The organism is Micromonospora sp. NPDC049801, assembly GCF_040656575.1.
Classification (GTDB): Bacteria; Actinomycetota; Actinomycetes; order Mycobacteriales; family Micromonosporaceae; genus Micromonospora.
The window spans coordinates 297,150-353,277 of the sequence record NZ_JBFAMS010000006.1 but is presented as its reverse complement, the minus strand read 5'-3'; the positions used below and the strand labels follow the sequence as shown (position 1 = coordinate 353,277).

53 protein-coding genes (1 of these 53 running past the window's edge) are annotated in these 56,128 nt (G+C 71.0%); 17 read left to right on the top strand and 36 right to left on the bottom strand.

What is annotated here, in order from left to right; translation table 11 throughout:
* Positions 1-51, top strand: partial view of a PepSY domain-containing protein gene (locus AB0I89_RS14320; RefSeq protein ID WP_357125586.1) — the end only. It extends 1,413 nt beyond the left edge of the window; only the last 51 of its 1,464 coding nucleotides appear in the window; the start codon falls outside the window, past its left edge; the stop codon is at positions 49-51.
* 47 nt (positions 52-98) lie between these two features.
* On the opposite strand, the gene AB0I89_RS14315 is transcribed toward AB0I89_RS14320, so the two are convergent.
* A complete protein-coding gene (locus AB0I89_RS14315) occupies positions 99-566 on the bottom strand; it encodes a MarR family transcriptional regulator (RefSeq protein ID WP_357125583.1) in 468 nt (155 codons plus the stop codon).
* 98 nt (positions 567-664) lie between these two features.
* On the opposite strand from AB0I89_RS14315, the gene AB0I89_RS14310 reads away from it, so the two are divergent.
* Together AB0I89_RS14310 and AB0I89_RS14305 are read left to right on the top strand one after the other, a co-directional pair.
* Entirely contained in the window at positions 665-1,510 is an 846-nt protein-coding gene (locus AB0I89_RS14310) for an SDR family oxidoreductase (protein ID WP_357125580.1), read from the top strand.
* 219 nt (positions 1,511-1,729) lie between these two features.
* Positions 1,730-2,071, top strand: a complete 342-nt coding sequence (locus AB0I89_RS14305) for a metalloregulator ArsR/SmtB family transcription factor (RefSeq protein WP_355240301.1) — start codon at positions 1,730-1,732, stop codon at positions 2,069-2,071.
* Between the two features lie 34 nt (positions 2,072-2,105).
* Here the strand turns inward: AB0I89_RS14305 and AB0I89_RS14300 are convergent, their stop codons facing one another.
* Both AB0I89_RS14300 and AB0I89_RS14295 read right to left on the bottom strand, forming a co-directional pair.
* Complete coding sequence (locus AB0I89_RS14300) at positions 2,106-2,924, bottom strand: SAM-dependent methyltransferase (protein ID WP_357125577.1); 819 nt, start codon at positions 2,922-2,924, stop codon at positions 2,106-2,108.
* 77 nt (positions 2,925-3,001) lie between these two features.
* On the bottom strand, positions 3,002-3,994 hold the full coding sequence (locus AB0I89_RS14295; protein ID WP_357125574.1) for a PaaX family transcriptional regulator C-terminal domain-containing protein: 993 nt from the start codon (positions 3,992-3,994) through the stop codon (positions 3,002-3,004).
* A gap of 277 nt (positions 3,995-4,271) precedes the next feature.
* Between AB0I89_RS14295 and AB0I89_RS14290 the strand changes: the two genes are divergently transcribed.
* On the top strand, positions 4,272-5,639 hold the full coding sequence (locus AB0I89_RS14290; protein ID WP_357125571.1) for a PHB depolymerase family esterase: 1,368 nt from the start codon (positions 4,272-4,274) through the stop codon (positions 5,637-5,639).
* A gap of 67 nt (positions 5,640-5,706) precedes the next feature.
* Here AB0I89_RS14290 and AB0I89_RS14285 read toward each other — a convergent pair whose 3' ends face one another.
* Entirely contained in the window at positions 5,707-6,321 is a 615-nt protein-coding gene (locus AB0I89_RS14285; protein ID WP_357125568.1) for a dihydrofolate reductase family protein, read from the bottom strand.
* Between the two features lie 210 nt (positions 6,322-6,531).
* Positions 6,532-6,861 carry a hypothetical protein gene (locus AB0I89_RS14280; RefSeq protein ID WP_357125717.1) on the bottom strand — a complete coding sequence of 110 codons (330 nt, stop codon included), beginning with the start codon at positions 6,859-6,861 and terminating at the stop codon, positions 6,532-6,534.
* Between the two features lie 440 nt (positions 6,862-7,301).
* Between AB0I89_RS14280 and AB0I89_RS14275 the strand changes: the two genes are divergently transcribed.
* Together AB0I89_RS14275 and AB0I89_RS14270 are read left to right on the top strand one after the other, a co-directional pair.
* Positions 7,302-8,105, top strand: a complete 804-nt coding sequence (locus AB0I89_RS14275) for a helix-turn-helix transcriptional regulator (protein WP_357125565.1) — start codon at positions 7,302-7,304, stop codon at positions 8,103-8,105.
* Positions 8,096-8,293, top strand: coding sequence for a DUF397 domain-containing protein (locus AB0I89_RS14270; protein ID WP_357125562.1), 198 nt, complete (start codon positions 8,096-8,098; stop codon positions 8,291-8,293). The genes AB0I89_RS14275 and AB0I89_RS14270 overlap by 10 nt, the downstream gene beginning before the upstream one ends.
* 187 nt (positions 8,294-8,480) lie before the next feature.
* Here the strand turns inward: AB0I89_RS14270 and katG are convergent, their stop codons facing one another.
* Together katG and AB0I89_RS14260 are read right to left on the bottom strand one after the other, a co-directional pair.
* Positions 8,481-10,757 carry a catalase/peroxidase HPI gene (gene katG, locus AB0I89_RS14265; RefSeq protein WP_357125559.1) on the bottom strand — a complete coding sequence of 759 codons (2,277 nt, stop codon included), beginning with the start codon at positions 10,755-10,757 and terminating at the stop codon, positions 8,481-8,483.
* Positions 10,754-11,209 carry a Fur family transcriptional regulator gene (locus AB0I89_RS14260; protein ID WP_357125556.1) on the bottom strand — a complete coding sequence of 152 codons (456 nt, stop codon included), beginning with the start codon at positions 11,207-11,209 and terminating at the stop codon, positions 10,754-10,756. Before AB0I89_RS14260 ends, katG begins: the two co-directional genes overlap by 4 nt.
* Positions 11,210-11,659: 450 nt before the next feature.
* Between AB0I89_RS14260 and AB0I89_RS14255 the strand changes: the two genes are divergently transcribed.
* On the top strand, positions 11,660-12,706 hold the full coding sequence (locus tag AB0I89_RS14255; RefSeq protein WP_357125553.1) for a glycoside hydrolase family 11 protein: 1,047 nt from the start codon (positions 11,660-11,662) through the stop codon (positions 12,704-12,706).
* Positions 12,707-12,773: 67 nt separating this feature from the next.
* Here AB0I89_RS14255 and AB0I89_RS14250 read toward each other — a convergent pair whose 3' ends face one another.
* Genes AB0I89_RS14250 through AB0I89_RS14240 form a run of 3 tightly spaced genes read right to left on the bottom strand, consistent with a single transcriptional unit; the run spans position 12,774 to position 15,962 of the window.
* A complete protein-coding gene (locus AB0I89_RS14250) occupies positions 12,774-14,513 on the bottom strand; it encodes a multicopper oxidase family protein (protein WP_357125550.1) in 1,740 nt (579 codons plus the stop codon).
* Positions 14,510-14,962, bottom strand: coding sequence for a DUF6220 domain-containing protein (locus tag AB0I89_RS14245; RefSeq protein ID WP_357125547.1), 453 nt, complete (start codon positions 14,960-14,962; stop codon positions 14,510-14,512). Before AB0I89_RS14245 ends, AB0I89_RS14250 begins: the two co-directional genes overlap by 4 nt.
* A 10-nt stretch (positions 14,963-14,972) precedes the next feature.
* Positions 14,973-15,962: a carboxymuconolactone decarboxylase family protein gene (locus AB0I89_RS14240; protein ID WP_357125544.1), complete on the bottom strand. Its 990-nt coding sequence runs from the start codon at positions 15,960-15,962 to the stop codon at positions 14,973-14,975.
* Positions 15,963-16,106: 144 nt separating this feature from the next.
* Between AB0I89_RS14240 and AB0I89_RS14235 the strand changes: the two genes are divergently transcribed.
* On the top strand, positions 16,107-17,234 hold the full coding sequence (locus AB0I89_RS14235; protein WP_357125541.1) for a sensor histidine kinase: 1,128 nt from the start codon (positions 16,107-16,109) through the stop codon (positions 17,232-17,234).
* A 16-nt stretch (positions 17,235-17,250) separates the two neighbouring features.
* Entirely contained in the window at positions 17,251-17,913 is a 663-nt protein-coding gene (locus tag AB0I89_RS14230; protein WP_357125538.1) for a response regulator transcription factor, read from the top strand.
* 36 nt (positions 17,914-17,949) lie between these two features.
* On the opposite strand, the gene AB0I89_RS14225 is transcribed toward AB0I89_RS14230, so the two are convergent.
* The 4 genes from AB0I89_RS14225 to AB0I89_RS14210 form a co-directional block, all read right to left on the bottom strand.
* Positions 17,950-20,949 carry a glycoside hydrolase family 95 protein gene (locus AB0I89_RS14225; protein ID WP_357125535.1) on the bottom strand — a complete coding sequence of 1,000 codons (3,000 nt, stop codon included), beginning with the start codon at positions 20,947-20,949 and terminating at the stop codon, positions 17,950-17,952.
* 428 nt (positions 20,950-21,377) lie between these two features.
* Positions 21,378-21,569: a hypothetical protein gene (locus AB0I89_RS14220; RefSeq protein WP_357125532.1), complete on the bottom strand. Its 192-nt coding sequence runs from the start codon at positions 21,567-21,569 to the stop codon at positions 21,378-21,380.
* Positions 21,570-21,649: 80 nt separating this feature from the next.
* Positions 21,650-22,840: an MFS transporter gene (locus AB0I89_RS14215; protein ID WP_357125529.1), complete on the bottom strand. Its 1,191-nt coding sequence runs from the start codon at positions 22,838-22,840 to the stop codon at positions 21,650-21,652.
* 82 nt (positions 22,841-22,922) lie between these two features.
* A complete protein-coding gene (locus tag AB0I89_RS14210; protein ID WP_357125525.1) occupies positions 22,923-23,414 on the bottom strand; it encodes a MarR family transcriptional regulator in 492 nt (163 codons plus the stop codon).
* A 109-nt stretch (positions 23,415-23,523) separates the two neighbouring features.
* Here AB0I89_RS14210 and AB0I89_RS14205 point away from each other — a divergent pair, with 109 nt between their 5' ends.
* The 3 genes from AB0I89_RS14205 to AB0I89_RS14195 are packed head-to-tail and all read left to right on the top strand — an operon-like array spanning position 23,524 to position 26,325.
* Complete coding sequence (locus AB0I89_RS14205) at positions 23,524-24,573, top strand: LLM class flavin-dependent oxidoreductase (protein ID WP_357125522.1); 1,050 nt, start codon at positions 23,524-23,526, stop codon at positions 24,571-24,573.
* On the top strand, positions 24,566-25,597 hold the full coding sequence (locus tag AB0I89_RS14200; protein ID WP_357125519.1) for an LLM class flavin-dependent oxidoreductase: 1,032 nt from the start codon (positions 24,566-24,568) through the stop codon (positions 25,595-25,597). Before AB0I89_RS14205 ends, AB0I89_RS14200 begins: the two co-directional genes overlap by 8 nt.
* A 29-nt stretch (positions 25,598-25,626) precedes the next feature.
* The gene (locus AB0I89_RS14195; RefSeq protein ID WP_357125516.1) at positions 25,627-26,325 is read left to right on the top strand and encodes an NADPH-dependent F420 reductase; all 699 of its coding nucleotides are present in this window, start codon (positions 25,627-25,629) and stop codon (positions 26,323-26,325) included.
* A gap of 13 nt (positions 26,326-26,338) precedes the next feature.
* Here the strand turns inward: AB0I89_RS14195 and AB0I89_RS14190 are convergent, their stop codons facing one another.
* From AB0I89_RS14190 to AB0I89_RS14175, 4 genes are all read right to left on the bottom strand, one after another.
* Positions 26,339-27,064, bottom strand: a complete 726-nt coding sequence (locus AB0I89_RS14190; protein ID WP_357125512.1) for a tetratricopeptide repeat protein — start codon at positions 27,062-27,064, stop codon at positions 26,339-26,341.
* A gap of 48 nt (positions 27,065-27,112) precedes the next feature.
* Positions 27,113-27,871 (bottom strand): GNAT family N-acetyltransferase, encoded by a 759-nt coding sequence (locus AB0I89_RS14185; protein ID WP_357125509.1) that lies wholly within the window; start codon positions 27,869-27,871, stop codon positions 27,113-27,115.
* A gap of 84 nt (positions 27,872-27,955) precedes the next feature.
* Complete coding sequence (locus AB0I89_RS14180) at positions 27,956-28,645, bottom strand: TMEM175 family protein (RefSeq protein ID WP_357125506.1); 690 nt, start codon at positions 28,643-28,645, stop codon at positions 27,956-27,958.
* Positions 28,646-28,856: 211 nt separating this feature from the next.
* Positions 28,857-30,392, bottom strand: coding sequence for a pectate lyase (locus AB0I89_RS14175; RefSeq protein WP_357125503.1), 1,536 nt, complete (start codon positions 30,390-30,392; stop codon positions 28,857-28,859).
* Positions 30,393-31,249: 857 nt separating this feature from the next.
* On the opposite strand from AB0I89_RS14175, the gene AB0I89_RS14170 reads away from it, so the two are divergent.
* Both AB0I89_RS14170 and AB0I89_RS14165 read left to right on the top strand, forming a co-directional pair.
* On the top strand, positions 31,250-32,998 hold the full coding sequence (locus AB0I89_RS14170; RefSeq protein WP_357125500.1) for a cellulose binding domain-containing protein: 1,749 nt from the start codon (positions 31,250-31,252) through the stop codon (positions 32,996-32,998).
* A 102-nt stretch (positions 32,999-33,100) separates the two neighbouring features.
* Positions 33,101-34,036: a hypothetical protein gene (locus AB0I89_RS14165; protein ID WP_357125497.1), complete on the top strand. Its 936-nt coding sequence runs from the start codon at positions 33,101-33,103 to the stop codon at positions 34,034-34,036.
* A 22-nt stretch (positions 34,037-34,058) separates the two neighbouring features.
* Here AB0I89_RS14165 and AB0I89_RS14160 read toward each other — a convergent pair whose 3' ends face one another.
* From AB0I89_RS14160 to AB0I89_RS14150, 3 genes are all read right to left on the bottom strand, one after another.
* Positions 34,059-35,132, bottom strand: a complete 1,074-nt coding sequence (locus AB0I89_RS14160; protein WP_357125494.1) for a glycosyltransferase family 2 protein — start codon at positions 35,130-35,132, stop codon at positions 34,059-34,061.
* Between the two features lie 39 nt (positions 35,133-35,171).
* A complete protein-coding gene (locus AB0I89_RS14155; RefSeq protein ID WP_357125491.1) occupies positions 35,172-36,956 on the bottom strand; it encodes a hypothetical protein in 1,785 nt (594 codons plus the stop codon).
* A gap of 167 nt (positions 36,957-37,123) precedes the next feature.
* Positions 37,124-38,587, bottom strand: a complete 1,464-nt coding sequence (locus AB0I89_RS14150; RefSeq protein ID WP_357125488.1) for an endo-1,4-beta-xylanase — start codon at positions 38,585-38,587, stop codon at positions 37,124-37,126.
* 595 nt (positions 38,588-39,182) lie between these two features.
* On the opposite strand from AB0I89_RS14150, the gene AB0I89_RS14145 reads away from it, so the two are divergent.
* Both AB0I89_RS14145 and AB0I89_RS14140 read left to right on the top strand, forming a co-directional pair.
* Complete coding sequence (locus tag AB0I89_RS14145) at positions 39,183-40,040, top strand: hypothetical protein (protein WP_357125485.1); 858 nt, start codon at positions 39,183-39,185, stop codon at positions 40,038-40,040.
* A 12-nt stretch (positions 40,041-40,052) separates the two neighbouring features.
* On the top strand, positions 40,053-40,334 hold the full coding sequence (locus tag AB0I89_RS14140) for a hypothetical protein (RefSeq protein WP_357125482.1): 282 nt from the start codon (positions 40,053-40,055) through the stop codon (positions 40,332-40,334).
* A 132-nt stretch (positions 40,335-40,466) separates the two neighbouring features.
* Here AB0I89_RS14140 and AB0I89_RS14135 read toward each other — a convergent pair whose 3' ends face one another.
* The 15 genes from AB0I89_RS14135 to AB0I89_RS14065 all read right to left on the bottom strand — a co-directional run bounded on the left by AB0I89_RS14135 (position 40,467) and on the right by AB0I89_RS14065 (position 54,081).
* Complete coding sequence (locus AB0I89_RS14135; RefSeq protein WP_357125478.1) at positions 40,467-40,853, bottom strand: AtzH-like domain-containing protein; 387 nt, start codon at positions 40,851-40,853, stop codon at positions 40,467-40,469.
* 40 nt (positions 40,854-40,893) lie between these two features.
* Positions 40,894-42,513 carry a regulator gene (locus AB0I89_RS14130; RefSeq protein WP_357125474.1) on the bottom strand — a complete coding sequence of 540 codons (1,620 nt, stop codon included), beginning with the start codon at positions 42,511-42,513 and terminating at the stop codon, positions 40,894-40,896.
* A 12-nt stretch (positions 42,514-42,525) separates the two neighbouring features.
* Positions 42,526-43,218 carry an isochorismatase family cysteine hydrolase gene (locus AB0I89_RS14125; RefSeq protein WP_357125469.1) on the bottom strand — a complete coding sequence of 231 codons (693 nt, stop codon included), beginning with the start codon at positions 43,216-43,218 and terminating at the stop codon, positions 42,526-42,528.
* An 8-nt stretch (positions 43,219-43,226) separates the two neighbouring features.
* Complete coding sequence (locus AB0I89_RS14120) at positions 43,227-43,916, bottom strand: isochorismatase family cysteine hydrolase (RefSeq protein ID WP_357125466.1); 690 nt, start codon at positions 43,914-43,916, stop codon at positions 43,227-43,229.
* Between the two features lie 38 nt (positions 43,917-43,954).
* Positions 43,955-45,760, bottom strand: a complete 1,806-nt coding sequence (atzF, locus tag AB0I89_RS14115; protein ID WP_357125463.1) for an allophanate hydrolase — start codon at positions 45,758-45,760, stop codon at positions 43,955-43,957.
* A gap of 194 nt (positions 45,761-45,954) precedes the next feature.
* Positions 45,955-46,743, bottom strand: a complete 789-nt coding sequence (locus AB0I89_RS14110) for an Ig domain-containing protein (protein WP_357125460.1) — start codon at positions 46,741-46,743, stop codon at positions 45,955-45,957.
* A 48-nt stretch (positions 46,744-46,791) separates the two neighbouring features.
* Entirely contained in the window at positions 46,792-47,448 is a 657-nt protein-coding gene (locus tag AB0I89_RS14105) for a GntR family transcriptional regulator (RefSeq protein WP_357125714.1), read from the bottom strand.
* Positions 47,449-47,590: 142 nt separating this feature from the next.
* The gene (locus AB0I89_RS14100) at positions 47,591-48,514 is read right to left on the bottom strand and encodes a SpoIID/LytB domain-containing protein (protein WP_357125457.1); all 924 of its coding nucleotides are present in this window, start codon (positions 48,512-48,514) and stop codon (positions 47,591-47,593) included.
* A 6-nt stretch (positions 48,515-48,520) separates the two neighbouring features.
* On the bottom strand, positions 48,521-49,405 hold the full coding sequence (locus AB0I89_RS14095) for a peptidase inhibitor family I36 protein (protein WP_355048036.1): 885 nt from the start codon (positions 49,403-49,405) through the stop codon (positions 48,521-48,523).
* Positions 49,406-49,439: 34 nt separating this feature from the next.
* Complete coding sequence (locus AB0I89_RS14090; RefSeq protein WP_357125452.1) at positions 49,440-50,297, bottom strand: peptidoglycan-binding domain-containing protein; 858 nt, start codon at positions 50,295-50,297, stop codon at positions 49,440-49,442.
* A gap of 175 nt (positions 50,298-50,472) precedes the next feature.
* Entirely contained in the window at positions 50,473-51,396 is a 924-nt protein-coding gene (locus AB0I89_RS14085; RefSeq protein WP_357125449.1) for an NBR1-Ig-like domain-containing protein, read from the bottom strand.
* 77 nt (positions 51,397-51,473) lie between these two features.
* Positions 51,474-52,052, bottom strand: a complete 579-nt coding sequence (locus tag AB0I89_RS14080; protein ID WP_357125447.1) for a dihydrofolate reductase family protein — start codon at positions 52,050-52,052, stop codon at positions 51,474-51,476.
* Complete coding sequence (locus AB0I89_RS14075; protein ID WP_357125444.1) at positions 52,049-53,248, bottom strand: RNA polymerase sigma factor; 1,200 nt, start codon at positions 53,246-53,248, stop codon at positions 52,049-52,051. The genes AB0I89_RS14080 and AB0I89_RS14075 overlap by 4 nt, the downstream gene beginning before the upstream one ends.
* 20 nt (positions 53,249-53,268) lie before the next feature.
* Positions 53,269-53,622, bottom strand: coding sequence for a YciI family protein (locus AB0I89_RS14070; protein WP_357125441.1), 354 nt, complete (start codon positions 53,620-53,622; stop codon positions 53,269-53,271).
* A gap of 45 nt (positions 53,623-53,667) precedes the next feature.
* Positions 53,668-54,081, bottom strand: a complete 414-nt coding sequence (locus tag AB0I89_RS14065) for a DUF6069 family protein (RefSeq protein WP_357125437.1) — start codon at positions 54,079-54,081, stop codon at positions 53,668-53,670.
* A gap of 405 nt (positions 54,082-54,486) precedes the next feature.
* Here AB0I89_RS14065 and AB0I89_RS14060 point away from each other — a divergent pair, with 405 nt between their 5' ends.
* Complete coding sequence (locus tag AB0I89_RS14060; RefSeq protein WP_357125434.1) at positions 54,487-56,001, top strand: DUF1996 domain-containing protein; 1,515 nt, start codon at positions 54,487-54,489, stop codon at positions 55,999-56,001.
* Positions 56,002-56,128 lie beyond the last annotated feature (127 nt).

Sequence of the window (56,128 nt, the reverse complement as noted above, 5' to 3'; positions counted from 1 at the left end):
CGTCGGCGTCCCGACGCCATGCCCGTCTCCCCGGCGCCGGCCGGGAGCTGACCCGTCGGACCCGAGTGGGTCGGGCCGGCCCCGGCCTCCGGGGGCCTTCAGCCTTCGGTGTCGTCGCCGCCGTTCGGAAGGGCCGCCAGGCTGCCGCGCAGGGCGGTGCGGAACTCCGCGTACCGGTCGGGGCCGAGCGCGTCGGAGAGTTGCCGTTCGATCGCCGCCACGAAGTCGTCGGACGCCTCCATGAGCCGGAGCCCCCGCTCGGTCGGCACGATCAGTTTCGCCCGGCGGTCGGCCGGGTCTGGCGTACGTCGCACGTAGCCGAGCCGTTCCAGCTCGTCGAGGATCGCGCCCATCGTCTGCTTGTTCCGCCCGGCCAGTCGCGCCAGCTCGCCGGGGCGCGTCCCCTCCGGATCCAGGTAGGCCAGGACGGCGCCATGGCGGGGTCGCACGTCGTCGAAGCCGTAATCGGCGGCGCGCGTGAAGATCTCCCGCTGGACACGCCCGGAGAGCTGCACGGCCAGGATGCCGAGGTCGGGATCCTGCTCCTTACGTGTGCTGCGCTTCATATTTTGGTCCAATCATTGGACGGTACAAGTTTTGGACTATAACGTCTCACCGGTGACCAGCGGGCCCGTCCGGGTCCGCGCGAATCCGGAGGACGACCATGACCATTCTGATCACCGGAGCGACCGGCACGGTCTCGCGGGAGGTGCTGCGCGAACTCGCCGGCAGCGAGCAGGTACGGGCGCTCGTGCGGGACCCGTCGCGAGCATCCGCGCTCGACGGCGTCGAGTACGTCGTCGGCGACCTGGACCGCCCCTCGACGCTGACGCAGGCGTTCGAGGGCGTACGCACCCTGTGGCTGCTCACTCCGATGGGCCCGATCGCGCCCAGTCAGAGTATGAACGCGGTCTGGGCCGCGCGGCAGGCCGGCGTGCAGCACATCGTCCGGCTCTCCGCGATCGGCGCCGCGCACGACGCCCCCACCCGCAACGGCCGCCTGCACGCGCTGTCCGACGCCGAGGTACAGGCGTCCGGCATCCCCTGGACGATCCTGCGACCGAGTTACTTCATGCAGAACCTGCTTGGGTCGCTGGCCGGCGAGCAGCTCTACGGACTCTTCGGCGCGGCGCGGGTCGGCCTCGTGGACGCGCGGGACATCGCCGCCGTCGGGGCCGCGATCCTCGCCGCGCCGCGGCCGCACGAGGGCATGATCTACACGCCCACCGGCCCGGAGAGCATCACCCTGGACCAGGCGGCGCAGGACATCAGCCGGACGATCGACCGCCCGGTCCGGTACCTCCCGCAGAGCCCCGAGCAGACGCGTGACGGGCTCCTCGCGGCCGGTCTGGACCAGTGGTCGGCGGAGGTCCTCACCGAGTACCGGGTCGCCTACGGCAGCGGCTGGGGCGACTTCACCAACGACCACGTCGCCCGGGTGACCGGCCGACCGCCGCGAACCTTCGCCGAGTTCGCGCACGACCACCGCGAGCGGCTCGCGGCGGCCTGAGCCGTCGCGCCGGCGCGCTGCGGCCGGCACGGCTCCGCGACCCGGACGCCGCAGCGGGGCGATGCGCTCTCCGGTGGCCGTGCCGGAGAGCGCATCAGCGGCGGCCAACGCGTCGGTGTCGCGCGAAGCACATCATCGGTTCGGCGATTTGTCCGGTTCAGCCGCTCGAACCGACAAATTGGTGGAACGATGACTGTCGTGGGAACTGCCAATACCGCCATGCCTGCCATCTCGCCCCTCGCCGGTGAGCCGATCAAGCGCGCCGACGCCGAACGGCTCGCCGGGGTGCTGAAGGCGTTCGCCGATCCGGCCCGACTGCGCCTGCTCAGCCTGATCCAGGCCGCCCCGGAGGGCGAGGCCTCGGTCACCGACCTCACCGCGCCGCTCAACCTCTCTCAGCCGACCGTGAGCCATCACCTGCGGATTCTCACCGAGGCCGGGCTGATCGAGCGGGAGAAGCGTGGGGTCTGGGCCTATTACCGCATCGTGCCCTCGGCGATCGCGGCGATAGCCGACCTGCTGACCCCGCCCCGCAAGAGGCCGACCAAAAAGACCCGCTGAGCGGTCGCCTCGTCGGCGACGGTGACGCTGGTCGTCAGCGGACGCGGGCGACCGCGCCGTTGAACGACACGTCCTGCGCGGACGGACGCGGCTGCGGCGCGTCGTCGGCGTGCCACCGCGCCACCGAGACGATGCCCGGCTCGACGAGTTCCAGCCCGTCCAACAGGGCCGCGAACTGCTCGGTGCTGCGCGCCTGGAAGCGGCCGTCGCGATTGTTGGCGGCCAACCCGGCGGTGACCGCAGGCGGCAGATGCTCCCAGGTGACGTGTGAGGCGACCACGTAGCTGCCGGACGGCAGCGCGGCGACGAGCTGATCCAGGATGCCCTTGGGGTCCTCGTCGTCGCGGACGAAGTGCAGGATGGCCACCAGCATCAACGCGACGGGCTGCGCCAGGTCCAACGTCGCGCGCAGGTCGGGATGGGCGAGGATCCCGGCCGGCGCGCGCAGGTCGGCGTCGAGGTACGCCGTCCGCCCCTCGGGCGTGCTGGACAACAGCGCGCGGGCGTGGGCGAGGACGATCGGGTCGTTGTCGACGTAGACGACACGGGCCGACGGGTCGACGGCCTGCGCGACCTCGTGGGTGTTGTCGGCGGTCGGGATGCCGGTCCCGATGTCCAGGAACTGCCGGACACCGCGCTGGGCCAGGAAGCGCACCGCGCGTTGCAGGAACATCCGATTCTCGATCGCGGCGAGCCGGATGGTGGGCATCGCCGCCGCGAGGGCGTCACCGGACGCCCGGTCGGCAGCGAAGTTGTCCTTGCCGCCCAGCAGGTAGTTGTACCTGCGCGCCGGGTGCGCGACCGAGGTGTCGATCCGGTCGGTGGCCGCCGGGTGTCCGCCGTGCGATGTCATCCGGCCTCCCCCATCGCTGCGCATCCTCCACAAGGTACACACCTCGGCGGCGAGGCGAATGCCCGCCGACGCCGCGCTCAGGAGGCGCAGCCCTCGCCCGCCTCGGCCGGCTCGACGCCGCGTACCCCGGCGAGGATGTCGGCGGCGGTGTGCGCCCGGATGCCGGACTGCGCCTCCTCGGCGAACCGGGCGACGACCGCTCGGACGTGCCGCTCGGCGGGCGCGGCGAGGCCGTCGTAGATGGCCTCGAAGAGTTCCCGCGCCGGCCGCCGGAGCCATCCGGCCGGCAGGAGGTCCAGGGGCAGCCGCGGGTCGAGGGTCGGAAAGCGGCGGAAGGTGTCCATGACCTCGGTACGCGTTCGCACGGCCGCCGCGCCGTCGACGCGCTCCGACCGCGCCTGCGGCACCAGCGGCGTCCACCGCCGAAGGAACTCCTCGTAGTGCCGGCCGATCGCCTCGATGTCCCAGGCGTCGATCGGAGAGCGCTGGGCGAGGGCGTCAAGGTCGGCCTGCCGTCCCCGGAACACCGTGACGGCCCCCCGGGTGAACCGGGCGATCTGGGCTCTGCCCTGCGGGCTCAGCTCGTACGGCGAGATCCACAGCCCGTCGTACAGGGGCGCGTACCCGAGCCAGCGGAGTTGGCCGCGCAGGGCCCGCCGCTGCGCGCCACGGTCCTGGGGCAGGGAGAAGGCGACGATGGTCCAGCAGCCGTCCCACGCGACCACCTCGGTGGTCGCGGCCAGGATCCAACTCCCGCCGCTGGACAGGTTCGCGGCGGCGGCCCGGCTGAGCCGGTAGGAGCTGCGTCGACCCTCCCGGCTGCCCTCCAGCACACCGCGCCGGGCCAACCGGCTGATCGCGGCACGCGCGCCGGCCGTACTCACACCGGACTCGGCGAGCAGCGCGACGAGGGCTGCGGACGGAACCCGCGCCCGGGTCCGCAGCGTGTAGTCGGCCAGCAGGGTCACCGCGAGGTCCTGCGGGGAGCTGCCGGCCTGCCGCCGGGGCAGTCGCGGCGGCTCGTCCCCGTCGTCGGGATAGATCTCCTCGATCGGGAAGGGGTTTGCCACAGGCGCTCCCGGCTCGGCTCAGGGACGGTGCACCGACTGTAGACGCCGCCACCCGGGCGGCGGCGTCGGCACCAACGCCATTCGATCGAGGTGCATCGATTGACACTTCAGCGACCGCGAGGAACACTATCTGCTACGCGACGCCGTACGCAGCCGGGCACAGGGCGAGCACACGTAGTGGGCGAGGCGCGATCACCACGGGAGTCGGGCGCACCCGTGACCGCACAGCGCGCGACCCCACACCCACCCCGCACAGGTGATCGAAGGAGCCATCCCCGTGAAAATCCGAAGGAAACTGCTGCTCGGCCTGGTCACGTCACTGGTGGCGGCCGGCCTGGTGGCCCCCGCGCTCCAACCCGCGTACGCCGCCTCCCTCACCGAGGTGACCACGTTCGGCGACAACCCGGGCCGGATGCGCATGCACGTCTACGTGCCGGACACCCGCCCGACCAGGCCGGCGATCGTCGTGGCCATGCACGGCTGCGGCGGGTCGGGCCCCGGCTTCTACTCCGGGAGCGAGTTCGCCGCCCAGGCCGACCGGTACGGGTTCATCGTGATCTACCCGTCGGCGACCCAGCAGGCCGGCTTCGGCAACTGCTTCGACACCTGGTCGGACGCCGCCAAGCGCCGTGGCGGTGGCAGCGACCCCGTGTCGATCATCTCGATGATCCGCTACGCGCAGCAGCAGTACGGCGGCGACCCCGACCGGGTGTACGCCACCGGCAGCTCGTCCGGCGGCATGATGACCAACCACATGCTGGCCCTCTACCCTGACGTCTTCAAGGCCGGCGCGGCGTTCATGGGTGTCCCCTACAACTGCTTCGCCAACGCGGCCGACTACCCGCCGGGCAGCAGCCAGTGCACCGGCGGGAACATGAACCGGACCCCGCAGCAGTGGGGTGACGCGGTGCGCGGGGCGTACCCCGGCTACACCGGCCCCCGCCCACGGGTGCAGTTGTGGCACGGCACCAGCGACACGCTCGTTCCGTTCTCGCTGCTGCAGGAGACGATCGAGCAGTGGACCAACGTGTTCGGGCTCAGCCAGACACCCACCTCCACCGACACGCCGCAGACCAACTGGAACCGCCGCCGGTACGCCGACGCCAGCGGGACCGTCCAGGTCGAGGCGTACAGCATCCAGGGCGCGGGGCACAGCCTGCCGGCCGGTGGCATGGCCGCCGCCGCCGTCGCGTTCTTCGGCCTGACCGCCCCGCCGAACCCGACGACCCCGCCGCCCAACCCGACGACCCCGCCGCCGAACCCGACCACCCCGCCGCCCAACCCGACCACCCCGCCGCCGAACCCGACCACCCCGCCGCCGAGTTCGGGCGCGTGCCGGGTGGGCGTCGCGATCAACGCCTGGAACAACGGGCTGACCGAGAACATCACCATCACCAACACCGGAACCAGCGCCGTCAACGGCTGGTCGCTCGTCTTCACCCTGCCCGGCGGGCAGAGCATCACCTCGGGCTGGAACGCGACCTACTCGCCCACGTCCGGCCAGGTGACAGCCCGCAACGCCGCCTACAACGCCAGCATCCCGCCGAACGGATCGTTAACCATCGGCTTCCAGGCCACGCACACCGGCAACACCGCCCGGCCAGGTGCGTTCACCCTCAACGGCGCGACCTGCGCGATCGCCTGACCGACAGCGAGCCGTTCCGACCAGATCGAGCGGGCCCCGTCGCCCACGGCGGCGGGGCCGGCCCGATTCAGTTCCCGGACGGCACCTGGTCGACGACCTCGTCGTAGCCGACCGCGCCGGGCGCCGCCGTCGGCGCGTAGATCACGCGGAGCACGCCCGTCGGGAACACCTCGGTCGCGGTAACCCGCAGGTGGTACGGCGTGTCGCCGTCGTCGAAGAGCCGGCGCCCCTTGCGGGCCGCCACCGGGTGTACCAGCAGACGCAGCTCGTCGACCAGCCCGGCGGCGAGGAGCTGCTGGACGACCGAGATCGACCCGGGGATGAGGATGCCCTTGATCCCGGGGTCGGCCTTGAGCGCGGCGACGGCCTCGGGGAGATCGCCGGCGACGAGCTCCGAGTTGCGCCACGCGAAGTCCACCGGCTGGCGGGAGACGACGACCTTACGGACGTCACCGAGCTGCTTGGCGAACCCGGCGTCCTCGCCGCCGGCGGCCTCCCGGTCGGGCCAGGCCCCGGCGAAGCTGTCGTAGGTCACCCGGCCGATCAGCAGCACGTCGGACGTGTCGTAGTCCTCGGTGACGGCGCGACCCATGTTCTCGTCGAAGTACGGGAAGTGCCAGTCCGGGTCGATCTCGGCCACGCCGTCGGCCGAGATGAACAGCGTGGAGATGACCTTCGCCATCGCGGTGCTCCTTCACGTGAGGTGCTGTCGGGCTCATAGACGGGCACAGCATCGCAAACTCGTACGACGGTTACCGCCCTCTGCGGCCGGAAAACGCGGACGAGCCCCAGCCACCGGTCCCCGGGGCTCACCGGCCGTCAGGGCAAAGAAGGCGGCGCCGGGTCACATCCTCCACGGGGAATGGAGATCCCAGGGCGGGCGGTGCGGCTATCACGGAGCCTCGACGATGGGCTTACGGAACGGGCCCCAGCCGACGAACCGGTCGAACAGGGCGCGCGGGCTCGGCCCGTCGTGCGGGTTCAGGTGGTACAGGTCGCGCATCGCCTCGTACAGCAGCCCGGCCAGGTAGATCGACAGGCTCGGCATTGAGTTTTCGTACTCGGCCTTCAACATGAGCCGCGCCGTCGCGCACGGCCACGGCTGACCGTCGGCGCGGCACGCCCAGTGCGGCCGTAACGGCGTGTGCGGCGGGCCCTGGCGGTGCTGACGCGGACGGTCCGCGACCGGTCCCCGCTCAGGGACGGAAACCTGCGTAGATATCACTTCCGACCCCCGCTCGCCCGGAACTCCTGCGCCGGGGTCAGGTGACCTATTCGCCCGATCTCGTCCAAGCGGAACGCCTCGGTGTGCGACGTGACCCAGGCCGGAAGTCGCGGGGCAGGCCGCGGGGCAGGGCCACGCACAGACAATTTCGGAGCGGGTTCGCTGCGCCGGAACGTGAAGCGCACGGTGCCTCCTTCGCGCTTTCGTCGGAGGGGGCCGCCCCCGTGTTTACTCGCCGGACAGGGGCGGCCCCGGGTACGAACGCGTCCGCCGGGTTCGGGTCCTCCACCGGCCGCGCCGTCTGGTGACACTCTGTTCCGTGACCGCCTAGTGTCGGAAGGTGTTCGACCACGTTGGAGAGACCCCGACGGTCAACGATTGCCCTGGTGAGGGGACTTGGGGGGCGCGAGGGCTGGAGGTGGGGAGGAGTTGGGGACATGAGCATGACCGCAGCCGAAATCCTGCTTGACGAGTTGCGTCACGCCCGAATGGCACGGGGACTGAATCAAGACGACTTCGGCAGACTCATCAGCTACTCCGGCACCCATGTGAGCGCCGTTGAGACCGGCACTCGCCCGCCGACCAGTGACTACGCGACGGCAATCGACAGGGCGCTGACGACCGGTGGCATGTTCGCGAGGCTGGTAGAGCGGCTGGCGGCGCTCGACACGGCCCCGGTCTGGCTCCGCGAATGGATCAAGTTCGAGGAACAAGCTCGGGCGTTGCGTTGGTACGAACCGGCCTTCGTGCCGGGCCTGTTACAAACCGAGGCGTACGCACGGGCGACGCTTCAAGCGAGCGGATTGCTGACCACCGAGCAGATATCGCAGCGGGTACGGTCGCGAATGGAGCGGCAAGCAATCCTCACCCGCGACGATCCTCCCCACGTAATGATCGTGCTCGACGTCGCGGTGCTGCGCCGGACGGTGGACGACGACCGCACGCTGATGCGGGAACAGGTCGAGCACCTCGCGGCGGTCGCCGACCTTCCGCACGTCCACATTCATGTCGTGCCGGACGACGCAGGGCTCTACCCTGGCCTACAGGGCGGGTTCATCATCGCCACGATGCCGGATGGCTCTGTCGTCGGGCACACGGACTACCAGGTGCGGTCTCAGACCGTCAGCGGCACGGCCGAGATTGTTACGCTTCAAAAGACGTGGGAAGCGATCCTCCGCGACGCCCTCCCGCGCAGATCCTCCCGAGACGTGATCAAGGAAACGGCGAAGACATGGACATGACCCACGCCCGTTGGCGTAAGTCGACGAAGTCCGGGACGAACGGCGGCAACTGCGTGGAGGTCTCCGACAACCTGCCCGGCGTCGTTGGCGTCCGGGACTCGAAGGACCAGGCAGGTCCCGCACTGGTCTTCAGCCCGACGGCTTGGCGGGCGTTCGTCGACATGGCGAAGACTCACCCCGCGACCTGACCAGTACTACGCAGAGGCCACCGGTCCGCTGCGGGTTCTAGCGATCCCCGCAACTCCCTGAATTCTAGGGAGTTGCGGGGATCGTGGGTTTTGCGGACTTGGCGGTGGATTCGCCACGCGAGGCCCTGCGGCGCGGAACGCGGACGAGCCCCGGCCGATCGGCCGGGGCTCGTCGGGTCAAGCGGGATCAGGCGATGTCGAACCGGTCGAGCTCCATGACCTTCGTCCAGGCGGCCACGAAGTCACGCACGAACTTCTCGCGCGCGTCCTGGCTGGCGTAGACCTCGGCGAGGGCGCGCAGCTGGGAGTTCGAGCCGAAGATGAGGTCGACCGCGGTGGCGGTCCACTTCACCTCGTCGGTGGCCAGGTCGCGGATCTCGTACACGTGCTCGTCGGTCTCCGACGCCTTCCACCGGGTGCCCGGGGAGAGCAGGTTGGCGAAGAAGTCACCGGTGAGCACGCCCGGCCGGTCGGTGAGGACGCCGTGCGACGCGCCTCCGACGTTGTTCCCGAGGGCGCGCAGGCCGCCGACGAGGACGGTCATCTCCGGCGCGCTCAGGTTCAGCATGTAGGCGCGGTCGATGAGCAGCACCTCCGGCTGGGTCTTCTCGCCGGCGCGCAGGTAGTTACGGAAACCGTCCGCGCGCGGCTCGAGGACCCGGAAGGAGTCGACGTCGGTCTGCTCCTGGGTGGCGTCGGTGCGGCCCGGCCGGAACGGCACGGTCACCTCGACGCCCCCGTCGCGCGCCGCCTTCTCGACGGCGGCCGAACCGGCCAGCACGATCAGGTCGGCGAGCGAGATCTTCGCCCCACCGGCGGCGTTGAACTCCTGCTGGATGCCCTCCAGCGCGCTCAGCACCGTCGCGAGCTGCTCGGGTTGGTTGACCTCCCAGTTGCGCTGCGGCTCCAGGCGGATGCGCGCGCCGTTGGCGCCACCGCGCTTGTCGGTGTTGCGGAAGCTCGCGGCGGAGGCCCAGGCGGTGGAGACGAGCTGCTCGACCGTGAGGCCCGAGTCGAGGACCTTCGCCTTGAGAGCGGCGATGTCGGCGTCACCCACCAGCGCGTGGTCGACGGCCGGCACCGGGTCCTGCCACAGCTGCGGCTCGGCGACCCACGGCCCGAGGAAGCGCTCGATCGGACCCATGTCGCGGTGCAGCAGCTTGTACCAGGCCTTGGCGAAGGCCAGCGCGAACTGGTCGGGGTTCTCCAGGAAACGGCGCGAGATCTTCTCGTACGCCGGGTCGACGCGCAGCGACAGGTCGGTCGTGAGCATCGTCGGCCGGTACTTCTTCGACGGGTCGAACGGGTCCGGGATGATCTCCTCGGCGTCCTTCGCGACCCACTGCTTCGCGCCACCCGGGCTGGTGGTCAGCTCCCACTCGTAGCCGAACAGGATCTCGAAGAAGCGGTTGCTCCACTGCGTCGGCACGTCGGTCCAGGTCACCTCGAGACCGCTGGTGATCGTGTCGCTGCCCTTGCCGCTGCCGTGGGTGCTCAGCCAGCCGAGGCCCTGCGCCTCGATCGGGGCGCCCTCGGGCTCCGGGCCCACGTGGTTGTCCGCGACACCGGCGCCGTGGGTCTTGCCGAAGGTGTGGCCACCGGCGATGAGGGCGACGGTCTCCTCGTCGTTCATCGCCATCCGGCCGAAGGTCTCCCGGATGAAGTGCGCCGCAGCGGCCGGGTCCGCGTTGCCGCGGGGGCCCTCCGGGTTGACGTAGATGAGGCCCATCTCGGTCGAGCCGACGCCGGCCGCCATCTCCTTCTCGGAGGCGTAGCGCTCGTCGCCGAGCCAGGTGTCCTCCGGGCCCCAGAAGATCTCCTCGGGCTCCCACACGTCCTCACGACCGAAGCCGAAGCCGAAGGTCTTGAACCCCATCGACTCCAGGGCCACGTTACCGGCGAGCACCAGCAGGTCCGCCCAGGAGATCTGCTGGCCGTACTTCTGCTTGACCGGCCACAGCAGGCGGCGGGCCTTGTCCAGGTTGGCGTTGTCCGGCCAGCTGTTGAGCGGGGCGAACCGCTGACCACCGTCACCGGCGCCGCCACGGCCGTCCTCGATGCGGTAGGTGCCCGCGGCGTGCCAGCTCATGCGGATCATCAGGCCGCCGTAGTGGCCGAAGTCGGCCGGCCACCAGTCCTGCGAGGTGGTGAGGACCTCGGTGATGTCCCGCTTGAGGGCCTCGACGTCGAGCTTGGCGAACTCCTTGGCGTAGCTGAAGTCCGGCCCGAGCGGGTTGCCCTTGTGCGAGTGGGCGTGCAGCACCGAGAGGTCGAGCTGGTTCGGCCACCAGTCCCGGTTGGTGCGCGGACGACCACCGGTCTTCGGGGTCGGCGAGTCGATCGCCGGGTTCTCGCTCTCGCTGCCCTGGGCGGTCACCGAGTCGTGCGCGACCGGGCAACCGGCCGCAGCCTTCTGGTCCACGCCCTGCGCGCTGGTGGGGACGTTGTCCTGGGTGTCGCTCATGTACTTCCTTCCGAACTGGCGGATCGCTGGGAGATGCGGTCGGCCGCGCAACCGGGGCAGGTGCCCCAGTAGACGACCTCCGCCTCGTCGACCACGAAGCCGTGGTCGTTCGAGGCGGTGAGACAGGGTGCGTGGCCGACGGCGCACTCGACGTCGGCGATGGCGCCGCAGGAGCGGCACACGACGTGGTGGTGGTTGTCCCCCACCCGTGACTCGTAGCGGGCGGTCGCGCGGGCCGGCTGGATGCGCCGCACCAGACCCGCGTCGGTGAGCGCGCGCAGCACGTCGTACACCGCCTGGTGGGAGATGGTGGGGTGGTCCGCCCGGACCAGCGCGATCACCGTGTCGGTGTCGACGTGGGGGTGATCCCGCAGCACCGCGAGCACGGCCAGCCGGGGTCGCGTCACTCGTAACGAGACCCCTCTCAGCTGCGCTTCGAGGTCGGACATCACGCGCTGCACACTAGCTCACTTTTTTGGAACGGATCAAGTTTTCCCCGATCCCGCGCCTCGGCGTGCCGCCCGAGGGTCCGGAAAGTCTCCGGAAGTTCCGGCCGCTATTCGTCGGATGTTGTCCGGCGATCGATCGGTCACCACCCTCGCCGTCGCCACCCCTGATCGATTACTGACCTCGGAAGATGCGCACCCTTTCGAGCATGGCGACGCGCTGGTCGCCGCCGCAGACCTTCCGGAAAATGTTGACAAGTGGACGACCGGCTCAATACCGTCCCCATCGACGACACTCAATTGCCGTCACCACCCGCGCCGCGACTGCCGCCTCCGGTCGTCGTGCGGGACAACCGGTCTACCACCACCACGCGGTACGACTCCGTGGCCGACAGTCCGCCGGGTCGCACCGCACCGCTGGCCCCGTGCCAGCCGTGACGAGGAGGAAACACCTACATGATCGACACCGACCACACTCCCACCGCAGCACCGCGGCGCGGCCGGATACGGCTGCTCCTCGGCGCCGCCTGTGCGGTCGTCCTGGCCGTCACGGGCACGGTCGCGGTCACGGCCACCAGCGCGTACGCCGAGGCCGACCGGACGCTCACCTCGAGCCTGACCGGCACGCACAACGGCTACTACTTCTCCTTCTGGAAGGACGGCGGCAACGCCAGCATGACGCTGCGCGAGAACGGCCGGTACTCCAGCAGCTGGGACCGGAGCACCAACAACTGGGTCGGCGGCAAGGGCTGGGCCACCGGCTCGCGGCGGACGGTCAGCTACTCGGCCAACTACAACCCGGGGAACAACAACACCTACCTCGCCCTGTACGGGTGGACGCGCAACCCGCTCATCGAGTACTACGTGGTGGAGAACTTCGGTAGCTACAACCCGAGCAACGGCGCCCAGCGGCTGGGCACGGTCACCACTGACGGCGGCACCTACGACATCCTGCGCAGCCAGCGGGTCAACGCCCCGTCGATCGACGGCAACCAGACGTTCTACCAGTACTGGAGCGTCCGTCAGAACAAGCGCTCGAGTGGCACCATCACCACGGCCAACCACTTCGACGCCTGGGCCCGCGCCGGCCTGAACCTCGGCACCAACCACGCGTACCAGATCATGGCGACCGAGGGCTACCAGAGCGCCGGCAGCTCCGACGTCACCGTGTCCGAGGGCAGCGGCGGCAACCCGACCTCGGGGCCGACCTCCGGGCCCACCACCGGCAACCCGGGTGGCGGCAACTGCAACGCGACGCTCTCCGCCGGCCAGCAGTGGGGTGACCGGTTCAACCTGAACGTCGCGGTCAGCGGCACCAACAACTGGATCGTCAGCCTCAACCTCAACGGCGGTCAGTCCATCCAGAACAGTTGGAACGCGTCCGTCAGCGGCACCAGCGGGACGGTGACCGCCCGACCGAACGGCAACGGCAACAACTTCGGGATCACGATCATGGCCAACGGCAACTGGACCTGGCCGACGATCAGCTGTCGCACGAGCTGACCCGCACCACCGCACCACGTACCGGCCCCCGCCGCCACGCGACGGGGGCCGGGCCCTGCCCGGGTCCTCACGAGTACACGAGGTGCAGCATCATCCCGGCGTCGGCGTGCCCCAGGTTGTGGCAGTGGTTGGCCCACATCCCCGGGTTGTCGGCCCGGAACGCCACCTCCCACACCTCACCGGGCCGGACGTCGAACGAGTCCAACCAGAGTGGGCTTCCGGTGGCCGGCCGCCGGTCGCGGGACAGCACGAGCACGTGATGGCCGTGCAGATGCCACGGGTGCACGGTCTGCGACCGGTTGACGATCGTGAACCGGACGACGTCGCCGGGGTGGACGACCTGCGGCGGGATGTCCGGATCGGCCGCGCCGTTGACGGTGTGGGCGTAGCGCGGAAGCAGTCCACGCAGGTCGAGACCGCGATCGAGGACGAGCGTGAACGTCCGGTCGAACCGGGACCAGGGCGTCGGGACCGGCCGGCCGTAGCTGAGCGGGTCCAGTACGGGCCACCTGTCGGTCGCCGTCGACTGCGCGCCGGTCGAGTAGACCCGACGTCCGTCGACGTACAACGCCACCGGTGTGGCCGGGGCACTGAACACCAGGTCGTAGCGACCTCCGGCCGGGATCAGCACGGCGGTGTCCCGCAGCGGCGTCGGCCCGCCCAGGTCGTAGCCGTCGATCGCGGCGACCCGGAAGTCGGTTCCGGCCAGCGCGTAGCGGTGCGTGGTGCTGTCCGTGTTGATCAACCGCAGCCGGACCGGAACGCCGGCCTCGACCTGCTCCACCCGCGCGTCCGGTAGCGGACGCCCCCCGAGGGTGTGCACCGGCACCGTCACGTCGAGGCCGCTCGTCGGCCCGGGACGCACCACGAGGACGCCGTAGAGGCCCATCCGCACACCGACGTCGGACACCGAGTGGGTGTGGTACCAGTACGTGCCGGCCTGGTCGGCCCGGAACCGGTAGACGAACTCCTGGCCCGGCAGCACCGCCGGCTGCGTCACCCCGGGGACCCCGTCCTGGCTGTTCGGCACGTCGTACCCGTGCCAGTGCAGGGTGACACCCCGGCCGATGTCCCGGTTGCGCAGCGTCACCTGCACGACGTCGCCGACGGTGGCGGTCAGCTCCGGCCCGGGTACCTGCCCGTCGAACGCCCACGCCGCGACGTCGTGGCCACCGACGCGCACCGTGGCGGTACCGGCCGTCAGGGTGAACCGCCGGGTGGGCTCGTCGGAGATCCGGGCCTGCGGGTACCGGTGATCATGCGGTGCGGCGGGCGCCGGGCCCGGGGTGACGGCCAACCCGGTGCCGGCCAGCAGCGCCGCCACCGCCACCGCCACAGCCGCCCGGGACACCGCCCGGGACGGGCGCGCGTCGAGCAGACGCCACGAGAGGGCCGTCGCCGCGACGACCCCGGCGACCGCGAGCAGCCCCACCGACGCCGACACCGGGTAGCCGTGCAGGACCGTGACGAGCAGGGCGGCGCTCAGGGCGTACCCCGCGAAGAGGAGCGGCAGCGCGACGGACCGGATGTCGCCCGCGGCCCGCAGCAGCCGCGGCCCGGCGACGGCGACCGCCGCGAGCGACAGCGGCGCGGCGACGACGACCTTCTCCGCGGCGAACCACCAGCCGACGCGCGCGAGCGCGAGCACGGTCGTCGCGCGGGCGAGCGTGGCGAGCAGCGCGACGGTGGCCAGCGCGAGCGCCAGCGGCCGCCGCCGGGCGGCCGCCGCGACCCCGCCACCCAGCCAGCCGGCGGCGGCCAGGACCGCCAGCAGGAGGTCCGCCGCGAGCAGCGAGGCGGTGGTCATGCCGGCTCCCCCTGGGGTACGACCACCGGCGCGTCACCCGATGGCGTCGCGGCGGCCAGCCGGCGCGCTCCCCGCATGACGCCGACCACGACGTGCACCGCGACGATGCCGTTGACCGCGTGCAGCCCGCCGATGACCAGGCCGAACGGCGTGCTGACGCCGACGGCGTCGGTGCCGGCGTTGGCGAGCATGGCGAGCAGCGCCTGCACGACGACCAGGCCCAGCGGCAGGACCGCCAGCCCGACGAGCCGACCGGGCGCCCTGGCCAGCGCCGCGAACAGGACGGTGAGCAGGGTGAGGACGGGGATGACCGCCATGCCGTTGACGCTGTGCAGGGCGTACGCGCCGTCCTCGGCGGGCTTGGTGAACGCGCCGACGGCGGCGAAGACGAACTGGAGGGCGAACGCGGTGAGGAGCGCGCCGCTGCTGATGACGAAGGCCTTTCGCATGCTGGGCTCCTTAGAGCTGCGCCGAGGTCAACGCCTGGGCGACGTGGTCGGTGGCGGTGATCGCGCCGTACGCGACGATCCGGACGAGGTCGGCGTCGGCGGGGTGCGACAGCCGCCAGAGGGCGACGTCGCCCGGGCTGACCGCGCTGGGCGAGAACGCCGCCAGCAACGCGATCCGCGTTCCGACCCGGTCCCGGCCGGGCACGTCCCGGACCAGGTCGACGGCCCAGTCCGCGGGCCGGGTCGGGAACCGCCCGTCCTCCCAGCGCACGGTGGCCGTCACGGTCTGGCGGGCGACGTCACCCAGCAGCTCGCCGCCCCGGGTGGCGGCGTCCCGCAACGACGCGTACGCGACCCCGACCGGGCTGTCCCCCGCCCAGGCCGGCGGCGGGGTCGTACCGGTGGGCAGCAGCCCGAGGCTGCGTCCGGGCGCCTTCGGTTCCCGAGCGGATCTGGCGTACAGCCGGCCACCGACCGACCGCACCAGCGGGGCGCGTTGCAGGCCGCCGGGGAGCAGGTCGGGGTCGAGCAGCGCCGAGACGACCCGGTTGACGAAATGGAACGCGAGCAGGGTGCCGGTGACCTCGGGGCCGTACGGGCTGGTCCAGTCGCCGGTGCGGGGGCTGCGACTGGCCCGGGCCCAGCGGTCGAGTTCGGCGTGCCTCTGGTCGGCGGGTGTCTCGCCCCGGGCGACGACCTCGGCCAACCCGTGTTCGCCCAGGGCGTGCAGCAGCAGCACGTGGGCGTCGAGGCAGAACTGACAGCCGTTGGCCCGGGACACCACCGCCGCGACGAGTTCGCGGTCGACCCGGGACGTGTCGCCGGCGAGCAGGGCCTCGCGCATCAGCGACCAGGTCGCGGCCAGCACCTCGGGCACGGCCGAGAGCGCCTGAAAGGTGGGCAGCGGTCCGAGGAAGTCCTCGCGTAGCTGCTGGTAGACCTCCGCGGTGCGGCCGGTGGCCGCCCTCGTGGGTACGGGGGTGAAGAAGCGGTATGTCATGCGGTCGATGCTCGTGGCGACGGCCGCCAAAGACGTCGTGCCGGCGCAGACACTTCGCGCCGCCGGGATACCACGACCGTGGTACGCCGGATCTACCGCGCGCGCGGGATGCTCCACCAACGACGGCCGTTCTACAGTGCGACCATGCGCCGCGACCTGCCGTACGTCCTCAGCGGCCTCGCCCTCGGCGGTCTCCTGCTCGGCAACGCCGCGCTCGCACCGGACGCCGCGACGGTCGGGGCGCTCGACGTCGCTCTGGTCCTCGTCATGGCAGCGGCGCTCGGGGTGTGCCGGCGGCATCCGGTGCTCGCGCTGGGCGTGGTGACCGTCGCCATGCTGGCCCTGCACGTCCGGGTGCACTCGGGGGTGTCGGCCGCCTTCCCCGTCCTCGGCGTGGTCTACGTGACCGCCTGGCGGGGGCACCGGGCGGCGGCCGCCGTGGCCAGCGTCGTCTTCCTCGGTGGCTTTCTGGCCCACGACGTCTCGGTGGCCCCGGTCGACCGTCCCAACCAGTTGATCGCCGAGCGGACGGCCCTGCTGCTGGGATGGTTCGTGGCGGCGAACGTCGCCGGGCTGGTCGGCCGGCAACGCCGCGCCTACCTGGAGCAGGTCGAGCAGCGGGCCGTCGAGGCCGAACGCACCCGCGAGGAGATGGCGTTGCGGCGGGCCGGCGAAGAGCGGCTGCGCATCGCCCGCGACCTGCACGACTCCCTGACGCACAGCATCTCGGTGATCAAGGTGCAGGCCGGGATCGCCGTGCACCTGGCCCGCAAGCAGGGCGACGAGCCCTCGGCCACGCTACTGGCGATCCAGGAGGCCAGCGCCGCCGCGATGCGCGAACTGCGCACCACCCTCGACGTCCTGCGCGCGCCCGACGACGACCGTGTCGGGCTGGCCCGCGTCGACGAACTCGCCGAACGGACCCGTGCGGTCGGCGTGCCGGTCCAGGTGACCGTCACCGGCCGGCCACGGCGTCTGCCGGACGAGGTCGACCAGGCCGGTTACCGGGTCGTCCAGGAGGCCCTGACCAACGTGGCCCGTCACGCCGGTGCCGCGACCGCACGCGTGCACGTCGAGTACGCGCCGGCCGGACTGACCGTCGCGGTGAGCGACGACGGGCAGGCGTCGCCGGCCCGTCCCCCGACGCCGGGGGTGGGACTGCGCGGGATGCGTGAGCGGGTCACCGGACTGGGCGGCACCCTGCTGGCCGCCGCCAACGACGACCAGGGGTTCACGGTGCGGGCCACGTTCCCGCTGGACGAGCCGGCATGACCGGACGGTCGCACCGATGATCCGGGTCCTGCTCGCCGACGACCAGGCGCTGATGCGGGCCGGCTTCCGGGCCCTGCTGGCCGCCGAGGACGACCTGGAGGTCGTGGGCGAGGCCACCGACGGCGCCTCGGCCGTGCAGCTCGCCCGACGTCTCCGCCCGGACGTCGTGTTGATGGACGTGCAGATGCCCGGCCTCGACGGGATCGAGGCGACCCGGCGCATCGCCGCCGATCCGGACCTCGCCGCCACCCGCGTGCTCATCCTCACCAACTACGGGCTCGACTCGTACGTCTTCGCCGCCCTGCGCGCGGGCGCGAGCGGTTTCCTCCTCAAGGACGCCGATCCCGCCGACCTGTTGCAGGCCGTCGCCGTCGTGGCCGGTGGCGACGCGCTGCTCGCGCCGGCCGTGACCCGCACGCTGATCAGCGAGTTCGCGGCCGGGCCACCGCCGGCCGTGCCGACGGCCGGTCGGGATGTGCTGACCGCCCGGGAGCAGGAGATCGTCGAGCTGGTGGCGCGAGGGCTGACCAACGACGAAATCGCCCAGCGCATGGTGATCAGCCCGTTGACCGCCAAGACGCACGTGAACCGGGCCATGACGAAGCTGCACTGCCGGGACCGCGCCCAGCTGGTCGTGTGGGCGTACGAGTCGGGACTTGTCACGCCGCGCCGCCGGTGACCGTGCCGTCACCGGCGGCGCGACGCGAGCTGAGTGTCAGGACCCGATCGCGATGGCGAAGACGTGCATCGTCGGCACGTTCGCCGCCGCCCGTGCGCTGATGTTGGGCAGCACGACCTGGGTCACCGCCTTGTTCTGCAGCGCGACGCCCACGTAGTAGACGCACGCCGCCGTGGCCTGTCGGCCGTTGTTGGGCCGGTTCTGGTACGCGGACACGATGGCGGCGGTCGCGCCGGACACCGGGCCGCCGTACCAGTCGGGCGTGCTCAGGGTGAACGTCTGGCGGGTCCCGTCCGCGTACACCACCGTGCCGGTCCCCGAGACCGCGCCGTAGGTGCCGGTAATCAGGAAGCCGAGCGTGCTGCCGGTGCCGCTGATACCGAGGGTCTGACCCGAGGCGATGGCGTTGTCGGCCGTGCCGGGACTGACGTTGGGCCAGCGGAAGTTCACCCCGTTGCGGCTCACCGTGCCGCCCGGGCTCGCGCCGGCCTGCGCCAGGGCCTGCGCCGACAGGGTGGCCCCGTTGCCGTCGAAGTTGCCGACGTTGGTGTTGCTGTCGTTGGTGATGCCCGCGTTGGTAAAGCTCTGCTCCAACGTCGGCGTGGTGGCGCCCGTGCTGGTGACCCGGTAGGTGCGCCCGGCCTGCACGGTGACCTCGACCAGGTCGGACTCGACCCGGGTGACCCGGGGCGACGTGCCGTCGGCGGTGTCGACGACGCTGACGGTGCCGGTCAGGAACCGCGACCGCAGGCGGACGGTGCCGGCGCGGTCGGGTCGCACCAGCACCTCGGTGGCGGCGCCGCTGGCCCAGGTGATGCTGACCGTGTGCCCACCGCGACCCCGCAGGCCGGTCACCCGGCCGCTGGGCCAGGCCGGCGGCAGCGCGGGCAGGATGTGCAGCTCACCGATGTGGCTCTGGAGCAGCATCTCGGCGATGCCGGCGGTGGCGCCGAAGTTGCCGTCGATCTGGAAGGGCGGGTGCAGGTCGAACATGTTCGGGGCGAGCCGGGCGGTGGTGGCGAGGTAGCGGATCAGGTCGTGAGCCCGCTTGCCCTCCTCCATCCGCGCCCAGAAGTTGATTTTCCAGGCCAGCGACCAGCCGGTGCCGTCGTCGCCGCGCAGCGCCAGGGTCCGCCGGGCGGCCTCGAACAACTGTGGGGTGCCGCGCTTGGTGATCTGGTTGCTGGGGGCCAGCCCGTACAGGTGCGAGATGTGCCGGTGGTTGGGCTCGGTCTCCACCCAGTCGTAGAGCCACTCCATGATGTTGCCGCGCGAGCCGACCTTCATCGGTGGAAGGCGGTCCCGGGTGGCGCGTACCTGCGCCCGGAAGGTGCTGTCCACGTCGAGGATCTCGCTCGCGCGGGCGACGCCGTCGAAGAGGTCCCGCAGGATCTGGTTGTCCATCGTGGGACCGGCGCAGACGCTGGCGTTCGAGTGGTGGCTGAGTTCCGGTGAGTTCGACGGGTTGGTCACCAGGTAACCGAGGGTCGGCTCGGTCACCAGGGTGTTGAGGAAGAACTGCGCCGCGCCCTTCATGGCCGGGTAGTTCGTCCGCAGGAACTCGATGTCGCCGTTGAACTGGTAGTGGTCCCAGATCAACGTGGACAGCCACGCGCCGCCGGTCTGCCACATGCCCCAGAACGCGCCGTCCACGACCGCGGTGGCCCGCCACGCGTCGGTGTTGTGGTGGGTGACCCAGCCACTGGCGGAGCCGTACTGCACCTGGGCGGTGCGCGCGCCGGTGACGGCGAGTTCCCGGACCATGTCGAAGACCGGGTTGTGGCACTCGGCCAGGTTGGTCGTGTTGGCCGGCCAGTAGTTCATCGGCAGGTTGGCGTTGATCGTGTACTTCGAGTCCCAGGAGGGGGTCAGCGAGTCGTTCCAGATGCCCTGCAGGTTCGCCGGCTGGGTACCGGGCCGCGACGACGAGATCAGCAGGTACCGCCCGAACTGGAACAGCAGCGCGGAGAACTGCGGGTCGTTGACGCTGTTGTGCTGGGCGATGCGTACGTCGGTCGTCTGGTCGGCGGCGGAGGTGCGGCCCAGGTCGAGGGTCACCCGTCCGAACAGCGCCTGGTAGTCGGCGACGTGCCGGGTGCGCAACTGGTCGTAGCTGTAGGCGCGCGCCGCGCTGAGGCGCTGCCGGGCGATGCCCCCGTAGTCGCCACCGACGTTGCGGTAGTTGACGTAGCTGGAGCCGATCGAGATCAGCAGGACGACGCTGGTGGCGTTGGTGACCCGCAGGGTGCCGCCCGAGCTGGACACGCTGCCGCCGGTGACGGTGGCGTTGGCCAGGGCGAGGAAGCGGACCTGCCCGGTGACGCCCTCCATGCTCCCGGAGATGCCGTCGAGGCCGATCGTCGTGCCGTCCGGACTGGACACCGTCGTCCGCTGCGGGCTGTCGAAGGTGGCGGTGAAGCTGATCGAGGTGGCGCGGTCGGCCGTCAGCCGCATCGCGATGACCTGGTCCGGCGCGCTGGCGAAGACCTCACGCTGGTAGCGGATGCCGTTCAGGACGTACGAGGTCGTGGCCGTCGCGGTGGTGAGGTCGAGCGTGCGGTTGTGCTGGGACGCTCCGCTGGCCGACCCGAAGGCGAGCCGGAGGTTGCCGACGGTCTGGTACGCCAACTGCCCGCCGGGGTTGCCCATCATGGTCTGGTTGATCAGGTCCTGGGCCTGGGTCCACTGGTTGGCGTTGACCAGCCGCCGGATCTCCGGCAGGGCCGCCGCGCCCCGGGTGTTGCTGGGGTCGTGCGGGCCGCCGGCCCAGACGGTGTCCTCGTTGAGCTGAAGTCGCTCGGTGTCGACGTTGCCGAACACCATGGCGCCGAGCCGGCCGTTGCCGATCGGTAGGGCCCGCAGCCAGTCCGTCCCGGCGCCCTCGTCGTACCAGAGGGCGAGGTCGTTGGCCGCGAGCACCTGCGGCGGCGCGACGGAGTCGGCGTTGGCGGTCGCCGTCCACGGCAGCGGCAGCAGGGCGCCACCCGCGCCGGCCGCACCGATCTTGAGGGCCTGCCGCCGGGTCAGGTCTGACATCGATCCTCCAAACGGTGACCGATGTGGCCACCCAAGCGCGACAACGACGACCCCCGATGGTGGATCCGCGCGGTGACACCGACCATGCTGCGCAGGTCGTAGGCAGACCCGGTGGACGACCAAACGTCCGATGTGTTTCGGGAAGATTACTCCGGTGTCACGCAATAGGCAACGGTCGATTGCTTGCGCGATCATCGCTGCCGCCCTGCGCACCGACCATGATTGACGCCAGTGCGGCCATGTGGGGGCATCCCGCCGCCCGGTCAGCCCCATATCAGCGATGTCATGTCGATCATCGGTGGTCGTGGCGCGGATCGGCGCGCATGACGACGGTGCGGGTCAGGCCACCCGCCGCGTATACATCGGATGATTGCGGCAGCCGCGCCCGCGTCGGCCTCAGTGGACCGGCGGGCGCGGCTGGGTGTCGCTCACTCGGGCAGCGTCGCCCCGGACTTCTCGGCCACCAGGTACCTCGCGTACCAGTCGGGCCAGTTGTCGTCCCGCTGGCCGGTGCGCTTCTCGTGCTCGTCGTGGGCCGCCGCCGCGCGCCGCAGCGCGTCCGCCAGGTCGGTCGCCGACCGATACGACGTCAGATCGCCCTCACCGGCGTTCGGACTCATCGCGACCTCCTGGGTTCCTCGCCCCACCGTCGACGACCACGCTACGTCCTACGCGCCGGTGAGGTGCGGCGTTCGGGGCATCAGCCCGGCGCCGCCCTCGTCGCCCGGCGCAGCCCGAACAGGGCGACAAGCGCGAGCAGGATGACGGCGACGGAATATTCGTCGGCGGTCCGCGGGAGGCCCCCGGCGTACACCACGAGGAAGCCGGCGATCACGGTGGGAAGGCCGAAACCGACGTAGCAGACGACGTAGAGCAGCGACAGCACGCTGGCGCGTTCGTGCGCCTCGACCAGCGGCATGATCGTCTTGAGGCTGCCCTGGAACCCGCCGCCGAAGCCGACGCCGCCGAGCGCGAGACCGACGAAGAACCCGGGTACGGAGTCGGCCATGACCGAGACCACCGTGACGACCATGCCCAGGATGAGGGCGCCGATCCCGGTCAGGATGACCGTCCGCGCGGCGGTGTCGCGCAACAGCAGGACGGCGACCGACCCGAAGAGCGCGAAGACGAAGAGCACCAGACCGGCGACCACGATCGACGTGTCCATGAGGCTGCGCACGAGCGCCGGGCCGAGCGCGCCGAAGAAGCCGGCCAGCGCCCAGACCGCGAACAGCACCGGAGCGACGACCAGCACCGGCCCGCGTACCGGGCGCGGCAGCCTGATCTCCGGTCGCAGGCTGCGCCGCGCGCCCGGCATCCGGGTGACGGTCTCCGGCATCAGCGCGACCCCGACGGCCTGGATGAGCAGGACCGCGACGAGGACGACGTACACCAGGCGGGTCGGCGCGGGCAGGTAGCGGATGAACAGCGCCGAGAGCAGCGCCCCGCTGCCGGTGCCGAGGCCGGGTGCGATCGAGTTGGCGAGCGTCCCGCGAGCGCGGTCGATGTCCAGCATGGCCGCGCCGACGGCGCCCGTCGCCGCGCCCGCCGCGAGCCCCTGCACGAGGCGGGCGGCCAGCAGCGCGGGTACGCCGTTGGCGAGGATGAACACCAGCAGCGACAGGATCTGTACGGCGATCGCGGCGGCCAGGACCGGACGCCGGCCGACGTGGTCGGAGAGCTTGCCGAAGGTGAGCAGCGATGCCAGCACCGCGAGCGCGTAGACCGCGAACACCACGGTGGTCGTGACCGACGAGAAGTGCCAGCGCTCCTGGTAGATCCCGTAGAGCGGGGTCGGGGCCGCCGAGGCGGCCAGGAACGACACGAGGATCGACGCCAGCAGCACCAGGGAGACGTTCGGCGCGAGTCGTACCCGCCCCGCGATCGACATGTCCTGCTCCTCGGGCTGCGCGGCGCTCGTCGGACTCGACGGCCGCAGGCGCGTACCCGATGTGCCGCTCTCCATGCGCCGACTACTCGTCGGCGCGCGGCCCGAGATGCTCGCGCAGCGCCCGCGCGATGTCGCCGGCCGCGCGGAGCTGGTCCGGCGTGAGAGCGTCGACGAACAGCTCCCGGATGGTGCGCAGGTGCGGATAGGTGGCCCGCTGGAACGCCGCGGCCCCGGCCGGGGTGAGGATCACCTCCGCCCCGCGCGGGACGGTCGCGCACTCCTCGCGACGGATCAGCCCGCGTCGTTCCATGCGTCCCAGGTGGTGCGAGAGTCGACTCCGCTCCCACCCGATCTGCGCGGCCAGGGCGGAGGAGCGCATCCGCCGCTCCTTAGCCTCGCTGAGGGCGAGCAGGACGGCGTAGTCACCCGGCGAGAGGGAAGAGTCGACCTGGAGACGCGACCCGACCCGGGAGGTGAGCGCCTCTGTCGTCTCGACGAAGTCCCGCCAGATCCGCAGCTCCTCCGCCGTCGGCAACTGCCGGCCCCCGCGTCGTTCGGGTGTGGTGTCGACCATCGAACCCTCCGGGGAATTGACGTGTCAATTCGCAGGTTAGCATCATTGACACGTCAACCGGGAAGACCACTTCCCGCGTGTCGACGGCGAAGAACGCCGAGGAGGAGACATGTCCGCCGCACCCTTCGAACTGGGGCTCAACTCGTTCGGCGAGGTGGCCACGGACGGCGACCGGACCCTGAGTGACGCCGAGACCGTCCGGCTGCTGGTGGACGAGGCCCGGCTCGCGGAGTCGGTCGGGCTCGACGTGTTCAGCCTGGGCGAGCACTACCGGGAGGGGCACAACGACTCGGCCACCCCCGTCCTGCTCGCGGCCATGGCCACGGCGACCGACCGGATCCGGCTCGGCACCTCGGTCACCGTCCTGAGCACGAACGACCCGGTACGGCTCTACCACGAGTTCGCCACCCTGGACGCGGTCAGCGACGGCCGGGCCCAACTGGTCCTCGGACGGGCATCCGCGACCGAGTCGTTCCCCCTCTTCGGCTACGACCTGGCGGACTACGAGCGGTTGTTCGAGGAGAAGCTGGACCTCTTCCTCCAGCTTCAACGCGACGAAACGGTCACCTGGTCGGGAACCGTACGCACTCCCCTGGTCGCGCAACGACTCCATCCGCGCATGCGCCCGGGCGGAATCCCCACCTGGATCGGCGTCGGAGGAAGCCCCAACTCGGTGATCCGCGCCGCCCGGCACGGGCTCCCGCTCATGCTGGCGATCATCGGTGGACGCCCGCAGCGGTTCGCCGGCCACGTCGACCTCTACCATCGGGCGCTCGAACAGTTCGGGCAGGCCGCGCAACCGGTCGGGCAACACTCGCTCGGCCTCGTCGCGGACACCGACGAGGAGGCCGTCGAGACGTGGTGGCGGTACTGGCAGCCCACCGTGGCACGGCTCGCCGAGGAGCGCGGCTTCTACAAGCCGGACCGCGCGCGCTACGAGACCGAGATCGACCACGGCGCGCTGTTCGTGGGGTCACCGGAGACGGTGGCCCGCAAGATCGCAACCATGGCCCGCGACCTGCGGCTGAGTCGGTTCGACCTGAAGTACGACATCATGCACCTGCCTCGCGAGGCGCGGGCGCGCACCATCGAGCTGCTCGGCAGCGAGGTCGCGCCACGGGTCCGTGAGCTGTTGGCGAAGGAGCCCACCAATGTCTGATCTCGTGTTCGGCCTCGACACCTTCGGTGACGTGCCGGAGGACGACTCCGGCAAGCCCGTCTCCCACGCCACCGCCATCCGGCAGGTCGTCGACGAGGCGGTGCTGGCCGACGACCTCGGCGTCGACGTCATCGCCCTGGGCGAGCACCACCGACCCGAGTACTCGGTGTCGACGCCGGAGACGGTGCTGGCGGGCATCGCCACCCGTACCTCGCGGATCCGGCTCTCCTCCGGCGTCACCGTGCTGAGCTCGGACGACCCGGTCCGCGTCTTCCAGCGTTTCGCCACGGTCGACGCGCTGTCGCACGGTCGGGCCGAGGTCATCCTCGGCCGGGGCTCGTTCACCGAGTCCTTCCCGCTGTTCGGCTACGACCTGGCCGACTACGACGTGCTGTTCGAGGAGCGGATCGAGCTGTTCGCGAAGCTGCTCGACGAACAGCCGGTCACCTGGAGCGGCACCACCCGCGCCCCGCTCACCGACGCCGACGTGTTTCCCAAGACGGAGTCGGGACGCCTCACCACCTGGGTGGGCGTCGGCGGCTCACCGCAGTCGGTGGTACGGACCGCCCGGTACGGCCTGCCGCTCATGCTCGCCATCATCGGCGGCGCTCCGGAGCGTTTCGCGCCCTACATCGACCTCTACCGGCGGGCCGCCGACCAACTCGGCACCACCGCGCACCCGGTCGGGATGCACTCGCCCGGCTTCGTCGCCGACACCGACGAGGAGGCGAAGGAGCTGTTCTGGCCGTACTACCGGGTCATGCGCGACCGGATCGGCGCGCTGCGCGGCTGGCCTCCGATCCGCCGCCAGGAGTTCGACTCGGAGGTGGAGCACGGCTCGCTCTACATCGGCTCGCCGGAGACGGTCGCCCGCCGGATGGCCGCCGCCATCAAGGGTCTCGGTGTCGGCCGGTTCGACCTCATCTACACCGCCGGGGCGCAGCCCGTGAGCGCCCGGATGCGCGCCGTGGAACTGTACGGCTCGCGGGTGATCCCCATGGTCCGCGACATCCTGGCCAGCTGACCCGCCGGCCGTTGATCGGAGAGGAAGACATGAACGACAGCGGTACCGACCGGCCACGGACCCTCGCCATCCTCGGCGCCGGCAAGGTGGGCACCGTCCTCGCCCGGCTCGCGCTCGCCGCCGGCTACCGGGTGCTCGTCGCCGGCTCCGGGGATCCGGTGAAAATCGCCCTGACCGTCGAGGTGCTCACGCCTGGAGCGGTGGCGACCACCGCCGTCGACGCCGTGGCGGACGCCGACATCGTCGTCCTCGCCCTACCGCTGGGCAAGTACCGCACGCTGCCCGCCGAGGCGCTGCGGGGCAAACTCGTCGTCGACGCGATGAACTACTGGTGGGAGGTCGACGGCATCCGCGACGACCTGACCGATCCGCGCACCTCGTCCAGCGAGATCGTCCAGGCGTTCCTGGCCGGGTCGCGGGTCGTCAAGGCGTTCAACCACATGGGCTACCACGATCTCGAGGACGGGGCCCGGCCGACGGGCACGGCCGGCCGCAAGGCCATCGCGATCGCCGGCGACGACGAGGCGGACGTCGCCCCGGTGGCCTCGCTGGTGGACGCCCTCGGCTTCGACCCGGTCGTCGCCGGCCCGCTCGCCGAGGGCGTACGCCTCGAACCGGGTAGCGAGTTGTTCGGCGCCAACGTCAGCGCCGACGAGGTGCGCGCCATGCTCCGGCGCTTTCCCGAGTCGGAGCGCGGCCAGGCCGTCGCCGCCGCCCGGTCGGCCTGACCCGCTGGTCCTCTCAGTGCTCGTCGTCGAACGCCGTACGGGGATCGAGGTGCCGACCCCGCTCCTGCGCGGCGGCGTAGGCGGCGGGGCCGAGCGCCCCGACCGCGGCGTCGCGCACGGCGGCGAGGTCGGCCGCGTCGTCCGGGTCCGGCACCTGGCCGATCGCCGCGAACGCCGCGTCCGCGAGGCCGACCATGAGCGCCGCCCGCGAATGGTCACCCTCGGCGGACGCGAGCGCCGCACCCGCCACGCAGACGTACGGCACGAAGTCGTCCCAGCCGTGCTGGAACACCCGGGTACGGCTGAGGGCGAACAGCCCCCGCGCCTCGGCGAGGTTACCGAGACCCAGCTCGCAGAAGGCCAGGTTGTGCGTCTCGGAATTCACCGTCTCCGGTCGGCCCAGCGACTCGTTCAGCGCGATGCTCTCGCGATACAGGTCCCGCGCCCGGTCCAGGTCGCCGGCCATCCGCGCCACCGCCGCCAGCACGTGCCTCGGCCGCTCCTGGAGCGCGCGGTCACCCGAGCGAACCGCGACGTCGAGGGCCTCGCGCGCCCGGGTCTCCCCGAGCGCCAGGTCGCCGCCACGAATCGCCACCCGGGCCAGGCTGTAGCGGGCCTCCACCTCGCCCGCCGCGTCGCCGACGGCACGAGCACGCTCGATCTCGGCCGTGCTCATCCGTACCACCGCGTCGCTCTCCCCCCGACGGAAGGCCGAGCGGACGTCGTCACTGAAGCTCACGGTTACTTTCCCCCTCGTGCGTCGCGGCTCCGGCCCTGGCGGTGGCCCTCAGGCATGGAAGGCGATCCAGTTCTCCTGGAAACGGAAGCCCATCGACTCGTACAGCGGCCGGCCGAGCGCGCTGGACTGCAGGTACGCCGCGTCCGCGCCGGCCGCGACGCCGTCACGTACCACCTTCTCGGTGATCGCGCGGCCCAGGCCGCGACCACGCGCGTCCGGGACGACGGCGATGTTGAACACGCCGACCACACCGCGGGTGCGCATCCCGAGACCGGTGCCGAGGACCTGGCCGGCCTCCTCGTACAGGTATCCGTCGATCCGCTCGGCGTCGAGCACCGCGCCCCCCATCAGCGACCCGAACAGACCGTCCGGCACCTCGAAGCCCCTGGTCAGGACGTCCGTGTACCGATCGCTGTCCGCCGCGCCGACCTGCCGTACGCGCTCGCGCTGCGCCTCGTCCGCCCGGAACACCAGCTCGTCCACCCCGCAGGCCAGCAGGGGCAGCTCGCTGCGCGCGGCGAGCCTGTGCCGGGTGGCGAGATCGGCCACCGCGCCGTCGACACCGTCCCGGACCACGATCGACCAGGCCTCGACCTGCCCGGACACCTCGGTGGCCAGCTCGTGCAGGGCGTCGAGATCCGGCTCGCGCGACAGGTCGTACGCCACGTTCAGCGTCGCCGCTCCCGCGTGGGTCACCGCCGCACGGGCGGTGCCCCGCCGCGCGTAGTAGCCCTTCGGTGTCGCTCCGCACAGATCCTCGATGGCGTCGTCGTACGCCGCCGCCATCCGATCACCGATGATGTTCATGTCCCTGTCCCCCCTGACGCTCCCCCGAGCGTGCGCAAACATAGCCGCAACGCCGCGAGCTGCGCGAACCGAGGTGCGGCGGGGTCAGCGTCGGTGGGTGGCGCGCCCCGGCCACCACCGCCCGGAGCGGAGCCCCTGACTGGTGGCGCCGTGGAAGATGATCATCACGACCACGCCGACCAGGCCGAGGAACGGGTTCACCAGCCAGCCGAGCAGACCGGTCAGGCCGTAGAGGACCAGGCCGACGATCGGGCGGAACTCCTGCACCCGTACCTGGTCCTGGCCGATGGTGTCGGCCCGCAGCGCCGGGTGGCGGCGGACATAGGAGAAGAGCACCCACCAGGGCGCCGACATCAGCGAGGCGGCGAACGCGTACAGGACGACGGCGACCCGGAGGTCGTCGGTGTTGCCGTCGGCCAGCGCCGACGCCAGGACTGCGGTGGGAAAGGGAATGATCACCACGCCGAAGAGAATGCCGAGATTGATCGAGCTGAACGCCGGGGTGGTGCCCCGCACCAACTGGAGCACGGCGTGATGGTTCAGCCAGAGAACCCCGACGTAGATGAACGACACGACGAAGGCCAGGTATGACGGCCCTTCATCGAGAAGCCCCTCGGCCAGCCCGCCCTCGTGGAAATCCGGTGCCCGCAGGTCGAGCACCAGCAGGGTGATGACGATGGCGAACACGCCGTCGCTGAACGCCGCCAGGCGACCCGCGTCGGTCACCGCGGGATCACCGTCGCCTGCCTGGATCCCCCGTTGACCTGCGGACATTGCCGCATGCTAACAGTGACGCCGCGACAACCGAACGTGATTGCGGATCGGGGCACCGGCCTGAGCCGGTCGTCGCTCTTCAGCACGGCCACGGGCCGTTGCCGGGCGCACCATGGCGACGGGTTGAAGAGCGGCATTCCTCAGGGTCATATTCACACCTCTGCGGAATACCGCTCCTCACCGCGTGCCCGACGCGCCCGCCACCGGATGGTCAGCTGGCGTACGTCTCGAACTCGCCGACCCGGGGCGTACCGCTGGAGCTGTTGATCTTAAAAGTGATCTTGCTCAGCGTCGTCGCGGCGAACGTGATCGCACCCGCACCCGCACCGGAGGCCAGGACGGCGCCGGTGTCGTGGTTGACGAGCTGCCAGGACCCGATGGAGCCCTGGGTGCCGGAGGGCTCCCGGATGGTCACGCGGGACACCCGTATGGCGGATCCCCACTTGATCGAGATCGAACCGGTCGAGCCGGCCGGCGACCAGTAGGTGGCGATGTCGCCGTCGCGCACGTTGCCGTAGCTGGTCCCGCTGGCCTTGCTGGAACCGTCCGCGCCGGCGCCCAGGCTCAGATTCGTCCCGGTGGGTGGCGGCGTGGTCGGCGCTGGCGTGGTGGGCGCTGGCGTGGTGGGCGCTGGCGTCTGCGGCGAGCAGCTTCCGTCGGACACCCGCAGGCCCGTGTTGGCACCCGCCGTCTGGCCGACGACGTTCGGCACGCAGCTCGCGCCGTCCAGCCGGTAGGCGTACGGAACGCTGACGGTGGTGGTGGACGTCGGATTGGGGCCAGCCGGGTAGTTGTCGCTGCCCGGGTTGGACCAGGTGACGTTGTCGAAGATGTTGCCGCTGACCTGCCAGTAGCCGCGCTCATCGGTGTAGAACGTGCCCAGGACATCCTTCGAGTCGCGGAAGTGGTTGTTCTCGACCTTGGCTCGGGCACCGGCCCGGGAGTTGATACCGGACTCGTTCAGGCTCACGTAGCTGTTGTTGTAGACGTGGGCGACGCCGCCGCGCAGCAACGGCGTACGGGAATCGATGTTCTGGTACAGGTTGTGGTGGAACGTGACGAAGCCATTCGACAGGTCGCTCTCACTGGACCCGATGAGACCACCGCGCCCCGAGTTGCGCAGGATGCTGTACGACAGGGTCACGTACTGGGTGTCGTTCTTCATGTCGAAGAGGCCGTCGTACCCCTCCGACTCCCCGCCGGACGCTTCCAGCGTGACGTGGTCGACCCAGACGTTGCGGACGGCGCTCTCCATGCCGATGGCGTCCCCGCCGTTGGAGGTCGGCGAACCCGACTTCTTGACGTTCCGGACCGTGACGTTCTGGATGATGATGTTGCGGGAGTCGCGGATGTGGATGCCCACCTGGTCGAAGACGGCTCCACTGCCGACCCCGATGATGGTGACGTTGCTGATCTGCTTCAGCTCGATCACGCCGTCCGCCGTGCTGCAGCTCGATCCCGACACCTTGCTGGTGTTGCCGTGGTTGATCGTCCCGGTGACCTCGATGGTGAGCGGGGTGCTGCTGCTGGCCCGTCCGCACAGGGCCGCGTGGATCGCGGTGCCCGTACTGGCGCGCACCGTCTGTCCTCCCGCGCCACCGGTGGTCCCGCCGTTCTGGGTGGCGTAACCGGTGGCGGCGCCCACCGCCGCCGCCGGCCGGGGACCCTGGAGAGTCACGCCGGCCGCGACCCCGACAGCCACCGTCACGAGTGCCGCCGGAAGACGGCGTACGAGTGTTCGTCTCATCTCGCCTCACTTTCGAAGAATCGGTGTGACGCGTCGATGTCGGAAGGCGTCAGAGGACGGCCGTCACCCGACCCGGAATAGGCGACAATCAGTTACGCATCGATCATCGGCAATGCCATCACCCTGACGTCCGAGGCGGAGCCGCTGGCCAAGCGGCACGCGACCGGCAGCACTCCGAGGCGCACCCAATCGATCCGGGGACAAAACATCGACGTGACACGATCGTAGGAAAGCGTTTTCCGTGAAGCAACACCTACCGCTTGCAGGTTTGTTGCAGCACACCCCCCAGGCTCCGGTGATCATGAAGTCGTCGCCACGACACGCCGACAACCACGACAACGACTTCATGATCACCGGGGTGGGGCGGGGAGAGGGGACCGAGGGCGGGGTGGTGTGGCGTTGACAAGGCGGCATTGAACGAAATAAATTCCTGGCTACGAGAAACTGTTTCGCGCGCTCGCTGTGCGGCACTCACCCGCGAGCCGCGAATGAGCAGAGCGGCCGCCCGCCCCACGAGCCGGTCGACAAAGGAGGGTGCCGCAGCCCCGCCGGACCCGCTCGTCGCATCGTCACTCGTCGCGCCCCACAGCACCCCCGGCGCGAGGGCCGATCCGGCGTCGACTCCCGGCCGCCGCACCGGCGTTCCCCCGGTGACCCCCTCCGCGAATCGTCGCGGCGTGGGGCTCGGCGACCGGCAGGTCGAGGGTGACCGGCCCGGCTGATCCGGACAGCAGATCCGACAGCCCCCGCCTCGCGCGCTTGGGAGCGCTCCCGGCGACGCCTGGCGTACCGACGCTCTCCGAACCGACCAGCCCGGACGCGTCGGCCGCCACCACCACCACCTCGGGAGAAGTCTGATGAGAAAACGAAGGGTCACCAACGCCGCCCTGGTGTCGGCGGGCGCCGTCCTGCTGGCGTCGACGGCGGTCGCACTGGCCGCGCCCGCCGGCGCCGCAGCCGCCGGCTGTGCCGTGAACTACGCCGTGTCATCGCAGTGGCAAGGCGGCTTCGGCGCGAACGTCACCATCACCAATCTGGGCGACCCGGTCAGCAGTTGGACGCTGAACTGGTCCTACAGCGCCGGACAGACCGTCACGCAGGCCTGGAACACGACACTGACCCAGAGCGGCGCCGCGGTCACCGCCAAGAACGTCAGCTACAACGGCGCCATCGGGACCAACGGCACCGCGTCGTTCGGCTTCAACGGCTCGTGGACGGGCAGCAACCCCGATCCGTCCAGCTTCGCGCTCAACGGCGTGACGTGCACCGGCGAGCCGACGCCGACGACACCGGCCCCGACGACGCCGCCACCGACCACGCCGCCCCCAACCACGCCACCGCCGACCACACCGCCACCGACCACCCCACCGCCCACCGGCCCGGCCGACATCACGGTGAACAGCAACACCAGGTACCAGACCGTCGACGGGTTCGGGGCCGCCCAGTCCATCTGGGGTAGCGCCTGGTCGACCACCGACACCCAGACGCTGGTCGGGCTGGGCGCCAACCAGCTCGGCCTGTCCATCGTGCGTACCGGCCTCTCGCCGGAGTCCAGCGAATGGGCGACCCACGTCAGCTCGTTGAAGACGGCGAAGGCGTACGGGTCGAACGTGAAGATCCTCGCCTCGCCGTGGACCGCGCCCGCCGCGTGGAAGACCAACAACAGCCGCACCGGCGGCGGCAAGCTGAAGACCGACTACTACGACGACTATGCGAACCATCTGAACAGCTATGTGCAGTACATGCGGGGTCAGGGTGTGACCATCGACGTCACGTCCGTGCAGAACGAGCCGGACTGGCACCCCGACTACGACTCGATGGACTGGAGCGGCACCGAACTGCGCACCTTCGTCCGCGACCAGGGCGCGAAGGTGCAGAACAGCAAGCTGATGGTCGCCGAGGCGGTCAACCTGAACTACGGCTACACCGACCCGACCCTGAACGACGCGACCGCTCGGAACAACATCGGTTACATCGGCGGGCACCTGTACGGCACCGAGTCCGCAGGACGGCTGGCGCCGTACAACCTGGCCGCCCAATACAACAAGCCGGTGTGGATGACCGAGTGGAACCTGCACGCGGCGGACGGCGGCGGCTCGAACATCTGGGGCAACCCCAGCAACCTGGCCGTCTGGAACGAGACGCTCGACGACATCATGCGGACGGTGCACAGGTCGATGGAGGCCAACTGGGCCGCCTACATCTGGTGGTACGGCAAGCGCTACTACTCCTTCATCGGTGACGGCGAGGCGGCCTACGGCACCACGGCCGGCGCCCCGCTCAAGCGCGGGTATGCGTTCTCCCAGTACGCCAAGTACGTCCGGCCGGGCTACCAGCGGGTGGCCCTGACCAAGAGTTCCAAGGCGTCCCCGCTGGAGGTGACGGCCTACCAGGGGGACGGCAAGATCACGCTGGTCATCCTCAACCGGTCGAACAGCGCGGTCAACAACGCCGTGATCCAGGCCCCGCAGAACGTCAGCAAAGCGGAGTACTACCTGACCTCGCAGAACGCCAACGCGGCGAGCCAGCCGACAAGCGTGAACGGAGGCCAGGCCTCCATCAACGTCGGCGCGCGGAGCATCTCGACCCTCGTGTTCACGCTCTGACCGCCGGGAGGCGGCGGGCGTGAGCCAGATCCCTCCGGTCGGGGAGCGCCATCCCCGGCCGGAGGGAAGCCCGGCGGCGGAGACGCCGCGAGGATCACAGGCATGATGACGACGGCACCCCGCACCCGTGGCAGCGGCCACGGCCTGACGTACGCCATGCTCGGCTGGGCCGTGGCCTACGCCGGCCTACGCCTGGTGTGGACGGTCGGCCCGCCGCCGGAATTCCCACCCTTCGGGTCCGACCTGCTCGGCTTCACGGGCTGGCGGTCGGTGGCGTTGTGCCTGGTCGCGGGCGCGGTGGCGGTCGCCCTGGACCGTACGGCGACCTGGCGGCCGGCGCTCGCCGGACTGGCCTGGATCGTCGCCGGCGCGCTGGTCGCGGCGGCGGCGATCCTGCTGCCGGAGCTGGTGAGCCTCCTGCTGTTCGCGCCCGGCCCGTCGTTCGACCCGGTGGCGTTCGCCAGCCGGCTCGGCTGCGCCACCGGAGCGGCGCTCCTCGGCCTGGCCGTCTTCGACTATCAGCGCCGCACCCGGGGCGACTGCCCCGCCTGCTGCCGCACGGTCCAACCCGGTCGACGCCGCACGACGCCCGCGCCGTGGGCGCGCTGGGCCGCGTACGTGGCGGTGGCCGGGCTCGTGACCCGCTTCGCGGCGCAGGCCGTGGTGGGCTTCGACAACGTGGCGCAGGACGCCTCCATCATCGGGTTGGAGATCGGTCTGGTGCTGGCCGGTGTGCTGTTGCCGCTGGCGCTGGTGCACCACTGGGGTGAGGTCTGGCCGGGATGGGTTCCGCTGCTCGCCGGTCGTCGGATTCCCCGCCGGCTGTTGCTGGTGCCGGGCTTCGGGCTCGGGGCGGCCATCGTCGCCTACTTCGGCATGGGGATGGCGCAGGTGGCATCGGGGTCGGCCAGCGAATTCTCCGACGCGTTCCTCTGGGTGGCCATGTCGGCGTACTGCCTCCTGGGGCTCGGCCTCCTCACCGCGTCCAGCGACTACCACCTACGTACCCGCACAGCGTGCCGGGCCTGCGGGCGCTGACCGCCCGCAGGCCCCGCTCAGCTCAGCTCCGGTCGCGGTCGCCGACGTCGGGCCGCGCCGGCCGGGAGAGGGGATTCTCCCGGGCCAACGTCACCCGCTGGCCCCGTACCGGAGAGCGCGGCGCGGGCGGCACCGGCCGCCGCGACGCCTCGCCGGTTTCCGCCAGGAGGTACTCGGTCTCCTGCACCAGGTAGTGCGGTCGACGTTTGGTCTCGTAGTAGATCCGGCCGATGTACTCGCCGATCACGCCGAGGATCGTCATCTGGATGCCGCCGAGCCCGATCACACTGACGATGATCGTCGTGTACCCGGGGACGTCGATGCCCTTCTCGACGGCGTCGGCGACCACCCACGCCATGTAGGCCAGCGCGATGAGGGTGAGGAACAGGCCACCGTAGATGGCCAGGCGCAGAGGCCGGTTGTTGAACGACAACAGGCCGTCGAACGCGTAGTTGAAGAGCTTGCTGAGCGTCCACCTGCTCCGCCCGGCCTGCCGGGTCTCGTTGGGGTGCGCGACGACGGCCGTACGGAAGCCGATCCAGGAGAACAGGCCCTTGGAGAAGCGGTTGTACTCGGGCATCGCCAGTATCGCGTCCACCGCGAGCCGGGACAGCAGGCGAAAGTCGCCCGCGCCGTCCTGAAGGCGCACGTCGATCCACCAGTTGATCACCCGGTAGAAGGACCGGGAGGCGACCATGCGCACGAACCGGTCGCCGCGCCGGTCCCGCCGAGCGATCACCTGGTCGAAGCCCTGCTGGTACAGCGTCACCATCTCGGGCAGCAGCCGGGGCGGATGCTGCAGGTCGGCGTCCATGATGACGACCGCGTCACCGGTGGCGCGCTGCAACCCGGCGAGCATCGCCGCCTCCTTGCCGAAGTTGCGGCTCAGCGACGTGTAGCAGACGGTCGGATCGGCGGCGGCGAGCCGGCGCAGCGCCTCGAGAGTGCCGTCCTCGCTGCCGTCGTCGACGTACACCACCTCGACCTCGACGTCGGGCAGCTCGGCGAGGGCGGCGGACACGGTCTCGTGCAGCCGCTCGACCGACGCCTCCTCGTTGAAGCAGGGCACCACGACGGACAGTCGCATGCTCGTCACCTCACCCCGCCCGTACCCGGGCATCCGCCGTTCACGCGGTCAGAGGTGGTAGACCAGCGTGCCATCGAGATCCTCCCGGGTGATGCCCAACCCGTCGATGGGTCGGGTCGCGATGCTCTCCCACGGCGTTCCCACGGCACGGCTCGGCACGACAACCACCGACCGCACGCCGATCCCCCGTAGGTGCGCGACGCTGACCGGATCGGGGAACGACGCCACCGCCGTCCGGGTCTGCGCCTGACTGACCGGCTCGAAGCCGGCGAGACCGTTCGTCACGCGGGGGAACCCGTCGGTCGTCCACAACATGTACGTCAGGTCGCCCACCCCGCCGGCCGGCAGCACGAGGATCGGGTCCTGCACCGTCCGCATCGCGGCCGGCGGCGGCGGCACGGTCAGGTGGGGCGTGGAGTTGACGCCTTCCAGGGTGACCACCGTCAGGGGAATCAGCAGGACCAGCGGCGTGAGGGTCCGCGCCCACTGGCGGGGCGTGGACTGCCGCAGCGACTCGGCCAGAGCGGTCACCGCGCCGGCCGCCAGCACCGCGAGCAGCAGGCTCGTCCAGTGCATCATCCGGCCGGGCGTCCGCAACGCGTCCCAGCCCGGCAGGAGCGTGGACAGGGTCAGGTAGCCCGGGTCCCCGTCACCGCCGAGGGTGGCGCCCAGCCCCAACAGCACGGTGCCGACCACGCCGAGCCCCAGCGCGACCCGGTGCCGCAGCGGGTACGCCGAGAGGAACAGACCCGCCGCGGCCAGCCCGATCACCATCATGCCCGGCAGCAGCGCCATCTCCGGCGGCCAGGAGAGCTGCTCGCGCGCGCCGGCGTGCCGCTCACCCCACAGCCACGAGTCGGCGGGCGCGGTGACGAACCCGATCAGCGGGGGCGAGAACATCTTCGTCCAGTCCAGCGTCCGCTCGGCCTGCGGGTTGAGGTCGACGACGCGCAGGTAGACCGTGCCCAGCAGCAGCGTCACCAGGCCGAACACCCCGCCGCCGACGAGATCCGCGATCAGCAGCCGCCGGCCGAACGGGGGCCGTTCCCGCTTGCGCCACCAGGACCAGCCGTAGCAGCCGGCCGCCACCAGGACCGTGGCCAGCAGGAAGTAGACAAGCGGCAGGCCGATGCCGAACCCGAGGCTGACCTGCCAGGCGGCGACGAGCCACCCGGCCACCGCCCAGCCCGGCTTGCGCAGCTCGGGCCGGTACCCGTGGCGCAGCGACCAGCCGTGGCCACGGGCCAACATGGCCAGCGACAGCGCGATCGCCCCGCTGGACAGGATGTTCAGGTGCCCCGAGTGCGCCAGCCGCCAGGGCGCGTACGCCCAGGCGACGGCGGCGACCGCGCCGCCCCACCGGTTCGAGCCGAGCTGCCGTGCCAGGGCGTACGCCCCGAACGACGCCAGCGCGTGCAGCAGCACGTACAGCAGGTTGTAGTGGATCACGGCGGCCGTGAAACCGGAGCCCAGCATCCCCATCGGGGCGTACCCGAGCAGGGTGTCGCTGTAGGCGTACGTGTACGTCTCGGGGTAGAACGTGTTCGAGTTCCAGAGGTCACCCGGGCTGTTCAGCAGGGCATGCCCCGACCAGGCGACCTGCCACGCCTGCAACAGCGGATCACCCAGGTCGCCGGGGATCGTGGTCGCCGGGTGGCGCAGGGTCGGCCAGGTCAGCACCACCGCCAGCAGCAGGCTCGCCGCCACCGCCACGGTCCATTCGGAACGCGCCCAGTTCCAACGACCCCAGTCGGCCGGCGGCCGATCCTCGGGGATCTCCTCGGGGGGCACGTCTTCCGAGGTTGGTGGCGGGGTGGCGGACCGGATAATCATGAAATTGATGCTCTCCAATAGTGCCGGGCTTGTCCATCTGCTGTCCGAAGCGTGGCGTGTTCTCGCGCACGACGCAACGGCCGCATACCAATAGACGCTGCGGGGAGCGGAAACGGTGGCGCGGACGACGAGCGTCCGCGCCACCGCGCCGACTCGATCGACGGATGTCAGCCGATTTTGACCAACTGCCACTGCTGGTTGTTGCCGCCCCAGTCCGCGTACTGCACGACGTTGCCGCCGTCGGCGGTGGACGCGCCCTGCACCTCGACGGCCTTGCCGCTGTTGCGGTTGATGAGGCGTACGTAGCCCCCGGAATCGGCCAGCCGGAACTGCTGGTTGGTGCCGTTGCCGTCGGTCCACTGCACGACCGCCGCGGAGTCGGCGGTCGAGCGGTTGTAGACGTCCAGCACCTTGCCGGAGTTACGGGACTTCAGTCGGTAGTAGCCGCTACCCGAGTCGACGAACTGCCACTGCTGCCACGCGCCGTCGTTGCGGGTCCACTGGTCGATCCGGGCGCCGTCGGTGGTCGCCCGCTCGTACACATCCAGGGCCTTGCCGCTGTTGCGGTTGATCAGGACGTACCAGGCGGTGGTGTCGACCCCGGAGCCCGGCGGCGGGGTGGTCGGGGTGCCACTGCCCGCGTTGAGGGCGTTGAGGACGGAGGTGTACGCCGCCTTCTTGTTGCCCGACCGGTCGAACAGCAGGGCGTTGTCGGAGCCGCGCCAGGAGTCGCTGTCCCGCACGCCCCAGGTGGTGATGCCGGTGCAGCGCGCCACGGCGAGGCAGGCGCGGGTCACGGAGGCGTAGATGTTGGCCTGGTTGGAGCCGGTCATCACGTCCAGCTCGGTGATCTGCACGTCGACGCCGAGGTCGGCGAAGCGCTGCAGGTTGGCCTGGTAGTCGCTCGCCAGCGTGGTGCCGAGGTGGGACTGGAAGCCGACGCAGTCGATCGGCACGCCGCGGGACTTGAAGTCGCGGACCATGTTGTAGATGCCGGTGGACTTCGCGTTGATGCCGTCGGTGTTGTAGTCGTTGTAGCAGAGCTTGGCGCCCGGGTCGGCGGCGCGGGCGGCGCGGAACGCCGCTTCGATCCAGTCGTTGCCGGTGCGCTGCAGGTTCGAGTCGCGTCGACCGCCGGAGCCGCCGTCGGCGAACGCCTCGTTCACCACGTCCCACGCGTAGATCTTGCCCCGGAAGTGGGTGGCGACCTGGGTGACGTGGTTGATGGCGGCGTTACGCAGCGCGGTGCCGGACATGCCCTGCGCCCAACTCGGCTGCTGGGCGTGCCACAGCAGCGCGTGTCCGCGCACGCTCATGCCGTTGGCCTGGGCATGGCTGACGAGACGGTCACCACCCGTGTAGCTGAACCGACCCTGCTGGGGCTCGGTGGCGTCCCACTTCATCTCGTTCTCGGGGGTGACGCTGTTGAACTCGCCGTTCAGGATGCTGACGTACTGGCTGTCGGAGAGCTTGCCCGTCGCGACGGCGGCGCCGAAGTAGCGGCCCTTCTCGGCCGCCGACGCCTTCAACGTCGTTCCGGCGCTGGCCATGGGTGCCAGCGCGACCGTCATACCCGCGGTCAGCGCGACCGCGAGGGTCGCCGTCGCCAGCAGAGCTTTTCTAGGTCTCATGTCGATCCTTCTGTAGGTGCATCGGCGGTGGTGAGGTGCCACTTCGCTCAGGACGACCTGTTCCCGGCGGCGCGCGCCGGCTGGGCCAAGGAATCCGGGACGGTCATCCTGGGCCACCTCGCACCGGCACACGCGGAATCGGCCGGCGTTCGCCGGGAACCGCACGAGTCCTGAGACGGCGTCCGTTGCCCGGAGGGACGCCGCGCGTCGAGGCGCGACCACGGGACTCGCCCGGTGAGCCACCGACGCCGCGGACCTCTGCATCGAGGGTGAGCGATAACATGCTGTTCGTCAAGATGTAACGAGCCGGACATACGCCGCGGTGGCCGCAGTGACTCACGACGATGCTGCTACGGGGTCACAGCGGCCGGACCGTGCGGCGGTATCGATGGAAGCGATCCTTGTTATCGCTCACAGGGCCAGCCCGCCCCGCCCTCTCACCGCGCGCGACGTCGATCGGCCGGCGACAGGTGTAGCCCGCGTTCCCGAGGGGCAACAATCCGCTCATGGGTGGGACGCCGCGGGTCGACGAGCGACCGCTCGGGCGGCGGCGACGTGCCGGGGCCGATCCGACCCGGCGGTCGGCGGCACCCGCGTGACGCCGCCGAAGCACTGCCCGCCGCCGGTGGCCCTCGGCGCGGTGGCACTCGGCGCGGCCGCGCTCGCGGCCGCCCTGGGCGCCGAGCCCGCCTCCGCCGAGCCGACGCCGATCCCGACGCCGATCCCGATCCCGACGCCGACGCCGACGCCGACGCCGACGACCAGCGGACCGGTGGAGACCGCCACCGCTGGCGGCATCGTCGGATCGCTGGCGCGGGACCTGCTCGACACTCCATCGCACCTCGACCTGCCCCTGCCGACGGCGCTCCCCCTGCCGACGACTGTCCCGGTGCCGACGGCGCTCCCTCTGCCGACGGCAGTCCCGCTGCCGACCACCGGCTCCCTGCCGTTGCCGCTGCCGCTGGTGACCACGTCACCGGCGTCGACGGGCGGACCTACCGCTCCCACGCCCACCCGGGCACCCCGTACCCGGCGATCGTCCCCGCCACCGGAGGCGGGGACGCCGGTCACCTCGTCGACGACGCGCGCCACCCCGCCGTCGTCGGCACCGGTGACGGTGCGGGCATCCCGCGCCGACGCCGCCGACCGTCGCAGGCCGGCGCGCGGGCGGGCGGCGATGACCGCCGAACCGTCATCACCGCCGATCCCGACCCCCCGTCCGCTACCGGCGCAACCCGCGCTGGCACTGGCATTCGTGTCCGCGCCCACCAGCACCGGTGCCGGGGGCGCCGACCTGACAGCGTCGGCGACCGACACGCCGCCGTCCGTCGGGCCGCTGCGTCGAGGGGGCGCCGTCGGTCCCTTCGACAGTCGGGCCACCAGTCGACCCGTCCAGCGGGGTCCCCCGCCGCCCCGGCAGCTCCTGATCACCCATCCACGTCCACGACGTTGATCAGGAGAGATCATGGAGCTAGCCATCATCTGGGTACCCGCCGACATGGAGCCGTCGGAACACGCCATCGCGACGTGTCTGAACCACCTGCGCCGACATGACTACCGGCTGAACGGGATCATCCGCGCACCGTGGGAGACCGTCGAGCAGAAGATGGTCGACGGCGAGGTGGACGTGGTCGTCATCGCCGACCTCGCGCACCTTCCGCCGGACCGGTCACCCCGGATCGAGGTGGCCACGCCGCCGCCCCGTGGCGACGAGGACCGTCCGACGCCCGGCACGCCGTCCGGCTGACGCCACGAAGCGCCCCGTCCACGGCGGACGGGGCGCTTCGTCGTGCGCGGCGGACAGCGACCGGTACACGGTCGACCGCCGGGCCGCACCGGGGCTGCGACCACGTCCGGCCGGTGCCGGCCCGTCGACCGGTCAGTCGAGGTTCGGCGCGGGCTCGGAGACGTGGGCGGTGACGATCCGCCAACCGACGGGCAGGCGTACCCAGGTCTGGGTCTGCCGTCCCGTGGCGGAGCTGTCGGCGTACCCGAATCGGGTCGTCACCACCGCGAGGTCCGCGCCGAACGTGCTGACCCTCGTCTCGACCAGCCGGCGGCCAGGCGGCAGCGGTGGCTGCGCGGCCCGCCACTTGCGCTGCTCCTCCAGCCCGTACTGATGGTCGGCGAGGCCGAACCGCACCGTCCGGTCGGAGTCCCAGAAGTACCCGCAGATCGCCTCGGCGTCACCGTCGACGAGCGCCCGTTCGTATCCGCCGAAGGCCGCCGCCACCTCGGCGACCACGTCCGCGCGATCGATCTCCATCCGGTCCGTCCTCTCCATCCGGTCGGGTCGGCCCGGCGGCTCAGCCACGCGCCGCCGCGGTCTGCTGCTCGTCGGCCGCCCGATCGGCGGCCGGCGCGGACGCCTCGTCCAACTCGGCCTCCTCCGGGTCCGGTTCGCGTGGCGTGGGACGACCGAGCGCGAAGACCGCGCAGATCACCGCGACGAAGAGGTAGCCGAGCGCCACCTGGCCGTTGGCGTTCCACTCGACCCGCTCGCCGTGGATCAGCCCGACGAACGACAGCACCGCGCCCGAGCCGGCGAAGATCGCGGCGCGGACGAACCGCTTGTCGATGACGAAGACCACCACCGCGCCGAGCACCAGCCCGGCAAGGATGGCGCCCTGCCCCAGCACCAGCAGCCCGTCGTACACGACACCGGCGCCGTTGAGCGCCTCGTCGCCCACCGCGGCGGCGCTGGTGCCGGCCGCCGCCAGCGCGTTGTCGATCTGCCCGGTCGCCCAGGCCGCGATGTTCGGCACCAGTGCGGCGACCACGGCCGCGGCGTGCGCCCGCGGCGTCGCCTGGAACGCCTGCGCCCCGATCAGCAGGCCGATGTAGAGCAGGATCGGCACGATGGCCGCCGTCGGGAAGATCGCCGCGAGCAGTCCGAACATGCCGAGGAAGCAGAGCACGGCGATCACCACGCCGGTCGCCATCGAGTAACCGCTGCGGCCACCCGCGGCCTTCCAGCCCGGGTGGCCGACGTAGACGGCGGGCGGGAACGGCGAGCCGAGCGCCGCACCGACCACCGCGCCCGCGCCGTCGGCGAGCAGCACGCTGCGCAGGTTGTAGTTGTCCCCGGCGGTCGCCGCGCTCTCCACGTTCGTCATGCCCTCGGTGAAGTTGTAGACGCCGAGGGGGATGGCCGTCGCCAGCAGCGGCGCCATGTCGGACAGCCCGGTGAACAACAGGTCCAGCTTGAACGAGGGTACGGCGACCGCGATGTCCCGGGCGGCCGCCGTCACGTCCGGCACCGACATCGCCCCGCCGGCCCAGCCGATCGCGGTGCCCACCAGCAGGGCCGCGAGCCCGATCGGGAAGTTGAACGGCAGCTTGGTGTCGGTGAGCAGGCCGATCAGCAGCAGCGCGAAGACCGGCAGGGCGACCCAGGCCATCCGCCACATCTGCCCGGCCGGGTTCATCGAGATGAAGGTGATCGAGATCCCGGCGAGCGTGCCGAGCAGCGCCGCCCGGGGCGCGTACCGACGGATGTAGGGGCCGACGAACGCGCCGATCAGCACGATCACGCCGATGATGAAGGCCCACGCCAGCCCGGCCTCCCAGGCCCGGAGCGGGTCCTGGGTGCGCAGGTAGATCGGGAGCATGATGACGAAGATGACGATGAACATGTGCGGCACGCTCGGCCCGTACGGCAGGGCCGTCACGTCGGTGCGGTTCTCCCGACGGGCCAGGCGGCGGGCCAGGTAGGTGTAGTAGATGTTGCCGGCGACCAGGGCGATGCCGAGCGCCGGCAGGATGGTGCCGAACACCTCCCCCTCGGGCAGCTTCACCACCCCGATGCAGAGCCCGGTCAGGGTGAGCACGTTGACCAGGACGTTGACGCCGAAACCGAAGAACGCGTTGGTGTCACCACGCACCCAGAACGGGAGCGGGACGACGGTGGACTTCGAGGAGACCATGGCTGCTCCCGGTCAGGAGGAGGGTTGCAACGCGGACGTGGTGGGCAGCACGGCTCGGACCTGCGTCGAGTCGGCGACCCACCCGAAGATCCCGCCCTGGGCGGCGATCATGTCGAGCCCGACCCGGTGGAACTCGGGAAAGTAGGACCCGACGCAGTCGGCGAGTACGAGGCACTCGTACCCCCGGTCGTTGGCCTCCCGGACGCTGGTGTGCACGCACACCTCGGTGGTGACTCCGGCGACCAGGAGGCTGCGGATGCCCCGCTCGGCGAGCAGGACGTCCAGGTCGGTGGCGTGGAACGCGCCCTTGCCGGGCTTGTCGACGACCGGCTCGCCGGGCAGTGGCGCGAGTTCGTCGATGATGTCGTGGCCGTACTCGCCACGGACCAGGATCCGGCCGGTGGGCCCGGGATCGCCGATCCGCTTGCTCGGGGCGCCCCGGTTCAGCTTGGCCGGCGGGCAGTCGGACAGGTCGGGCAGGTGCCCCTCGCGGGTGTGCACGACGGCCAGGCCGACGGCGCGGGCGTCGGCCAGCAGGGCCGCGAGCGGCGCGATGGTACGGCGGAGCTGGCTCACGTCGTTGCCGAGGCTCTCACCGAATCCGCCGGGCTCCAGGAAGTCCCGCTGCATGTCGATGACGAGCAGCGCGGTGGTCGAGATGTCGAAGGAGTAGGGGCCGGGTCGCGCGGTGGCGATGGTCGGCATGGCTCACCTCACTTCGCCGTGGCGGCGATGACGTCGTCGGATGTGGCGACGCAGCCGAAGACGCCGCCCTGCATGGTGACCATGTGCAGGGCGGCCTCGTGGTTGGCCTTGTCGGTGGCGCCGGTGCAGTCGGACAGGATCAGGCACTCGTAACCCCGGTCGTTCGCCTCGCGCATCGTCGTGTGCACGCAGACGTCGGTGGTGATGCCGGTGAGGATCAGGTGGGTGATGCCCCGGGTCCGGAGCACGAGGTCGAGGTTGGTGGCGTAGAAGGCGCCCTTGCCGGGCTTGTCGATGATCACCTCGCCGGGCAGCGCGGCGACCTCGGGCACGATCTCCCACCCGGGCTCGCCCCGGACCAGGATCCGGCCGGCCGGACCGGCCCCGCCGATCTCGGCGCCGATGCGGGCCGAACGCCAGCGCTTGTTCGCCGGCAGGTCGGACAGGTCGGGGTCGTGCCCCTCGCGGGTGTGCACGATCAGCATCCCGAGCGACCGGGCGTGCTCCAGCAGCCGGGCGGTGGCCGGCAGGCCGGCCCGGGTGAGGCCGATGTCGTAGCCCATGGCGTCGACGTAACCGCCCGGCCCGCAGAAATCGGTCTGCCAGTCGATGCAGAGCAGCGCGGTCCGCGCGGTGTCGACCACACCGTCGTACGGCCACGGGTAGGGGTTGGCCGGTACCGGCCCGATGCTTCCCATCCTCTCGCCTCCTGTCGTGATCGCTGGTGCGGCCCGCTTCACCGCCGGGTGGCGGCGGAGCGGCGGTAGGCCCGCCACCCACCACTGGCGCTGATGTCCTCGGCCGGCGGGCTGGCGGCGTACGCCTCGCAGAGGAAGCCGAGCACGTCCCGCCCGTCGTGCAGCCGGATCCAACCGAGCGAGAGGGGCGCCGGCACGCCGGCCAGCAGCTCACCGAGGGCGGCGCTGGGCAGCCGCCACAGCTCGACCTCGATCGGGTGACCGGCCGAGGTGTCCGGCGCGACCCGGACCAGCCCCGGCAGCCCTTCGCCGTCGGCGGTGTCCATCCGGTAGAGCCGGTAGAGCGGCGCGGTACGGGCGGCGCCCGCGAAGGCCCCGCCGTAGCCGAGCAGCTCGCCGTTGCGGGACTCGCCCCTCAGGTGCCGGCCGACCACGGCGATCAGCACGTCCGTCGGCCGTGGAGCCGGCGGCGGAACGGGCTCGACGTCCGGGTTGGCCGCGCCGCCCGTGCTGAGGGTGGCGGCGAGCCGGGCCAGGGTGGTGTCGCTGAACGCCGGACCGAGCAGGGTGAGACTCGCCGGCCGGCCGGTGGCGGTGAAGCCGTTGGGCACGCTCACCGCGGCCAGGTCGAGCAGGTTCGCGAACTGGGTGTAGCGGCCCAGCATGGCGTTCCGCCCGATCGGGTCCTCGGCGATCTCGTCGAGCGTGAAGGTGGTGCCGACGGTGGGCACGACGAGCACGTCGACGTCCTGCCAGAGCGTGTCGACCTGGGCGCGCAGCTCACGCAGCCGGTGGTGCCCCCGGAAGGCGTCGACCGCGTCGTAGCGCCAGCCGGTCTCCAGCACGGCCCGGGTGACCGCCAACACCGACTCCGGGTTCGACCGCAGGAAGTCGCCCAGGCCGACGAGCCGCTCGGCCACCCAGGGACCCTGGTAGAGCAGGTCACCCGCCGCGAAGAAGGCGCCGAGCGGCACCGACCGCAGAGATCCGACGAGGGTACGCAGCAGTTGCACTCCGGCGGCGAAGCGGGCTTCCTGCCCGGTGTCACCGAAGAACTCGAGGTCTTCTGCCCAGGGCACCCCGAGGCGTAGCGTGCCCGGCATGCGGGCGACCACCCGCTCCGCCGGTAACGGACGGCCCCACGGGTCGGCCGTGGTGACACCACGGGCGGCGTGCAGCACGTCGACGGCGCCCGCCACGTCGGGCGTGAAGACCGACACGCAGTCGAGCGAGCGGCAGGCCGGCACCACGCCGGCAGTGCTGAGCAGGCCACGGGTGGGCTTGAGGCCGACGATCCCGTTGAGCGCCGCCGGCACCCGGCCGGAGCCCGCGGTGTCCGTACCGAGAGCGAAGCTGACCTGGCCGGCGGCCACCGCGACGGCGGATCCGGAGCTGGAGCCGCCGGAGATGAGGCCGCCGCCGAAGACGCTCTCGCAACTGCCGTACGGCGAGCGGGCGCCGGTCAGGCCGGTGGCGAACTGGTCCAGATTGGTCTTGCCGACGAGCAGCGCGCCGGCGTCGAGGAGCCGCCGCACGACCGGCGCGTCCTGCGCGGCCTCGTATCCGAAGTCGGGGCAGCCGGCCGTGGTGACCAGGCCGGCCACGTCGATGTTGTCCTTGACCGCGAACGGGATCCCGTACAGCGGGGAGGTGGGGTCACCGTGGCGGGTCAGCGACTCGGCACGGGCCCGTAGCTCGTCGGCCGGCACGGTGCTGATCCAGACCGGGCCCGCACCGCCTCCGGCCAGCCCGTCGAGGACGCGTTCGACCTGGTCCGCCGGCGTCAGACGACCGTCGCGGTACGCCGTCCGCAGGTCCGAGATGGATCCGACTGGCTCTGGCATACAGTCGATTGTCGACCGTTCTGTTACAGCGGGCGGCGCGTTCTGTAACGGGGACATGACGGCCGATTGGCCGCCGGCTGGGCCTGTTCCATGGGGCGGCCGAGCCGAGGCGAAGTCGGGGCGGCGATCCGGCAAGGCGCGACGGCGCGGCCAGGTGGCGCCCGTCCGGGCCGGACGGGCGCCGCGGGCGTTGATCAGCAGCGCGGGCAGGGAGATTCCTTGCGGACGCTCCAGGTGAAGGTGGTGCTGCCCAGGCTGCCGAATCCGTCGTCGGCGGTGACGGTGACGTTGTAGGAGCCGATCTGGGTGAGCGTGCCGCTGATCCGGCCGGTCCCGGGTTCGATGGTCAGCCCGGGCGGTAGGTTGACCGCCGTCCAGGTGTACGAGTAACTGCCGCCGGTGGCCTGCATCTGCAGCCCTCCGTTGTCCCCCTTGAGCGAGCTCTGGGTGCCTGGGTTAGTGACCGTCACCGTGCTGGGACTCGGGCCGGTGGGCGGAATTTCCGGAAACGAGCAGTTCAGCGATACCTGCTGCGACGCGATCGATCTGGTGATGTACTCCGGTTCGCCCGAGCGGTACTGGACGGTGGCGGTCGCTCGACCCGAGTAGAAGCCCGAGTCGCAGAGCGTGTTCGGGGTGGTGACGCCGAGTGCGACCACGGGGATCGAGGTGCCGTCGGTCCACAGCGTCGTCCGGCCGTTCACGGTCGTGCCGGCACCCCCGCTCGTCCCGTGGTACAGCAACTCCACCGCGAGGTCGACGCGCCGCACCGCGCCGTCGCACGTGACCGTCGCGGTGTAGTTGACGATGTTGTTGGCCGGCTTCCACGGCACCTTGTCCGGCAGGACGTACCAGCAGTAGTGGCCGTCGGGGGTCGCGGCGGCGGCCGGCGTGCTGAGGCCCAGGGACGCGATGGACATGGCCGCCGCGGCCACGGTCAGCAACAGGCGGGACCTGTTGCGACGCAAGAGATTTACCCTCATCGATGCATGTTCGCACGGGCGAGTCGGGGGCGGCAATGGCTCGTACAGCTAGTCCAGGTAGGAGCGCGCGCCGTGCCCGGACAGCACGGCGAGGACCTCCTCCGGGTCTCCCCCGGCGACCGCCTCGAACAACCGCCCGTGCCGGTGGACCCCGTCCAAGGGCTGCGCCACCTCCGCCTCACGCCGCAGGTTGATCGCCATGTAGAGCTGCAACTTCACCAGGATCGAGCCGTACACGGCGGACAGCTGGCGATTGCCGGCGAGCGCGACGAGCGCGACGTGGAACGCACGGTGCGACTCGGCGACCGCCATCCGGTCGCCGGCCCGGGTCGCCTCCCGCATCTCGTCGAGCGTCGCCCGCAACCCCGCCAGGTCGCTCTCGCGGCCGACCGGGATCCCCGCCCGCACCGCGAATCGTTCGAGGACGTCCCGCAGCTCGTACAGCTCCCGCACGTCACGATCGGAGAGGGTGGCCACCCGTACGCCGCGCCGGGGCACGTGCTCGACCAGCCCCTGCTGGGCCAGCAACCGCAGCGCCTCCCGCAGCGGCGCCCGGCTGATCCCGAGCCGACGGGTGAGCTGCTCCTCGACGAGGCGTTCCCCCGGATCGCTCCTGCCGCTGAGGATCTCCCGGGTCAACCGGGCGACGGCGAGGTCCACCAGACTGACGCTCTCCAGCTCACCGTCCATCGTCGGTGCGGCCATGTCGTTCACTCCGCCGAGTCTGCCACCTGTCGCCGTGGGAGCGGCGTCGGCGCGTCCCCACGGCCCGGCGACCCGTCCGGGCTGCCCACGACAGTGCCGCCCGCCGCGGATGTGCGGCGGGCGGCACGGTTGACGCGGGACGTCAGGAGATGACCACGTCACGGTAGTAGTGGCGCAGGATCGCCTGGTAGCTGCTGCCCGAGTTGGCGAGATCACGCGAGCCGTACTGGGACATCCAGTCGCCGTCCACCCAGCCACCGCACGCGGTGGTGGTCGCGCAGTAGTGCGCCCGCAGGATATTGCCGCTGCGGGTCAGCCGGTTCGACCAGGTCCGGTCCACCGCCGCCGACGTCGAGGTCTGCGCCGACGACGGCCGGTAGACCTGGTCGCCCGTGTCGTCCCGGACGTCATAGCACTGGCCGCCGGAGGTCTTCCGGGTCGAGTGCAGCGCCCAGTACCAGGCGTAGCTCTTCACGGCCATCGCACCGGCGTCCAGCGAGGCGGCCGGCCAGCTCGTCACCCACTCGTTCGGGAGGACGTTCTTGACGTACGTCTTGAAGTCGACCCGGTCGACGCGCCCGAGACTGACCCGGTAGACGAGGATGGTGCTCGGCAGCTTGCTGTTGGTGCCGTCGGTGCTGCAGCCCGTCGGCCCGCTCAGCAGTTCGTGCGAGGCGTTGTTGTTCTTCAACGTGGCGTTGAGGTTGCCCTTCGCCCCGGCCGCGAAGTCCTGCGTCGTACCGGCGAAGTTGCTGTTGAAGTAGACCCGCACGGTCTTGCCGGTCCGGTTCCACACCGACGCCGCGTTGTTCTTGACGCACAGGCCCTTGCCGGCGCCCGCGCCCTTGAAGTCGTAGCAGGTCGGCTGGGTCGTGCCGTAGTCGTCCAGCGAGTCGGTGAAGTCGGAAACCGAGCCGGCCTGGTTGCTGTTGTAGTAGTAGCAGAACTCGCCGCTGTCGCAGGTCCCGTCCCGTTCGGCCGCCGCTGCCGGCGAGGCGACGCTCAGGACGGAGGTGGACATGGCCAGGACGGCACCGACGATGGCGAGGCCCTTGCGGATTCTCATGACGTCCTACTTCTCGTTGTAGCCCTGGGAGTTCCAGAACGCGGTCGGGTCGGCGTTGTCCAGGGTGGGGTCGCCGACGCTGACGGCCGCGTGGGTCTGCCGACCGGCCCGGACCTCGACGTGGGTGTGCGCGCCCGAGCTGGAGGACACCCCGTGCCACGACTCGTCGGCGATGACCTGGCCCTTGCTGATGGCGTCACCCACGCTCACCCCGGACCTCGGCGCGGTGTGCAGGTAGATCACGGTCTTGTTGGACGAGGAGTTGTAGACCGAGATCGTGGACAGGCCACCGCTGCCGGTGCTGCCCTGCGCGACGTAGGTGACCGTTCCGGAGACCAGGGCGCGCACGTCCGAACCGACGCTGCGGGCGATGTCGATGCCCTCGTGCCGGCCGGGCGTGGTGGTGTAACCGTCGAAGCCGCACGTGACACTGCCGCCACTGGCCTGGTACAGGGCGTACGACAGGTTCGTGCGCGTCGACGGCGAGAACTGGTGCGAGGCGTTGTTGTTCTTCAGCGTGGCGTTGAGGTTGGTCTTCGCACCGGCCGCGAAGTCCTGGTAGGAACCGGCGTAGCCGCTGTTGTAGTAGACGCGGACCGTCTTGGTGCTGCGGTTCCAGACCGAGGCGGCCTCGTTCTTGATGCACAGGCCCTTGCCGGCGCCAGCGCCCTTGAAGTCGTAGCAGGAGGGCTGCTCGGTGCCGTAGTCGTCGAGCGATCCGGTGAAGTCAGAGATCGATCCCGCGTTGTCGCTGTTGTAGTAGTAGCAGAACTCGCCGCTGTCGCAGATCCCGTCCCGGGCCGCCGCCGAGGCGGGCGATGCGACGCTGAGGATCGAGGTGGTCGCGGCCAGCGCGACGCCGACGGCGGCCAGGCTCTTCCGGATGTTCATGGGTGTCCTTTCGAGGGTGGTGAGGGGGTGCGGGTCACTGCCCGCGCTGGTACTGCTCCCAGGTCTTGATCGGGATCTGGGGTCCGTCGTCCGGGCCCTGGTTGGCCAGACCGTTCATACCGAGGTAGTAGTCGCCGACCTGGTGCTGCGCCTGGCTGGACAGGTCCGTGTCGCTGATCGCCACGGCGTGGATGTGCCACGGCCAGTCGCCCTGGTTCGGGTTGCGGACCCAGGCGGCGAAGCCCACCTGGCGCAGGGCCCGGGCGACGGCGGTGCGCCGGGTCGCGGTCATGCCGGTGACCGCGATGTCGACCACACCCCCGCCGTCGTGCGTGCCGGCCGAGGTCGGGTCACCCCCGGGGTTGTATGAGCCCTGTTCGAGCACCAGGGTCTGGCCCAGCAGACGCTGCGCCTCGGCCAGCATCGCCTGGGTCCGGGCGTTGACGACGTACCCGTCGCGCGGGACCTTCGCGCCCGGACCGATCGTGTTGGCGACCGTGTAGCGGTCCAGCCCGAGCTTCGTCAGCGACGTCGTGCCGGGCAGGCCGTTCGCGGCGAGCCCGGTGTAGCCGAGCGAGCGTTGGTACGCCGCGTACGCCGAGACGGTGACCGTGCCGAAGTAGCCGTCGACCCACTGCGCGTTCAGCAGGCCCCGCGCCTGCAACGCCTGCTCCACGGCGAGCACCGAGCTCTTCGCACCGGGGGTCAGTGTGTTGTCCGCCCGACGGGGGTCGATCTGGGCGGCCAGGACGGTGGCCTCCATGTCCACGATCGGCCGCGCGGCCGCGGTGGCGGTCCGCTGCGGTGTGGCGCCGGATGCCGCCGCGTGGGCCGGGACGCCGACGGCCACGCAGAGCGCGGCGAGTCCGACGGTCAACCAGGGACGTCGCAAGATGGGTCCTCCTCGTAGCCGGTGAGTCGTTCTCGGTTCGACATCACCCTGCGAGAAGCGCCCTGCTGTTCGGTACCCCCGGCGGCCTGTCAGATCCGTCAGACCGTCACCGACCTCGATGAATGCGGTGTTGTCAGCTTGGCTTGGAGCCCGTGCCTGACATCGCGGCCGGACCTCAGGCGGTCACGGTGACCATGAAGTACACCGGCCGCCGGGTCGGGAAGTACTCCCGGCCGGCCTCGTCGACCATCTTCCAACTGACCCAGCACCTGCCCGGGCGGCTCGGCGCGGTGACCCGAACACGGATCATCACCTGTTCGCCGGGCGGCGTGTCGCCGATCGGCACCCGATCCGGTGTCCGGCAGCCGGCACCGTCTGCGGCGGGGTCCATCCGCGCCAGGTACCGGTTGTGCCAGTCGACCTTTCCCACGTTCGCGAGAGACCACACCTTGTCGAACTGGGCGTTCACCTTCACCTGGGTGCCGTCGGGGATGGTGACGTCGGCGACGAACCTGCTCGAGTCTCCGGGGATCAGGGAGTCCGAGAACGCCGTCGCGTTCGGTGACGCGGACGGTGACGGTGACGCCGTCGGTGCGCTGGAGCCGTCGGCGCCCGACCGGCCACGAACGGTCGCGCCCAGGACACCGGCCACCGCCACCACCAGCACCACCGCCGCGATGTTCAGCCACGGCAGACGGCGTCGCCGCGTCGTCACGACGCGATCCTCGGCCCCCGGATGCTCCACGACCTGCACCACGCCCTGTTCCGCCGGCGCGGACGCGGCGACGACCGGCGCGGGGTCACCGTCCCCGCTGGACCGGGCGGCCGTCACCGGGCGCTGCGCCTCCTCCCATCGACGCCGCCACAGGGCCTCGTCCGCCTCGCAGGCTCGGACGAACTCCCGCGTGGTCTCCCACGAGGGAAACCGGGTGCCGGCGGCGGCCTCGTGCAGGGTCGTGTGCGAGATCCGTCCTGATCGCCCCGCCATCTTGCGGAACGAGGGGTCTCCCGCGGCGCCGCGCAGCGCCCGTAACTGCTCGGCGAACCTCTGGGCGGGCCGTCCGTCCTGACCAGACTCCCCGGCACGCTGGTCCTTCATCAGTCCCCCATGTCAGACGACTTTGTCAGACGTTGTCAGAGCGTGTCAGAGGCTACCGAACGACCGACGGGGAGGGTTCAGGTGTGCGGGGTGGGTCGGTAGACGAGTTCCTGAGTCCGGCCGTCGAGCGTGCGACCCTCGACCAGCTCCAGGTCGAAGTCGGCCGCACCGTGGAAGATCGGCTCGGTCCCGGTCTGACCGGTGACCACCGGGAAGAGCGTCACCTGGATGAAGTCGACCAGGCCGGCGGCCAGCAGTGCCCGGTTCATCGAGAGGCTGCCGTGCGACCGCAGCGGCACCTCGGACTCCTCCTTGAGCCGGGCGACGACGTCGACGGCGTCACCGCGTACCAGGGTGGCGTCCGGCCAGTCGAGCGGTTCCTCGATGGTGTTCGACACGACGATGGCCGGAAGGCTGATCATGCGGGTGACCCAGGCGTCGCGGACGCCGGACTCCTCGACGCTGTCGGCCAGCATCTGTCGGAACAGCGCGAACGTGCGGGCGCCGAAGACCATGCGGTGGTCATCCGTGTACGTGGCAAGGCGACGTTCCAGCAGCTCGGGACCCTGCTTGCCCCAGTAGCCTCCCCAGTTGCCGGTGGTGCTTCCGAAGCCGTCGAGGCTGGTGAAGACGTCGAAGGTGTAGGTGGCGCTCACGCCGGTCTCCTCCTGTGGGTGAGTTCGCTACGCCGCGCCTTCAGGAAGGCGCGCTCAGTATCGTTGCCGGTCAGCGCGATGGCCTCGTCGTAGGCGGCGCGGGCCTGCGTGTCGCGTCCGAGCCGAGCCAGCAGCTCGGCCCGGGTGGCGGGCAGCCGGTGGTACCCGGGAAGCTCGACCGTCTCCAGCGCGGCGAGAGCCGCGTCGGGACCGTGCGCCTCGGCCACCGCGACCGCCCTGTTGAGGGCCACGACGGGGTTCGGCGTGAGTACGAGAAGCTGGTCGTACAGCGCCAGGACCTGCCGCCAGTCGGTGGCCACGCCGTCGGTGTGCACCGCGTTGATCGCGGCCTGGATCTGGTACGGGCCGGGCCGGTTGCGTCGCAGACACCGCCGGACCAGGTCATGCCCCTCGGCGATCAACGTGTCGTTCCACAGTGACCGGTCCTGCTCGCCCAAAAGAACCAGCTCACCGTTCGGGCCGAGCCGGGCCGGGCGACGTGCCTCGATCAGCAGCAGCAGGGCGAGCAGGCCGAGCACCTCGGGCTCGTCGGGCATCAGCGCGGCCAGCTCGCGGGCGAGCCGGATCGCCTCGGCGCACAGGTCGGTCCTGATCAACGGTCCGGCGGTGGACGTGTAGCCCTCGTTGAACATCAGGTAGAGCACGGTGAGCACGGGCGGCAGCCGGTCCGGCAGCTCGTGGTCGGCGGGTACCCGGTAGGGAATGGCGGCTTCCCGGATCTTCTTCTTCGCGCGCACGATCCGCTGGGCGATGGTCGTCTCCCGGACCAGGTAGGCCCGGGCGATCTCGGGGACCTCGAGGCCACCGAGCAGGCGCAGCGTGAGGGCTGTGCGCGCCTGGAGGGCGAGCGCCGGGTGGCAGCAGGTGAAGATGAGTCGTAACTGGTCGTCCCGCACGGGTCCCACCTCCTGGGGCGCGTCCTGGTGCTGGAGCAGCAGGGCCTGGGCGTGCCGGGCCTCGCGGGTCGACTCGCGGCGGAGCCGGTCGATCGCCCGGTTGCGGGCGGTCGTCACGATCCAGCCACCCGGGTTGGGTGGCGGCGTCCGCCACTTCTCGAGCGCCGTGGCGAAGGCGTCCTGGACCGCCTCCTCGGCGAGGTTGATGTCGCCAAGGAGACGGGCCAGGGTGGCGACGCAGCGGCCGTACTCCGCGCGGTAGATGCTCGCCAGATCCATGTCGGCCGGCCGGCTCCGGGTCAGGCCTGGGACAGGTCGTCGAAGGGGCGTACCTCGATCGGTCCGCAGGCCGCCGCGCACTTCTCGGCCCAGGCGAGCGCCTGGTCCAGGTCGGCGCACTTGAGGACCCAGAAGCCGACGAGGTGCTCCTTCGTTTCGGCGAAGGGTCCGTCGCTCATGGTGCTGGACCCGTTCTCGATCCGCACGACGGTGGCACTCTCCGGAGACACGAGCCCGCCGCCGAAGACCCAGACGCCCGCCGCCCGCATCTCGTCGTTGATGCGGCCGGTCTCGGCGAACACGACCTCGGTCTCCTCGTCGGACATGGCGGGCGCGCCCTCGACGGCGTGCACGGACAGCAGATACTGCTTCATGACGATCCTTCCGGTAGCTCGACAGCGGGATGGGGTGGTGACGGCTCAGGCGGCCAGGCGGCGCGCGACGACGGGGATCACGATCGCGGCAGCGACCAGGTGGGTGAGCATCAGCAGCGCCTTGGTGGTCGTGTCGGCGTCGGCGATCACGTCCGGCACCAGGGACAGGACCGTCAGCGCCACCGTCGTACGGACGAACACGTGCCGCGGGCGTCGCGCGAACCGGGACAGCAGCACGGCCAGGACCACGCCGACCAGGGAGAAGACGGCCGTCAGCATCCCGAACCCGGCGACCGGGATCGGAGCGCCGCTCACGTCGAGGCTGACTCCCGCCGCGCGGCCGGCGGCGGCGACGACCATGGTGGCCGCGCTCGCGGCGACCGTGGCGACGGCACCGGCCCAGATCAGCGCGCCGCGCGTCGACGTGGCGGCGCGGGTGGTGTTCGCGGTGGTGGTCATCATGCCCTCCAGCGGGTGGGTGCCCGTCTCGATGCCGGGCTCTCACCATGGCTACGAACAGAGCCGGTCCCGATCGACAGCCCCACCCACGATATTTTGGCGGCCTCGCCGCCGGTGTGCGCCGAGCCGTTCTCCGGGCCGTCGGGTCGGGTTCAGTCGGGACGGTGCGCGGCCCCGGCTGACGCGCGAGCCGGAGAAGCCGGTCCGGGAAGACATGCCATCAGGATTAATAGAAACTTAAGGGTACGAGGGCAAAAAATTGTTATCCGGAGCCGGCTCGACGGCCACCAGGACAGTTGTCCACGGCCCTCCTTAATTCTTTTTCCGCAGATTGCCGCGCGCCTCCGACGTGCACATACTTCATCCGACAGAGCGTTATCGTCGACTCGAAGGAAATCACTGGTAATGCGGACTCCTCCCCCCGCGCACGTCGCACCGCCGGATCGGGCGCGCAAGCGCCGCCGCATCGCTCGCATCACGCTCGCCTCGGGGGTCGCCGCCGCCCTGGTGGGCAGTGGCATCTACATCGCCGGCGCCCAGGCCGAAGAGGTCGCCGTGTCGGGCCGGATCCAGGCGGAGGCCTTCGCGGCCCAGTCCGGCGCGCAGACCGAGAGCACCGGCGACGCCGACGGCGGCCGGAACGTCGGCTGGCTCGGCAACGGAGACTGGCTGCGGTACGACGGCGTCTCGATCACCGGCGCCGAGCTGAAGGCCCGGGTGGCGGCGAACAACACCGACGGCGGCGCCGTCGAGCTGCGCCTCGGTACGCAGACCGGCGCCCTGCTGGCCAGCTTCCCGATCGCCCACACCGGCGGCTGGCAGAAGTGGACGACGGTGACCGCCACGGCGGCCAGCGTGCCGTCCGGCCCGCAGACCGTCTTCGCCGTCATGAAAAGCAGCTCCCGGTCGGACTTCGTGAACCTGAACTGGTTCACGTTCGGCTCCGCGACGGGTACGACGCCGAGCGCGTCGACCACGCCGAGCGCCAGCCCGGCGACGCCGACCACCCCGGGCACCACCCCGACCACCCCGGGCGCCACGCCCACCACGCCGGGCACCGCGCCCGCGGCTGGCTGGGTACCGGTCGACCAGGCCAGGTGGGACCGGGAACTGGCCGCCTTCAACGCGATCACGCCGAGGCCGGTGACGCCGGGAACGACCCGCGTTCCCGAGTTCCACACGGACTGCGAGCTGGCCAACTCGGCGCCGGATGACCCGATCGTCGTCCCCGGCCTGCCGGGCGCGTCGCACATGCACACCTTCTTCGGCCCGAAGATCGACGCGTTCACCACGACCGACAAGCTGCTCTCCTCGACGACCACCTGCAACGCCCCCGGTGACCTGAGCGCCTACTGGACCCCGGAGCTGCGCAAGGACGGCAAGCCCGTACCGATGAAGAGTTTCCGGGTCTACTACGGCTCACGGGTGAAGGACCCGTCGACCGTCAAGCCCTTCCCGCCGGGCCTGCGGATGGTCGAGGGCGACGCCAAGAAGCAGGTCGACACGCCGAAGAACGCCGGTAGCAACCAGTTCTGGTGCGCCGGCAGCGCCGAGACCGGCCGCAGCGCCGACGGCAACTGGCCGGTCTGCGCCTCCGGCGGCAACCTCATCTTCCAGCTCGTCTTCAAGGACTGCTGGGACGGCAAGAACATCGACTCACCCGACCACAAGTCGCACATGGGCGACCCGGTCAACGGCGTCTGCACCGGCAAGTACCCGGTGGCGGTGCCGAACCTGTCCTTCATGGTCAACTACCAGTCGCTGGGTGGCAACGGCCTGAGCCTCTCCTCCGGCAAGCCGTCCTCCATGCACGGCGACTTCATGAACGCCTGGGACCCGGCCCACATCGGACCCCTGGTGAAGTCCTGCCTGAACCAGAAGGCCAAGTGCGGCACCGAGGTGACCTTCGCCGGCGGCTGACCCCACACGCAACCCGAGAGGCGGGGGGGGGGGGGGGGCGGGGGGGGGGGGGCGGGGGGGGGGGGCCCCGCCCCCCCCCCCGCCCCCGGGGGCCGCGGTGCGGGAGCACGCGCAAAAAACGAACCAC

Coding starts and splice junctions, on each gene's coding strand:
- AB0I89_RS14225 (WP_357125535.1), bottom strand. CDS start 20,949: ATGTCAGACCTGACCCGGCGGCAGGCCCTCAAGATCGGTGCGGCCGGC.
- AB0I89_RS14065 (WP_357125437.1), bottom strand. CDS start 54,081: ATGACCACCACCGCGAACACCACCCGCGCCGCCACGTCGACGCGCGGC.
- AB0I89_RS14165 (WP_357125497.1), top strand. CDS start 33,101: ATGATGACGACGGCACCCCGCACCCGTGGCAGCGGCCACGGCCTGACG.
- AB0I89_RS14215 (WP_357125529.1), bottom strand. CDS start 22,840: ATGTCGATCGCGGGGCGGGTACGACTCGCGCCGAACGTCTCCCTGGTG.
- AB0I89_RS14195 (WP_357125516.1), top strand. CDS start 25,627: ATGAACGACAGCGGTACCGACCGGCCACGGACCCTCGCCATCCTCGGC.
- AB0I89_RS14255 (WP_357125553.1), top strand. CDS start 11,660: ATGATCGACACCGACCACACTCCCACCGCAGCACCGCGGCGCGGCCGG.
- AB0I89_RS14235 (WP_357125541.1), top strand. CDS start 16,107: ATGCGCCGCGACCTGCCGTACGTCCTCAGCGGCCTCGCCCTCGGCGGT.
- AB0I89_RS14230 (WP_357125538.1), top strand. CDS start 17,251: ATGATCCGGGTCCTGCTCGCCGACGACCAGGCGCTGATGCGGGCCGGC.
- AB0I89_RS14185 (WP_357125509.1), bottom strand. CDS start 27,871: ATGAACATCATCGGTGATCGGATGGCGGCGGCGTACGACGACGCCATC.
- AB0I89_RS14075 (WP_357125444.1), bottom strand. CDS start 53,248: ATGGATCTGGCGAGCATCTACCGCGCGGAGTACGGCCGCTGCGTCGCC.
- AB0I89_RS14105 (WP_357125714.1), bottom strand. CDS start 47,448: ATGGCCGCACCGACGATGGACGGTGAGCTGGAGAGCGTCAGTCTGGTG.
- atzF (WP_357125463.1), bottom strand. CDS start 45,760: ATGCCAGAGCCAGTCGGATCCATCTCGGACCTGCGGACGGCGTACCGC.
- AB0I89_RS14285 (WP_357125568.1), bottom strand. CDS start 6,321: ATGGCGAAGGTCATCTCCACGCTGTTCATCTCGGCCGACGGCGTGGCC.
- katG (WP_357125559.1), bottom strand. CDS start 10,757: ATGAGCGACACCCAGGACAACGTCCCCACCAGCGCGCAGGGCGTGGAC.
- AB0I89_RS14250 (WP_357125550.1), bottom strand. CDS start 14,513: ATGACCACCGCCTCGCTGCTCGCGGCGGACCTCCTGCTGGCGGTCCTG.
- AB0I89_RS14150 (WP_357125488.1), bottom strand. CDS start 38,587: ATGAGACCTAGAAAAGCTCTGCTGGCGACGGCGACCCTCGCGGTCGCG.
- AB0I89_RS14315 (WP_357125583.1), bottom strand. CDS start 566: ATGAAGCGCAGCACACGTAAGGAGCAGGATCCCGACCTCGGCATCCTG.
- AB0I89_RS14155 (WP_357125491.1), bottom strand. CDS start 36,956: ATGATTATCCGGTCCGCCACCCCGCCACCAACCTCGGAAGACGTGCCC.
- AB0I89_RS14310 (WP_357125580.1), top strand. CDS start 665: ATGACCATTCTGATCACCGGAGCGACCGGCACGGTCTCGCGGGAGGTG.
- AB0I89_RS14180 (WP_357125506.1), bottom strand. CDS start 28,645: ATGTCCGCAGGTCAACGGGGGATCCAGGCAGGCGACGGTGATCCCGCG.
- AB0I89_RS14135 (WP_357125478.1), bottom strand. CDS start 40,853: ATGGAGATCGATCGCGCGGACGTGGTCGCCGAGGTGGCGGCGGCCTTC.
- AB0I89_RS14070 (WP_357125441.1), bottom strand. CDS start 53,622: ATGAAGCAGTATCTGCTGTCCGTGCACGCCGTCGAGGGCGCGCCCGCC.
- AB0I89_RS14245 (WP_357125547.1), bottom strand. CDS start 14,962: ATGCGAAAGGCCTTCGTCATCAGCAGCGGCGCGCTCCTCACCGCGTTC.
- AB0I89_RS14120 (WP_357125466.1), bottom strand. CDS start 43,916: ATGGGAAGCATCGGGCCGGTACCGGCCAACCCCTACCCGTGGCCGTAC.
- AB0I89_RS14210 (WP_357125525.1), bottom strand. CDS start 23,414: ATGGTCGACACCACACCCGAACGACGCGGGGGCCGGCAGTTGCCGACG.
- AB0I89_RS14130 (WP_357125474.1), bottom strand. CDS start 42,513: ATGGTCTCCTCGAAGTCCACCGTCGTCCCGCTCCCGTTCTGGGTGCGT.
- AB0I89_RS14095 (WP_355048036.1), bottom strand. CDS start 49,405: ATGAACATCCGGAAGAGCCTGGCCGCCGTCGGCGTCGCGCTGGCCGCG.
- AB0I89_RS14300 (WP_357125577.1), bottom strand. CDS start 2,924: ATGACATCGCACGGCGGACACCCGGCGGCCACCGACCGGATCGACACC.
- AB0I89_RS14060 (WP_357125434.1), top strand. CDS start 54,487: ATGCGGACTCCTCCCCCCGCGCACGTCGCACCGCCGGATCGGGCGCGC.
- AB0I89_RS14305 (WP_355240301.1), top strand. CDS start 1,730: ATGCCTGCCATCTCGCCCCTCGCCGGTGAGCCGATCAAGCGCGCCGAC.
- AB0I89_RS14140 (WP_357125482.1), top strand. CDS start 40,053: ATGGAGCTAGCCATCATCTGGGTACCCGCCGACATGGAGCCGTCGGAA.
- AB0I89_RS14220 (WP_357125532.1), bottom strand. CDS start 21,569: ATGAGTCCGAACGCCGGTGAGGGCGATCTGACGTCGTATCGGTCGGCG.
- AB0I89_RS14125 (WP_357125469.1), bottom strand. CDS start 43,218: ATGCCGACCATCGCCACCGCGCGACCCGGCCCCTACTCCTTCGACATC.
- AB0I89_RS14085 (WP_357125449.1), bottom strand. CDS start 51,396: ATGAAGGACCAGCGTGCCGGGGAGTCTGGTCAGGACGGACGGCCCGCC.
- AB0I89_RS14270 (WP_357125562.1), top strand. CDS start 8,096: ATGGACATGACCCACGCCCGTTGGCGTAAGTCGACGAAGTCCGGGACG.
- AB0I89_RS14205 (WP_357125522.1), top strand. CDS start 23,524: ATGTCCGCCGCACCCTTCGAACTGGGGCTCAACTCGTTCGGCGAGGTG.
- AB0I89_RS14110 (WP_357125460.1), bottom strand. CDS start 46,743: ATGAGGGTAAATCTCTTGCGTCGCAACAGGTCCCGCCTGTTGCTGACC.
- AB0I89_RS14275 (WP_357125565.1), top strand. CDS start 7,302: ATGAGCATGACCGCAGCCGAAATCCTGCTTGACGAGTTGCGTCACGCC.
- AB0I89_RS14200 (WP_357125519.1), top strand. CDS start 24,566: ATGTCTGATCTCGTGTTCGGCCTCGACACCTTCGGTGACGTGCCGGAG.
- AB0I89_RS14170 (WP_357125500.1), top strand. CDS start 31,250: ATGAGAAAACGAAGGGTCACCAACGCCGCCCTGGTGTCGGCGGGCGCC.
- AB0I89_RS14175 (WP_357125503.1), bottom strand. CDS start 30,392: ATGAGACGAACACTCGTACGCCGTCTTCCGGCGGCACTCGTGACGGTG.
- AB0I89_RS14100 (WP_357125457.1), bottom strand. CDS start 48,514: ATGAGAATCCGCAAGGGCCTCGCCATCGTCGGTGCCGTCCTGGCCATG.
- AB0I89_RS14240 (WP_357125544.1), bottom strand. CDS start 15,962: ATGACATACCGCTTCTTCACCCCCGTACCCACGAGGGCGGCCACCGGC.